Annotated in this window: 54 protein-coding genes (2 of these 54 cut by a window edge); 33 read left to right on the top strand and 21 right to left on the bottom strand. The window is 68.3% G+C overall.

Annotated features, from left to right (window positions below; all coding sequences use genetic code 11):
- The 4 genes from holA to CCR98_RS15165 form a co-directional block, all read right to left on the bottom strand.
- On the bottom strand, positions 1–906 hold the 5' portion of the coding sequence (gene holA, locus CCR98_RS15150; RefSeq protein WP_087923248.1) for a DNA polymerase III subunit delta. The gene continues 132 nt to the left of window position 1, outside the view; only the first 906 of its 1038 coding nucleotides appear in the window; it begins with the start codon at positions 904–906; the stop codon falls past the left edge of the window.
- Positions 907–918: 12 nt separating this feature from the next.
- Entirely contained in the window at positions 919–1503 is a 585-nt protein-coding gene (gene lptE / locus CCR98_RS15155) for an LPS assembly lipoprotein LptE (RefSeq protein ID WP_087923249.1), read from the bottom strand.
- A gap of 137 nt (positions 1504–1640) precedes the next feature.
- Positions 1641–4283, bottom strand: a complete 2643-nt coding sequence (gene leuS / locus CCR98_RS15160) for a leucine--tRNA ligase (protein ID WP_087924209.1) — start codon at positions 4281–4283, stop codon at positions 1641–1643.
- Positions 4284–4388: 105 nt separating this feature from the next.
- Positions 4389–4988 carry a DUF998 domain-containing protein gene (locus CCR98_RS15165; RefSeq protein WP_087923250.1) on the bottom strand — a complete coding sequence of 200 codons (600 nt, stop codon included), beginning with the start codon at positions 4986–4988 and terminating at the stop codon, positions 4389–4391.
- A gap of 156 nt (positions 4989–5144) precedes the next feature.
- Here CCR98_RS15165 and CCR98_RS15170 point away from each other — a divergent pair, with 156 nt between their 5' ends.
- The 6 genes from CCR98_RS15170 (at position 5145) to CCR98_RS15195 (ending at position 11097) form a co-directional block, all read left to right on the top strand.
- The gene (locus CCR98_RS15170; RefSeq protein ID WP_087923251.1) at positions 5145–5396 is read left to right on the top strand and encodes a hypothetical protein; all 252 of its coding nucleotides are present in this window, start codon (positions 5145–5147) and stop codon (positions 5394–5396) included.
- A gap of 127 nt (positions 5397–5523) precedes the next feature.
- The gene (gene trxA, locus CCR98_RS15175) at positions 5524–6381 is read left to right on the top strand and encodes a thioredoxin (RefSeq protein WP_014038035.1); all 858 of its coding nucleotides are present in this window, start codon (positions 5524–5526) and stop codon (positions 6379–6381) included.
- A 107-nt stretch (positions 6382–6488) separates the two neighbouring features.
- On the top strand, positions 6489–8189 hold the full coding sequence (locus tag CCR98_RS15180) for a FecR domain-containing protein (RefSeq protein ID WP_087923252.1): 1701 nt from the start codon (positions 6489–6491) through the stop codon (positions 8187–8189).
- Entirely contained in the window at positions 8186–9811 is a 1626-nt protein-coding gene (locus CCR98_RS15185) for a CHASE2 domain-containing protein (protein WP_087923253.1), read from the top strand. The genes CCR98_RS15180 and CCR98_RS15185 overlap by 4 nt, the downstream gene beginning before the upstream one ends.
- Before the next feature lie 69 nt (positions 9812–9880).
- On the top strand, positions 9881–10333 hold the full coding sequence (locus CCR98_RS15190) for a DUF4442 domain-containing protein (RefSeq protein WP_014647953.1): 453 nt from the start codon (positions 9881–9883) through the stop codon (positions 10331–10333).
- Between the two features lie 47 nt (positions 10334–10380).
- Positions 10381–11097, top strand: coding sequence for a hypothetical protein (locus CCR98_RS15195; protein ID WP_087923254.1), 717 nt, complete (start codon positions 10381–10383; stop codon positions 11095–11097).
- A gap of 8 nt (positions 11098–11105) precedes the next feature.
- Here the strand turns inward: CCR98_RS15195 and CCR98_RS15200 are convergent, their stop codons facing one another.
- Positions 11106–12422 carry a hypothetical protein gene (locus CCR98_RS15200; RefSeq protein WP_087923255.1) on the bottom strand — a complete coding sequence of 439 codons (1317 nt, stop codon included), beginning with the start codon at positions 12420–12422 and terminating at the stop codon, positions 11106–11108.
- Between the two features lie 76 nt (positions 12423–12498).
- Between CCR98_RS15200 and CCR98_RS15205 the strand changes: the two genes are divergently transcribed.
- The 9 genes from CCR98_RS15205 (at position 12499) to rnfB (ending at position 21645) form a co-directional block, all read left to right on the top strand.
- Entirely contained in the window at positions 12499–13182 is a 684-nt protein-coding gene (locus tag CCR98_RS15205) for a DUF502 domain-containing protein (protein ID WP_014038041.1), read from the top strand.
- Complete coding sequence (locus CCR98_RS15210; protein ID WP_087923256.1) at positions 13179–13964, top strand: queuosine precursor transporter; 786 nt, start codon at positions 13179–13181, stop codon at positions 13962–13964. Before CCR98_RS15205 ends, CCR98_RS15210 begins: the two co-directional genes overlap by 4 nt.
- Before the next feature lie 94 nt (positions 13965–14058).
- Positions 14059–15999 carry a DUF885 family protein gene (locus tag CCR98_RS15215; RefSeq protein WP_087923257.1) on the top strand — a complete coding sequence of 647 codons (1941 nt, stop codon included), beginning with the start codon at positions 14059–14061 and terminating at the stop codon, positions 15997–15999.
- Between the two features lie 16 nt (positions 16000–16015).
- On the top strand, positions 16016–17086 hold the full coding sequence (locus CCR98_RS15220; RefSeq protein WP_087923258.1) for a serine hydrolase domain-containing protein: 1071 nt from the start codon (positions 16016–16018) through the stop codon (positions 17084–17086).
- On the top strand, positions 17083–17487 hold the full coding sequence (locus CCR98_RS15225; RefSeq protein WP_087923259.1) for a VOC family protein: 405 nt from the start codon (positions 17083–17085) through the stop codon (positions 17485–17487). Before CCR98_RS15220 ends, CCR98_RS15225 begins: the two co-directional genes overlap by 4 nt.
- 418 nt (positions 17488–17905) lie before the next feature.
- The gene (locus CCR98_RS15230; RefSeq protein WP_087923260.1) at positions 17906–18349 is read left to right on the top strand and encodes a DUF2147 domain-containing protein; all 444 of its coding nucleotides are present in this window, start codon (positions 17906–17908) and stop codon (positions 18347–18349) included.
- Between the two features lie 100 nt (positions 18350–18449).
- The gene (gene metG, locus CCR98_RS15235) at positions 18450–20537 is read left to right on the top strand and encodes a methionine--tRNA ligase (protein WP_087923261.1); all 2088 of its coding nucleotides are present in this window, start codon (positions 18450–18452) and stop codon (positions 20535–20537) included.
- 78 nt (positions 20538–20615) lie between these two features.
- Positions 20616–21206: an HAD family hydrolase gene (locus tag CCR98_RS15240; RefSeq protein ID WP_087923262.1), complete on the top strand. Its 591-nt coding sequence runs from the start codon at positions 20616–20618 to the stop codon at positions 21204–21206.
- Between the two features lie 25 nt (positions 21207–21231).
- Positions 21232–21645 (top strand): Rnf electron transport complex subunit RnfB, encoded by a 414-nt coding sequence (gene rnfB, locus CCR98_RS15245; protein ID WP_087923263.1) that lies wholly within the window; start codon positions 21232–21234, stop codon positions 21643–21645.
- Positions 21646–21696: 51 nt separating this feature from the next.
- Here rnfB and CCR98_RS15250 read toward each other — a convergent pair whose 3' ends face one another.
- Entirely contained in the window at positions 21697–22044 is a 348-nt protein-coding gene (locus CCR98_RS15250) for a RidA family protein (RefSeq protein ID WP_005418155.1), read from the bottom strand.
- 191 nt (positions 22045–22235) lie between these two features.
- Between CCR98_RS15250 and mprF the strand changes: the two genes are divergently transcribed.
- Complete coding sequence (gene mprF / locus CCR98_RS15255) at positions 22236–24800, top strand: bifunctional lysylphosphatidylglycerol flippase/synthetase MprF (protein WP_087923264.1); 2565 nt, start codon at positions 22236–22238, stop codon at positions 24798–24800.
- 82 nt (positions 24801–24882) lie between these two features.
- Here the strand turns inward: mprF and CCR98_RS15260 are convergent, their stop codons facing one another.
- The 4 genes from CCR98_RS15260 to CCR98_RS15275 all read right to left on the bottom strand — a co-directional run bounded on the left by CCR98_RS15260 (position 24883) and on the right by CCR98_RS15275 (position 27749).
- The gene (locus tag CCR98_RS15260) at positions 24883–26235 is read right to left on the bottom strand and encodes a virulence factor family protein (protein ID WP_198361025.1); all 1353 of its coding nucleotides are present in this window, start codon (positions 26233–26235) and stop codon (positions 24883–24885) included.
- Between the two features lie 78 nt (positions 26236–26313).
- The gene (locus CCR98_RS15265; protein WP_087923266.1) at positions 26314–26931 is read right to left on the bottom strand and encodes a DUF998 domain-containing protein; all 618 of its coding nucleotides are present in this window, start codon (positions 26929–26931) and stop codon (positions 26314–26316) included.
- Positions 26928–27071, bottom strand: coding sequence for an oxidoreductase-like domain-containing protein (locus tag CCR98_RS15270; RefSeq protein WP_087923267.1), 144 nt, complete (start codon positions 27069–27071; stop codon positions 26928–26930). The genes CCR98_RS15265 and CCR98_RS15270 overlap by 4 nt, the downstream gene beginning before the upstream one ends.
- A gap of 75 nt (positions 27072–27146) precedes the next feature.
- The gene (locus CCR98_RS15275; protein ID WP_087923268.1) at positions 27147–27749 is read right to left on the bottom strand and encodes a hypothetical protein; all 603 of its coding nucleotides are present in this window, start codon (positions 27747–27749) and stop codon (positions 27147–27149) included.
- Positions 27750–27978: 229 nt separating this feature from the next.
- On the opposite strand from CCR98_RS15275, the gene CCR98_RS15280 reads away from it, so the two are divergent.
- A complete protein-coding gene (locus CCR98_RS15280; RefSeq protein ID WP_087923269.1) occupies positions 27979–29130 on the top strand; it encodes a transglutaminase domain-containing protein in 1152 nt (383 codons plus the stop codon).
- Positions 29131–29137: 7 nt separating this feature from the next.
- Here the strand turns inward: CCR98_RS15280 and CCR98_RS15285 are convergent, their stop codons facing one another.
- A complete protein-coding gene (locus tag CCR98_RS15285; protein ID WP_014038055.1) occupies positions 29138–29473 on the bottom strand; it encodes a zinc ribbon domain-containing protein YjdM in 336 nt (111 codons plus the stop codon).
- Between the two features lie 195 nt (positions 29474–29668).
- On the opposite strand from CCR98_RS15285, the gene CCR98_RS15290 reads away from it, so the two are divergent.
- From CCR98_RS15290 to CCR98_RS15300, 3 genes are all read left to right on the top strand, one after another.
- On the top strand, positions 29669–31030 hold the full coding sequence (locus CCR98_RS15290; RefSeq protein WP_087923270.1) for an Hsp70 family protein: 1362 nt from the start codon (positions 29669–29671) through the stop codon (positions 31028–31030).
- A 229-nt stretch (positions 31031–31259) separates the two neighbouring features.
- The gene (locus CCR98_RS15295; RefSeq protein WP_053462562.1) at positions 31260–31553 is read left to right on the top strand and encodes a YkgJ family cysteine cluster protein; all 294 of its coding nucleotides are present in this window, start codon (positions 31260–31262) and stop codon (positions 31551–31553) included.
- A gap of 11 nt (positions 31554–31564) precedes the next feature.
- Positions 31565–31747, top strand: coding sequence for a hypothetical protein (locus CCR98_RS15300; RefSeq protein WP_005410566.1), 183 nt, complete (start codon positions 31565–31567; stop codon positions 31745–31747).
- A gap of 49 nt (positions 31748–31796) precedes the next feature.
- On the opposite strand, the gene CCR98_RS15305 is transcribed toward CCR98_RS15300, so the two are convergent.
- The 3 genes from CCR98_RS15305 to CCR98_RS15315 are packed head-to-tail and all read right to left on the bottom strand — an operon-like array spanning position 31797 to position 33798.
- Positions 31797–32678, bottom strand: a complete 882-nt coding sequence (locus tag CCR98_RS15305; protein ID WP_087923271.1) for a DUF4097 family beta strand repeat-containing protein — start codon at positions 32676–32678, stop codon at positions 31797–31799.
- Positions 32679–32689: 11 nt separating this feature from the next.
- Entirely contained in the window at positions 32690–33223 is a 534-nt protein-coding gene (locus tag CCR98_RS15310) for a hypothetical protein (protein ID WP_087923272.1), read from the bottom strand.
- Positions 33220–33798: a sigma-70 family RNA polymerase sigma factor gene (locus tag CCR98_RS15315; protein WP_087923273.1), complete on the bottom strand. Its 579-nt coding sequence runs from the start codon at positions 33796–33798 to the stop codon at positions 33220–33222. The genes CCR98_RS15310 and CCR98_RS15315 overlap by 4 nt, the downstream gene beginning before the upstream one ends.
- Before the next feature lie 126 nt (positions 33799–33924).
- On the opposite strand from CCR98_RS15315, the gene CCR98_RS15320 reads away from it, so the two are divergent.
- Positions 33925–34104: a hypothetical protein gene (locus CCR98_RS15320; protein WP_087923274.1), complete on the top strand. Its 180-nt coding sequence runs from the start codon at positions 33925–33927 to the stop codon at positions 34102–34104.
- A gap of 35 nt (positions 34105–34139) precedes the next feature.
- Positions 34140–34733, top strand: a complete 594-nt coding sequence (locus CCR98_RS15325; protein ID WP_087923275.1) for a mechanosensitive ion channel family protein — start codon at positions 34140–34142, stop codon at positions 34731–34733.
- 533 nt (positions 34734–35266) lie between these two features.
- Here the strand turns inward: CCR98_RS15325 and CCR98_RS15330 are convergent.
- Positions 35267–35533, bottom strand: coding sequence for a DksA/TraR family C4-type zinc finger protein (locus tag CCR98_RS15330; protein ID WP_010482865.1), 267 nt, complete (start codon positions 35531–35533; stop codon positions 35267–35269).
- 171 nt (positions 35534–35704) lie between these two features.
- Entirely contained in the window at positions 35705–36262 is a 558-nt protein-coding gene (locus tag CCR98_RS15335; RefSeq protein ID WP_014647975.1) for a DUF2058 domain-containing protein, read from the bottom strand.
- A gap of 63 nt (positions 36263–36325) precedes the next feature.
- On the opposite strand from CCR98_RS15335, the gene CCR98_RS15340 reads away from it, so the two are divergent.
- The 3 genes from CCR98_RS15340 to CCR98_RS15350 all read left to right on the top strand — a co-directional run bounded on the left by CCR98_RS15340 (position 36326) and on the right by CCR98_RS15350 (position 39256).
- Positions 36326–36826 (top strand): M48 family metallopeptidase, encoded by a 501-nt coding sequence (locus CCR98_RS15340; protein ID WP_087923276.1) that lies wholly within the window; start codon positions 36326–36328, stop codon positions 36824–36826.
- A gap of 47 nt (positions 36827–36873) precedes the next feature.
- Entirely contained in the window at positions 36874–37572 is a 699-nt protein-coding gene (locus CCR98_RS15345; protein WP_087923277.1) for an RNA pseudouridine synthase, read from the top strand.
- Between the two features lie 91 nt (positions 37573–37663).
- A complete protein-coding gene (locus CCR98_RS15350) occupies positions 37664–39256 on the top strand; it encodes a phospholipase D family protein (protein WP_087923278.1) in 1593 nt (530 codons plus the stop codon).
- A 3-nt stretch (positions 39257–39259) separates the two neighbouring features.
- On the opposite strand, the gene CCR98_RS15355 is transcribed toward CCR98_RS15350, so the two are convergent.
- Positions 39260–40336 (bottom strand): HDOD domain-containing protein, encoded by a 1077-nt coding sequence (locus tag CCR98_RS15355; RefSeq protein WP_087923279.1) that lies wholly within the window; start codon positions 40334–40336, stop codon positions 39260–39262.
- A gap of 278 nt (positions 40337–40614) precedes the next feature.
- Between CCR98_RS15355 and CCR98_RS15360 the strand changes: the two genes are divergently transcribed.
- A complete protein-coding gene (locus CCR98_RS15360) occupies positions 40615–41712 on the top strand; it encodes a Glu/Leu/Phe/Val dehydrogenase dimerization domain-containing protein (RefSeq protein WP_008264553.1) in 1098 nt (365 codons plus the stop codon).
- A 47-nt stretch (positions 41713–41759) separates the two neighbouring features.
- Here the strand turns inward: CCR98_RS15360 and CCR98_RS15365 are convergent, their stop codons facing one another.
- A complete protein-coding gene (locus CCR98_RS15365; protein ID WP_087923280.1) occupies positions 41760–44603 on the bottom strand; it encodes an autotransporter serine protease in 2844 nt (947 codons plus the stop codon).
- A 182-nt stretch (positions 44604–44785) separates the two neighbouring features.
- Here CCR98_RS15365 and CCR98_RS15370 point away from each other — a divergent pair, with 182 nt between their 5' ends.
- The 3 genes from CCR98_RS15370 (at position 44786) to CCR98_RS15380 (ending at position 46994) form a co-directional block, all read left to right on the top strand.
- Entirely contained in the window at positions 44786–45961 is a 1176-nt protein-coding gene (locus CCR98_RS15370) for a thiolase family protein (RefSeq protein WP_014647981.1), read from the top strand.
- A gap of 124 nt (positions 45962–46085) precedes the next feature.
- Positions 46086–46427, top strand: a complete 342-nt coding sequence (locus tag CCR98_RS15375; RefSeq protein ID WP_075676974.1) for a hypothetical protein — start codon at positions 46086–46088, stop codon at positions 46425–46427.
- Positions 46428–46583: 156 nt separating this feature from the next.
- Positions 46584–46994, top strand: coding sequence for a hypothetical protein (locus CCR98_RS15380; protein WP_014647982.1), 411 nt, complete (start codon positions 46584–46586; stop codon positions 46992–46994).
- Positions 46995–47307: 313 nt separating this feature from the next.
- Here the strand turns inward: CCR98_RS15380 and CCR98_RS15385 are convergent, their stop codons facing one another.
- Positions 47308–48945: an acyl-CoA dehydrogenase family protein gene (locus tag CCR98_RS15385; RefSeq protein WP_087923281.1), complete on the bottom strand. Its 1638-nt coding sequence runs from the start codon at positions 48943–48945 to the stop codon at positions 47308–47310.
- A gap of 113 nt (positions 48946–49058) precedes the next feature.
- On the opposite strand from CCR98_RS15385, the gene CCR98_RS15390 reads away from it, so the two are divergent.
- From CCR98_RS15390 to pdeM, 4 genes are read left to right on the top strand one after another with little or no spacing between them, the layout of a single operon-like run.
- Positions 49059–50057, top strand: coding sequence for a ligase-associated DNA damage response exonuclease (locus CCR98_RS15390; protein WP_087923282.1), 999 nt, complete (start codon positions 49059–49061; stop codon positions 50055–50057).
- Entirely contained in the window at positions 50054–51661 is a 1608-nt protein-coding gene (locus tag CCR98_RS15395) for an ATP-dependent DNA ligase (protein WP_087923283.1), read from the top strand. The genes CCR98_RS15390 and CCR98_RS15395 overlap by 4 nt, the downstream gene beginning before the upstream one ends.
- Complete coding sequence (locus CCR98_RS15400) at positions 51658–54117, top strand: ligase-associated DNA damage response DEXH box helicase (protein WP_087923284.1); 2460 nt, start codon at positions 51658–51660, stop codon at positions 54115–54117. Before CCR98_RS15395 ends, CCR98_RS15400 begins: the two co-directional genes overlap by 4 nt.
- Positions 54107–54748, top strand: coding sequence for a ligase-associated DNA damage response endonuclease PdeM (gene pdeM, locus CCR98_RS15405; RefSeq protein WP_087923285.1), 642 nt, complete (start codon positions 54107–54109; stop codon positions 54746–54748). The genes CCR98_RS15400 and pdeM overlap by 11 nt, the downstream gene beginning before the upstream one ends.
- 1 nt (position 54749) lies before the next feature.
- On the opposite strand, the gene CCR98_RS15410 is transcribed toward pdeM, so the two are convergent.
- Together CCR98_RS15410 and CCR98_RS15415 are read right to left on the bottom strand one after the other, a co-directional pair.
- A complete protein-coding gene (locus tag CCR98_RS15410) occupies positions 54750–55019 on the bottom strand; it encodes a hypothetical protein (RefSeq protein ID WP_087923286.1) in 270 nt (89 codons plus the stop codon).
- A 180-nt stretch (positions 55020–55199) separates the two neighbouring features.
- On the bottom strand, positions 55200–55791 hold the 3' portion of the coding sequence (locus CCR98_RS15415; RefSeq protein ID WP_087923287.1) for an NAD(P)/FAD-dependent oxidoreductase. Its footprint extends 677 nt past the window's final position; the window shows 592 of its 1269 coding nt (coding positions 678–1269); the start codon falls outside the window, past its right edge — the gene reads right to left on this strand; the stop codon is at positions 55200–55202.

Raw genomic sequence — 55791 nt, forward strand, 5'->3', positions numbered from 1 at the left:
GCGTTCCCAGCGCTTGCCTTCCGGGTGCCGCTGCAGCGCGCGCTTGTAGGGCGCCTGCCGCGATTCCCAGATACCACGCGACTTCATTTCGGCAGCCAGGTTGCCGCCACGGGCCTGCACCCGGGCCAGGCCGGCACCGGCCAGCAGTTCACGGATCACGATCGGCATCAACGCGGCCACCGCCTCGCCTTCACCGCGCAGGCCAGCCAGCATGCGCAGCACGGCCGGCGGCTGGCCGGAGAAACTCGCCTCCACCAGCCGGAATACGTCGTAGCGGGCAGCGTCAGCCACCAGCGATTCCATCCGCTCCACATCCAGCGGCTGGCCATCGGCCAACAGCGCCAACTTGTCGATTTCCTGGGCGGCGGCCAGCAGGTTGCCCTCCACCCGCTCGGCCAGGCGCTGCACGGCGGCCGGGTCGGCACGCAGGCTCTTGCCGCGCAGGCGGCGCTCGATCCAGTCCGGCAGTTCGTGCGGCTTGATCGCCCAGGCCACCGACAGCACGCCGATGCGGCTGACCGCCTCGGCCCACTTGCCCTGATGGGCCTTGCTCCATTCATTGGCGGTGATCATCAGCACCACGTCCGGCGCCGGATTGGCGCAGAACTGGCTGATCACCTCGGCGCCATCCTTGCCCGGCTTGCCGCTGGGCAGGCGCACCTCGACCAGGCGGCGGGCGCTGAACAGGCTGGGCGCATTGAAGCTGGCGTCGAGCTGGTTCCAGTCGAAATCTCGCCCGTCGGCGTCGAACACCTCGCGTTCGCCGATGCCCGCGGCGCGCGCGCGCGCGCGGACGGCATCGGCCGCCTCCAGCACGCGCAGGGTTTCCGGGCCTGCGATCAGGTACACCGGCGCCAACGGCGTGTCAGCGCCCTGGCTGGCCAGCTGCTCCGGACGCAGTTCCATCGTCGCTGCCGCTCAGTGCTTGACGGCGGCGGCCGGCGCGGCCGGCACCGCACCCTCGATCGGCTTGGTCTTCGGCGCGGACAGGCTGCCCCCCTTCTCGATCTCGGCGCGGACCACGCTGTCGATACGACGGATGATCGAGGCGGACATTTCCCGGCGCAGCTCCGTGGCCAGGATTTCGCGTTCGGTGGTGGTACCGGTGGCGTCGGTCGGCGGCGACACGTAGTCGCGCGACAGTTCGATCACCTGCTGCGGCACCAGCTCACTGCCATCCTCGCGGCGGAAGATGAAGATCACCGCATAGCGCAGGCTGTATTCCTGTGCACGGCCCTGCGAATCGATGGCGATCGGCAGGTCACCCCAGCGTTCGGACAGCACCTGCAGCTGGGTGCTGGGTTCCTTGCTGTCCTCATCGGCCAGCTTGGCACCGGAGGCCAGCAGGCTGCGATTGAGCAGCTTGACCAGTTCACTGTACGGGGCGGTGGAGACCACCTTCACCGGAGCGGTGTCGGTCGGCAGCATCAGCTTGTTGCGCAGATGGAAGCCGCAGCCGGCGAGGCCGAGGACAAGAACGAGGGCAAGCAGGATTCGGGTCATGGAGACAGTCTGGCGGAGCCGGGCGATCACGGCAACACACAGCGTGCCCGAAGCCGCGTGAATGCAGGGCCATCAGGCACCCGGCCCTGCTTCTGGAAAGGCACCGGCCACCGCGCGGGTGACCGGTGCGGGGGACATCAGGCAGCGACGATGTTCACGATCTTGCCCGGGACGATGATGATCTTGCGCACCGTCAGGCCTTCCATGAACCTGGCCGCGTTGGGCTCGGCAAGGGCCAGCGCCTCGACCTGCTCGCGCGCGGCATCGGCCGCCACCTCGATGGTGCCACGCAGCTTGCCGTTGACCTGTACCGCCAGGGTCAGCGCATCGCGCACCAGCGCGCTGCTGTCGGCCTGCGGGAACGGCTGGTCTTCCAGCAGCGTCTCGCCATGGCCCAGCACCTGCCACAGGGCGTGGCTGGCATGCGGGGTGATCGGGTTGAGCAGCAGCACGATGGCCTGCAGCGCTTCCTGGCGCACCGCGCGGCCCTGCTCGCTGCCGTCCTCGAACCTGGCCAGCGCGTTCATCAGCTCCATCACCGCAGCGATCGCGGTATTGAAACTGTGGCGGCGGCCATAGTCGTCACCGACCTTGCCGATGGTTTCGTGGGTCTTGCGGCGCAGCGCCTTCTGGTTGGCATCCAGCACGGCGGCATCCAGTGCCGGGGCGGCACCGTCGGCGGCGTGCTTCTGCACCTGGGCCCACAGGCGGCGCAGGAAGCGGGCCATGCCGTCCACGCCGGCTTCGTTCCACTCCAGCGACTGTTCCGGCGGCGCGGCGAACATCGAGAACAGGCGCACGGTGTCGGCGCCGTACTTGCCGACCATCGCCTGCGGGTCCACGCCGTTGTTCTTCGACTTGGACATCTTCTCGGTGCCACCGACCACCACCGGCTGGCCGTCGGCGATCAGGGTGGCGCCGGTGATGCGGCCGCGCTCGTCGCGCTGCACTTCCACATCGGCCGGGTTGATCCAGTCCTTCGAGCCGTCCGGGTTCGGGCGGTAATAGGTTTCGGCGATCACCATGCCCTGGCACAGCAGGTTGCGCGCCGGCTCGTTGCTGTCCACCATCCGCGCGTCGCGCAGCAGCTTGTGGTAGAAGCGGAAATACATCAGGTGCAGGATCGCGTGCTCGATGCCACCGATGTACTGGTCGACCGGCAGCCAGTAGTTGCCACGCTTGTCGACCGCATCACGGGCACCCGGCGAGGTGTAGCGGGCGTAGTACCAGCTCGACTCCATGAAGGTGTCGAAGGTATCGGTCTCGCGCTCGGCCGCGCCGCCGCAGTCCGGGCAGGTGATCTTGCGCCATTCCGGGTCGGTCTTGATCGGCGAGCCGGTACCGGCGAACGCCACGTCTTCCGGCAGCACCACCGGCAGCTGTTCTTCCGGCACCGGCACCGCGCCGCACTTGGCGCAGTAGATCACCGGAATCGGGCAGCCCCAGTAACGCTGGCGGCTCACGCCCCAGTCGCGCAGGCGGTAGTTCACGCGGCGCTGGCCCTGGGCCTTGCGCTCGAAACGTTCGGCCAGGGCTTCGAAAGCGCCCTGGAAATCCAGGCCGTCGAACTCGGCCGAATTCACCAGCTCGAACGCACGGCTCTTGTCGCTGTACCAGTCCTGCCAGCGGCTGCCGTCCCAGCTGCGCTCCTCTTCGGTGCGCGCGTCCTTCAGGGCGATGACCTGCTTGATCGGCAGTCCGTACTTGTTGGCCACTTCATTGTCGCGCTGGTCATGGCCCGGAACGGCCATCACCGCGCCGGTGCCGTAGCCCATCAGCACGAAGTTGGCGACCCACACCGGCACCGGCTCGCCGGTGACCGGATGCAGCGCGCGCAGGCCGGTGTCCATGCCGCGCTTTTCCTGGGTTTCCAGTTCAGCCTCGGACACGCCGCCCTGCTTCAGGTCGGCCAGCATCGCCGCCAGCTCCGGGTTGTTCTTCGCCGCATGCAGTGCCAGCGGGTGCTCGGCGGCGATCGACACGAAGGTCACGCCCATCACCGTGTCCGGGCGGGTGGTGAACACGCGCAGCGGGTCCAGCGCGGCGCCGTCGACATCACGCACGTCGAACTGGATTTCCAGACCCTCGGAACGGCCGATCCAGTTGCGCTGCATGGTCTTGACCGATTCCGGCCAGCCGTCCAGCTCGTCCAGGCCGTCCAGCAGTTCCTGGGCGTAGTCGGTGATGCGCAGGAACCACTGCGGGATCTCGCGCTTCTCGACCAGGGCACCGGAGCGCCAGCCGCGGCCGTCGATGACCTGCTCGTTGGCCAGCACGGTCTGGTCCACCGGGTCCCAGTTCACCACTGCGTTGCGGCGGTAGGCCAGGCCCTTGCGCATCAGGCGGGTGAACATGCGCTGCTCGTGGACGTAATAATCCGGGCGGCAGGTGGCGAACTCGCGCGACCAGTCGATGGCATAGCCCAGCGACTTCAGCTGGCTGCGCATGTGGTCGATGTTCTTGTAGGTCCACGCCGCCGGCGCGGTCTTGTTCTTGATCGCGGCGTTTTCCGCCGGCAGGCCGAACGCGTCCCAACCCATCGGCTGCAGCACGTTGTGGCCGGTCATGCGCTTGTAGCGGCTGATCACGTCGCCGATCGTGTAGTTGCGCACGTGGCCCATGTGCAGCGCACCGGACGGGTACGGAAGCATCGACAGGCAGTAGTACTTCGGCTTGTCCGAAGTCTCGTCGACCTCGAAGGCACGGGTGGCGTCCCAGTACTGCTGGGCGGCGGATTCAACCTGCTGCGGGTCGTAGGCGTTGGTTTCAGCGCTGGTCATGGAACACGCGGATGCGGCGGCAAAGCGGTACAGCGTACCGCAGTGCGGCAAATGGCTCCAATCCTGCCTGCCGGATGCCGCCGCCGCGGCGCTCGGGGAGGCGTCTCAGCGCGGGCGCGACAGCGGCAGGGCCGCCGCCAGCCAGACCAGCCAGCAGGCAAAGGCGAGCCGTTGTGCCATCGGCGCCGGCAGCGTGCCCTGCAGGGCAAACGCCGCCAGCGCGGCCAGCACGCCGCAGCCCAGGGCCAATGCGCCCAAGGCCCGGCCATGCGCCTGGCGCAGATGGGACACGCCCAGCAGCACGGTGCCGGCGACGAAACCCAGCACCCAGATCATCCAGGCGCTGGCATGCAGCTGGCTGGCGGGCCCGTGCAGATCGTCCACGTCCAGTGGCAGCAGCCCCATCGCGGCAAAGGCCAGCCCGGCCAGCAGCAGCATCTGGCTGCCTACCCGTGGCGCCCAGCCCGCGGTGGCGGGCAGGCTGCGGCGCAGGCGTTCAGCCACCACCGCCGCCAGCACGCCGGGCAGCACGAAACCCAGCAGATTGAAGGCCAGCGCATGCGGTACGCCGCGCGCACCCAGCAGCGCCACCGGGTGGCGGGCCTGAGCATAGCCGTCCAGGCCGGCACCGAAGCCGGCCACGGCCAGGACGAATACGACTGCCGCAAGCAGCCCCAACCAACGATCAAGCCGGACCACGGACATTGCGCGCAATCACCCGGAAAGGAATGGATCACCGCATTGTCGCGGCAGTGACGCGATGCGCCAAGCACGACGCATTTCAGATCAATTCGATGTCCGCCCGCTGCGCCAACCGGGATGCTCGGGGCATGGCAGTTCCGCCATATCCGGAGTTTCCCAATGATCCAACGCATTTTCATCGCCACCGCGCTCAGCCTGGGCCTGGCCGGCACCGCCCAGGCCGCCGAATTCAACTGCTACGCCAGGATCGGGCCGGCGAGCTCCCAGAACAACGGCACCCTGATGGGGAGCGTCAGTGCTGCCAACCTGCAGGCGGCCGAGGCCGAGTACTTCAAGCGCACCTCGGCGTCGAAGCCTGTCGCCTCCGGCCAATGGGTGATCCACGAGCTGTACTGCGTGCCGCGCTCATAAGGGTGTCACGGCGGGCCTGCGGGCCCGCCAACACCGCCTCGCGGGCGTACTCCGTGATGGCAGGGTTGAGACCGACATCGATCGTCACCATAGAATCGGTCTCCAGATGCCAAGCGATGCCTCCCCCATGACCGAGACGACCTACGTATTCGACGCCACCACTGCGACCTTCGAGGCCGAAGTCCTGCAGAAGTCGCTGCAGACGCCGGTGCTGGTCGACTTCTGGGCCACCTGGTGCGGGCCGTGCAAGACCCTGGGCCCGATGCTGGAAAAGCTGGCTGCCGAGTACAACGGTGCCTTCGAGCTGGCCAAGGTCGATGTCGACAAGGAACAGCAGATCGCTGCGGCCTTCCAGATCCGCTCGGTGCCCACCGTGTTCCTGGTCAAGGGCGGCCAACTGGTGGACGGCTTCCCCGGTGCCATTCCGGAAGGCCAGCTGCGTGAGTTCCTGGCCCAGCACGGCATCGTGCCGGCCGATGTCGGCGATGCCGCCCCTGAAGATGACGCCCCGCTGGACCCGCAGGCGCAGGTCGACGTACTGCGCGCGCAGATCGCCGCCGAGCCGGACAAGGATGAGCTGAAGCTCGACCTGGCCCTGGCCCTGCTGCAGATCGGCGGCGTGGACGAGGCCGGCACCCTGATCGACGGCCTGCCGGCCAATCTGGCCACCGACGACCGCGCCGTGCGCGCCCGCGCCCGCCTGGCCTTCGCCGCCGCGCTGAAGGATGCCCCGGCGGCCGAGGTGCTGGAGGCACGCATCGCCGCCGATGGCAAGGATCTCAAGGCCCGCCACCTGCGCGGCGTGCAGCTGCTGCTCGGCGGCCATGACGAGGCCGCACTGGCGCAGTTCCTGGAAATGCTGCGGATCGACCGTGGATTCGAGGAAGGCCTGCCACGCAAAGCCTTGATCGACGCCTTCAATGTGATCTCCGACGAGGACCTTGTGGGCCAGTACCGCCGCAGGATGGCGTCGCTGCTGTTCTGAACGGGAGCCTGCTCCGTTCAGAATCCCTGCACTGAACGCGGGCAATAATGCGCGCGCTGGCGGCCTTGAGGTCGCCACGATCCGTTCGGGGGGATGAGGTCGGGGCCATGGGGTCTTGCAGCTGCACCCCCGCATTGCCGGGATTGCAAACTGTGACCGTCGTCCGCACTCTGTCGTTCGCCATGCGTTTAACGGGCGCCCTGCTCTGCGCCCTCTTCCTGCTGCCTGCCATCGCCGGCGCCCAGGACTGGAACTACCGGGTCCGGCCCGGCGACACCCTGTGGGACCTGGGTGGGCTGTACCTGAAGCCTTCCGTGCGCTGGCAGCAGCTGCAGCAGCACAACCGCATCGACAACCCCTACCAGTTGCCCCCAGGCCAGCTGCTGCGCTTCCCGATCAGCTGGCTGCGCACCGAACCGGCACCGGCCCGGGTGCTGTCCGTACGCGGCAAGGTCGAGCTGTCCGGTGCCGATGGCACCGCGACCCGTGCCATCCAGGCCGGCGAGCAGCTGCATATCGGTGACACCGTGGAAACCGAGGGCGATTCCAGCATCACCCTGGAATTCGCCGATGCCTCGCGCCTGCAGCTGCGCGAATACTCGCGCCTGCGCCTGGACCAGCTGAGCCGCTACGGCCACACCGGCATGGTCGACACCCGCCTGCGCCTGCAGCAGGGGCGTGCCAGCAACCGGGTGACGCCGGCGCGCGGTCCGGCCTCGCGTTACATCATCGATGCGCCCACCGCGACCAGCAGCGTGCGCGGCACGGTGTTCCGGGTCAGCGCCGGGGATACCGGGCACGTCGGTGCCACCGAGGTCCTGCAGGGCAAGGTGCAGGTCGGCAACCCCCATGGCCAGCGCCTGGTCCGGCCGGGCCAGGCCACCCGCAGCAGCAGCGCCGATGCGGCCCCCGCCGCGGTCTCGGCCCTGCTGCCGGCGCCGGCGCTGCGCAATGACGCGCTGCGCCTGGCGCCGCTGCCGACCCTGCTTGCCTGGGAACCGGTCGCTGGCGCCGATCACTACCGGGTGGAAGTGGTGCAGGCGGCAACGCCGGAGATCCTGCTGTTCGCCGCCACCACCGCCGACACCCGGCTGGCGATCGGCGACCTGCCGCCCGGCCAGCTGCGCATCCTGTTGCGCGCGGTCGACGCCCAGGGTGTCGAAGGCCTGGATGCCAGCGCCGATTTCGAGCTCGGTGACCAGCCACCGCCGCCACTGACCGTATCGCCGCTGCATGGGCAGACGATCAACAGCGATCGGCCGCGTTTCCGCTGGAGCCAGGCCCCCGGCGCGCGCAGCAGTGTGCTGCAGATCGCCGCCGAACCCGGCTTCCTGCAGCCACTGCAGGAGCAGGCCACCCATGCGACCGACCTGCGCCTGGCGCAACCGCTGCCGCCCGGCCAGTACTACTGGCGTGTAGCCTCGCGCGATGCCGAAGGCCACCAGGGCCGCTATGGCCAGGCGCTGCCGCTGCAGCTGAGCAACGAGCCGGTGGACCCGGCACTGCAACCGCCCGAGGCCGCGCACGGCGAGCTGACGCTGCGCTGGCAGGCCGGCAGCGAAGGCCAGCGCTACCGGGTGCAGGTGGATCGCCGCGGTGACTTCAAGGCACCGCTGGTCGACGAGACCGTGGCCGAACCGCAGGTGAGCTTCAAGCGCCCGTGGAGCGGCACCCTGCACGTGCGCGTGCAGTACATCGATGATGACGGCCACGCCGGCGAGTTCTCGCCTGCCCAGCAGATCCCCCTGCCGTGCCGCCTGTGCTACGGCGCTGGTGGCGGTGCCCTGCTGCTCTGGTTGTTGCTGTGAGGCGCTCGCCGCTGCCATGGTCGAAGCGGATCCTGCTGGCCCTGCTGGCCGGCGTGCTGACCATCGTGGCCAGCCAGGGCCAATGGCTGTGGCGGCAGGACGAGGCGGCCTACGACGCACTGGTCGGCAACTGGGATTACCGCCCTGACCCCAGCGTGCTGATCGTGGCCATCGATGAAGGCAGCCTGCAGCGCATCGGCCAGTGGCCCTGGCCGCGCTCGGTGCATGCACGCCTGCTGGACCGCCTGACCGATGCCGGCGCCGAACGCGTTGCGCTGGACCTGATGCTGTCCGAACCCGACCGGCGCGACAGCCGCCAGGATGATCAGCTGGCGGCCGCCATCCGACGCAATGGCCGGGTGGTGCTGCCGGTGCTGGCCGCACCTGCGGCCGGCGACCGCATGGCCGAGGAAATGCTGCCGATCCCGCAGATCGCCGCCAGTGCCGCTGCGATCGGCCACACCGATGTCGAGGTGGATGGTGACGGCGTCGCCCGCGGCGTCTATCTGCACGCCGGCATCGGCCAGCCGCATTGGCCGGCACTGGGCCTGGCACTGGCCGACCTGCCTGCGGGTGCGGTACGCGGCCTGCCCGACCCCGACCCGGCGCTGGGCTCGCCCTATCAATGGCGTCGCGACGATTACGTCCGCGTGCGCTATGCCGGCCCACCCGAGCGGTTGCCGCAGGTGTCTTATGCGGACGTGCTCGATGGCCACGTGGACATGGCGATGCTGCATGGCCGCCGCATTGTGGTTGGCATGACCGCCAGCGGCATCGCGCCTCGCCTGCTGACCCCGACCACCCGCGAGTTCTGGATGAGCGGTAGCGAGTACCAGGCCAACATCACCTCGATGCTGCTGCAGCACAAGCAGATCGATGTGCTGCCGCATGCCTGGCAGCACGCCATCAGCGGCGTGCTGGTGGCGCTGTGCGTGATCCTGCTCGGCCTGCGCGTGCCCTGGCTCGCCGCACTGTGTTCATTGCCGATGCCACCGCTGCTGAGCTGGCTGCTGCTGCGCACGGGAGACCTGTGGTGGGCACCGGCCAGCGCGATGCTGGGCGTGGTGCTGGCACTGCTGGTCTGGGCGGTGTGGCGGATCTCGGCCTGGCACCGCCTGGCCAACCGCGATGCCCTCACCGGTCTGGGCAACCGCCTGCGCTTCGAGCAGTCACTGCAGCAGGAATGCGATGCGGCGCGGCGCAGCGGCAAGCCTTTGAGCCTGGCACTGATCGACGTCGATCATTTCAAGCGCCACAACGACCGCCACGGCCACCAGGTCGGCGACCGCGTGCTGCGTGATGTCGCCCGCCTGATCGGCGCCCATGCCCGTCGCCCGCGCGACATGGCGGCACGCTACGGTGGCGACGAATTCGCATTGGTGCTGCCGGATACACCGGCCGAAGGCGCGCGCCAGGTAATCGAGGATCTGATTGCGTGCGTGCGCGCGTTGCCGGCGCCGGGTGATGGCGGCGACGACACCGTCACGCTCACCATCGGTGTGTTCACCCGCGTGCCCGACGGCGACCTGCAGCCGCACCATTTCGTGGAAGGCGCAGACACCGCCCTGTACCAGGCCAAGGCCAACGGCCGCGACGGTTACATGATCGACGGCGGAACGTGACCCACCCGGGGTGCAACATACGCATGCGAATGGTTAGACTGGATCCCTCGCCCCGCACCCCGGACCCGCATGAACGCCCGCCTGTTCCGCTTCGGCATCAACCTCTGGCCGCCGTTCCTGTTCACCGGCATCCATGTCACCCGGATCACACCCGATTACCGGCAGATCGACGTGGCGCTGCGGCTGCGGCCGTGGAACCGCAATTACGTGGGCACGCATTTCGGCGGCAGCCTGTTCGCGATGACCGATCCGTTCTGGATGCTGGGCCTGCTGCACATCCTCGGCCGTGACTACTACGTGTGGGACCGGGCCGGCGCGATCGATTTCCTCAAGCCTGGCCGGGGCACGGTGCGCACTTCGTTCCGCATCGACGATGCACTGCTGGCTGAACTGCGTGCCGAAGCGGCTGGCGGCGAAAAGGTGCTGCGCTGGTTCAGCAACGATGTCGTCGACGAAAGCGGCGAGGTGGTCGCCCAGGTACGCAAGCAGGTCTACCTGCGGTTGAAGCCGCACGCACGCTGATCCAGCACGCGGGCGCTATCCTCTGCCTCCCTGCCATGGAGGCTCCGATGCGCCCGTATACGCTTGCCACACTGCTGACCACCCTGTCCTTCAGCACCCACGCCCTCGACCTGCCACCGGTGCAGTATCCGACGCTGCCCGCCCAGGCCTCCACTGCCGCCGGTTTCGTACCCCAGGGCTGGACACTTGAATCGAGTGTCGAAGGCGATCTCGACCAGGATGGCCGCGCCGACCGGGTGCTGGTGCTGCGCCAGCAGGAGCCGCGCAACATCATCGAGCACGATGGCTTCGGTCCCTCGCCGTACGACAGCAACCCACGCATTCTCGCCGTGGCATGGTCGCGTCCATCCGGCTATGTGCTGGCGGCGCAGGACCACCAGCTGATACCGCGCCCGGACAATCCGGTGATGAGCGACCCGCTCGAAGATGGCGGCGTCAGCATCCAGCGCGGCACCCTGAAAATCGCGCTGTTTTCATTCGCCAGCGCGGGAAGCTGGTCAATGGGCACGACCGTCTTCACCTTTCGCTGGCAGGACGATGCCTTTGCGCTGATCGGCTACGACCAGAATTCAGTGATGCGCAATTCCGGGCAGACCGAATCGTTGAGCGTGAATTTCTCCACCCGCAAGGTGAAGCGGAGCGAGGGCAGCATCGAGGACGACAAGGACAGCGTGCGCTGGCAGCCACTGCGCAGCAGCCGCCGCTGGACGCTGCAGACCGTCGGTGATGGCTGGGCATTCGATCCGCTGGCGGGCAGCAACTGAGACGCTGCTCAGTCGCGCGCAGCGGCGGCCGGGGCGCCCTCCACCACCAGCGGCACCGACAGCCATGGGCTCTCGTCGGAGCTGCGCGAAGGTGAACGCCGCGGCACCTGCAGACGGCGGCCATCGGCCAACAACTGCGGTGCCCGCACCGGCGAGCGGAACTGCGCGGGCAAGCGCTGCAGCGCATCCGCCGGGTCCTCCGCCTGCTGCCGCAGCCAGCGCTGCGCGCCGACCAGCCGCACCATCGCGGCGGCATCCTGGGTCCGTGACGAATAGGCGGGATAGACCGGACGAGCGATATCGGTCAGCACGCACCCCATGATGTTCGACAGGCAACCGAAGTCATGCTGCGGCGGCGCTGGCACCGGCAGCGGGCGATCCGCTTCCAGCGCCGCCATGGCCGCCGCGCCGCAGGCCCAGCCCAGGTTACCCGCCGCGCGTGCCAGGGTGCTGCTGCGATCCAGTACCAGCACACCGCCGAACTCCTGCGCAGAGGTTTCGATCGCGGCCCGGCTCATCGCGTACTCCCCCTGCATCGCACGGCACAGGCTCTGTTCGGCGGCCAGCATCGGCTGCATCGCCTGCTCGCATGCCGCTGGCAGCGGATGGTCGGCCGGCAGCTCGACCAGCATGTCGGCCAGCAGCTGGGCATTGGCCTGCACCAGGCTGGCACCGATGATGCTCTCCACCAGGTAGCTGCCGCCCGTCACCAGCCGGCGGCCCAGCTGCAACCCCCGGCAACTGCCATGCAGCGCGCCATCGATATCGCCCTGTACATAGGCCAGCGCGCGCGCGCTGGTGGCATCGATCATCAGGCCATAGGTCGGCAGCGGCACCAGGATGCCATCGCCCTTTGGCTGGAACGGCGATGTGAAGTGGTCCGCATCGGCAAGCTGGTCCAGGCGCGCATGCAGCTGCTGGTGGCCGGCGTGGGCATCGACGAAGCGCTGCGGATCGGCGCGCACCTGGCCTAGGCAGTCGCTGGCGGTCGGCCCGCAGCTGGCCGCCGGCCGCGATCGCAGCTCGTCGTGGTCCTCCGCCAGCTGCGGTCCGGCGCCGCCATTGCCGCGCGGATCCGCCTCCCAACGCTGCACATCGCGGGCCAAGGCCTGTTCGCGCTGGCGCGCGTCCAGATCGTCGAACGCGAGCGTCCACAGCAGCGCGAAGCCGTTGTGGCCGTGGACGGGCAGGCGGGCCTGCAAGCGCTGCTGGGCCTGCAGCCGCGATTCCGGCACCGGCCACATGCGCGAGGCGCACCACACCACGATGGTCAGCACCAGCAGGCCTGCCAGGGTCCAACCCAGTCCGCGCAGAATCTTCAACACAGCTTCCCTTCCATGTGCCGTTGCCGCAGTCGATTCCCCAGCGTAATCGACCGGCCGTGGCCGCTACAATGCGCACATGTCGCTCGAAGCCCCCGCCCTGGTCCCCCGCCCCTCCCTGCAGCGCCTGTTCCTGACCGGCCTGCTCACCCTGCTGCCGATCTGGCTGACCTGGGTCGTCGTCAAGTTCGTGTTCGTGCTGCTGTCGGGCATTTCCAGCCCGCTGGTGGTGCCGCTTTCCGAGCAGATCGCGACAAGCTTCCCGCATTACCTCGGCTGGGTCCGTGCCGAATGGATCCAGGACACCATCGCCCTGCTGGCCACCCTGCTGGTGATCCTGGCGGTGGGCGTGGCCAGCCGCCGCGTGCTGGGCCAGCGCCTGCTGCGCTGGGTCGGCGCGGTCATCAAGCGCATTCCGCTGGCCAGCATCATCTACGACAGCGCCAAGAAGCTGCTGGACATGCTGCAGACCGAACCGGGCAGCACCCAGCGCGTGGTGCTGATCGACTTCCCGCACCGCGACATGAAGTCCGTCGGGCTGGTCACCCGCGTGATCAAGGAACACGGCACCGACCGTGAACTGGCTGCAGTGTACGTGCCAACCACGCCAAACCCGACCTCGGGTTACCTGGAAATCGTGCCGGTGGAACTGCTGACCCCGACCGACTGGACCGTCGACCAGGCCATGAGCTTCATCATCTCCGGCGGTGCGGTCGCACCGTCCAGTGTTCCGTTCACGCGCGCCGGCGATCGCAGCGAATGAACGCGGCGCCGATCGAGCGCCCGTTGCAGGACCGCGCGGTCCTGCTGTTCATCGTGCTGGCCGCGTTCTTCTGCGGCAACGCGGTGCTGGCCGAGCTGATCGGGGTGAAGATCTTCGCGCTGGAAGACACCCTCGGCATCGCTCCGCTGAACTGGAACCTGTTCGGCCAGACCGGCTCGCTCAGCTTCACCGCCGGCACTCTGCTGTGGCCGGTGGTGTTCATCATGACCGACACCATCAACGAGTTTTTCGGCAAGCGCGGCGTGCGCTTCATCTCGTGGCTGGCCGTGGTGCTGATCGCCTATGGCTTCCTGTTCGCCTTCGCAGCGATCTCGCTGGCGCCAGCAAGCTGGTGGGTCACCTCGATGGACGGCCACGGTGTGCCGGACTACCAGGCCGCATTCGCAGCGGTGTTCGGCCAGGGCATGTGGACCATCGCCGGTTCGCTGGTGGCCTTCCTGCTCGGCCAGCTGATCGACGTGGCGGTATTCCATCGCATCCGCCAGGCCACCGGCGAGCGCCACGTGTGGCTGCGGGCGACCGGGTCCACCGCGATCTCGCAGGTGGTGGACAGCTTCGTGGTGATCTGGATCGCCTTCGTGCTCGGCCCACAGCACTGGCCGACCTCGCTGTTCCTGGCCGTCAGCAGCGTCAACTACATCTACAAGATGGGCTTTGCGATTGCCTTGATTCCGCTGCTGTACCTGATGCGGCGCGCGATCACCCGCTATCTGGGCGCAGACAGGGCCGCTGCGTTGCGCGCCGCGGCGGCGGCTGACTGAAGCCCCAGCGACGGCAAGCTGACTGCGCCTTCACGCTGGCCGTACGCGGCCGGATCGTGCAAGCTCCACGGTCTGTGTTCCACGGAAGCTCCTGATGCCGCATCCCACCCGCGCCCTGGCCGCCGCCATCGCCGCGTTGTTCCTGTTCAGTGCCGTGCCGTCGGCCGAAGCAGCGAAGAAGAAGGCCAGCCGCCCTGCCGCCGCGCAGACCCGCCAGGCTGCCAAGCCCAAGGCCAGGCCCGCCCGCGCCACAGCACCGGCGCGTGGCAGCTCGGCACGTCGTGCCGCGCCGCGCCCGGTCGCACCGGCCCGTGCCGTACCCAAGCAGGTGCAGCTGGAGCGCCTGTATGACGAATACTGGGATGCCTCGATGCGGTTGAATCCGCTGCAGGCCACTTTCCAGGGCGAGGCCCGCTACAACGACCAGCTGCCCAACATCCTGTCCGCCGCCTGGCGCCAGCAGTCGCACGACTTCACCACGCAATGGCTGGGCAAGGTCGAGAAACTCGGCAGCGACGGCCTGCAGGGCCAGGACCTGCTCAGCTACGAGATCTTCGTGCGCGACGCACGCGCCTCGCTGGCCGCCGAGCGCTACCCCAGTTGGATGATGCCGATCAGCCAGTACTACAACATCGGCAGCATCATGGCGATTCTCGGTGCCGGTGCCGGCGCGCAGCCGTTCAACACCGTGCAGGACTACGACACCTGGTCGCGCCGTTCGCTGGGCATTCCCGAGCTGTTCGACCAGGCCATCGACAACATGCGCCAGGGCATGAAGGCCGGCGTGGTACAGCCGCGCGACCTGATGGAAAAAGTGCTGCCGCAGCTGGATGCGGTGATCAAGCCGACCGCCGAAGAGAGCATCTTCTGGTCCCCGATCCGCACCATGCCGAACACCATCGCGGCTGAGGACAAGGCGCGCATCAGCGCCGAGTACAAGCGCATGATCGAACTGCGCATCATGCCGGCCTACCGCGCCCTGCGCGGCTTCATTGCCACCGAATACCTGCCCGCCACCCGCGCCAGCAGCGGCCTGGGCGCGCTGCCCGATGGCCAGGCCTGGTACGCCAACCTGATCGTGCAGACCACCGCCAGCGACCAGAGCGCCGCGCAGCTGCACGCACTGGGCGAACAACGCGTGCAGGAACTGCAGGCGCAGATCGCCACGGTGATGAAGGATGCCAAGCTGCGCGGTACCCCCACCAAGCTGCTGCGCAGCATGCGCAATGACCGCCAGTTCCAGTACGGCGATGCCAACGCGCTGCTCAATCGCTACCGCCAGGTGCAGCAGCAGGTCAACGCACGCCTGCCACAGGTGCTCGACACGCTGCCCAAGTCGACGCTGGAAGTGCGCGCGGTGGAACCGGAGCGTGCACTGACCGCCGCCGCAGCGGCCTATCAGCCATCGGCCGCCGGGCAACCGGGCATGCTGTACGTGAACACCCGCGACCTGCCCAGCCGCAAGCGCTGGAACGTACCGGTGCAGTACCTGCATGAAGCGATCCCCGGCCACCACGTGCAGCTGGGCCTGCAGCAGGAGCTGGCCAAGCTGCCGCGCTTCCGCCGCCTCGGTGGCGATCTCGCCTTCGTCGAAGGCTGGGGCCTGTACGCCGAAACGCTGGGCGAGGACCTGGGCGTCTACACCGATCCCTACGACCGCATCGGCTACCTGTACTCGCGCCTGCTGCGCGCCGCCCGCGTAGTGGCCGATACCGGCGTGAATGCCCAGGGCTGGAGCAAGCAGCAGGCTGTCACCTACCTGCAGAAGACCGTGGACATGAGCAGCGACGACGCCAATGCCGAAGTCGAGCGGATCATGGCCCAGCCCGGCCAGGCGCTGTCCAACGTGGCTGGCCTGACCACCATCGTGGCCCTGCGCGACAAGGCCAAGGCACGCCAGGGCGTCGCCTTCGACCTGCGCCGCTTCCACGCCGAACTGCTGAAGGACGGCTCGATGCCGCTGGACGTGCTGGACCGCAAGATGGAACGCTGGATGGCCCAGCCGGCCAGCGCCACGCCCGCCTCGTCACCCTGACCCTTCCGGAGCCGCCATGCGCCCTGCCGCCGCCCTGTTCGCCACCGTGCTGGGCCTGCTGCCGCTGGCCACCTCCGCCGCACCGGTGCTGACCCCACCGGATGCGGGCATCGACGGCCTGATGCAGGCCTACGACGGCCAGGTGCCGGGCGCCGCCGTACTGGTGCTGCAAGACGGACAGCCGGTATTCCGCCGCGGCTATGGCCTGGCGGTGGTGGAGGACGGCACCGCGGTCACCGCGGCCAGCAACTTCCGGCTGGCCTCGGTCAGCAAGCAGTTCACCGCTGCGGCGGTACTGCTGCTGGTGGAAGATGGCCGGCTCGGGCTGGACCAGCCGGCGCGGCGCTGGCTTCCGGAACTGCCGCAGGCCGCAGCGGCCATTACCCTCCGCCAGCTGCTGTCGCACACCAGCGGCCTGCTCGACTACGAAGACCTGATGGATCCGGCGGACACACGGCAGGTACACGATGCCGATGTGCTGGCCCTGCTGTCGCGCGAAGACCGCCTCAACTTCGCACCCGGCACGCAGTACCGCTACAGCAACAGCGGCTATGCGCTGCTGGCACTGATCGTCGGCCGCGCCTCCGGCCAGGATTTCGCAGCCTTCCTGCAGCAGCGCATCTTCCGCCCACTGGGCATGGCCCACAGCGTGGCCCACCAGGACGGCGTCGATACCGTCGCCGCACGCGCCTATGGCTACAGCCGGATCGACGGCCGTTGGCAACGCACCGACCAGAGCACCACCAGCGCCGTGCTCGGCGATGGCGGCATCTATTCCTCGCTGGACGACCTGGCCCGCTGGGATGCGGCGCTGTACGACGACCGCCTGCTGTCGAAGGCCTCGCGCCGCGCGATGTTCAGCCCGGCCACGGCAACACCCGAACCGGACGTGCCCCACTATGGCTTCGGCTGGCGCCTGAATGGCCCGGTTCAATGGCACAGCGGCGAGAGCATCGGCTTCCGCAACGTGATCGTGCGCCACCCGGAAAAGCACCTGACCGTGATCGTACTGACCAACCGCAACGCCCCCGAACCCTATCCGCTGGCGCTGAAGATCGCCCAGCGCTGGCTGGACACCCTGCAATGACCGCCGATGCCGATGTCTTGCTAGGCATCCATCACGCCGCACTGATCTGCAGCGACTACGCACGCTCGAAGGACTTCTACGTGCGCATCCTCGGCCTGCGTGTGCTGGCCGAGAACCACCGCAGCGCGCGCGATTCCTGGAAGCTGGACCTGGCCCTGCCCGACGGCGGGCAGCTGGAACTGTTCTCCTTCCCCTCCCCGGCGCCCCGGCCCAGCCGCCCGGAAGCCCAGGGCCTGCGCCACCTCGCGTTCCGCGTGGCCGCGCTGGAGCCATTCATCCAGCGCCTGGCCGCGCATGGCGTGGTGTGCGAACCGATCCGCGTGGACGAGTACACCGGCCGCCGCTTCACCTTCTTCGCCGACCCCGACGACCTGCCGCTGGAGCTGTACGAAGTCGGTTGAGCGTGTGTGTCGGGGTCAGGTCCCTTTTCCAATGGAAAAGGGACCTGACCCCGCCGCCGCCACGGAAAGTCCCATCCATGCATGGCATGGATCTACGTGTCGACCAAGGTCGACACCCACCAAGAGCAGGCCGTGCCATTCCGACAGATTGCGGAGACCTGTCGAAGGCGGGGTGGGTCCGGTTGCGGGGGTGTCCGCGGCATGGATGCCGCGGCCAAGCCCCCAGGGACGGGTTCACGGCGTCCCCCGCAACCGGACCCACCCCGCCATACCGCGGATTGCTGGCTGTTGCTGTTGCTGTTGCCTCTGCGGGTGCAGGGCGCAGCCCTGCAAAGCCCCCCCTTCCCCATACCCCGCCGAATGGGTATACAGTCGACCCATGCCGGCAGCGTGCCGGAATGAACCCTGGGAGGGGACCATGCGCAACACCTTCAAGACCCTGCTGCTGGCACTGCCGTTGTGCCTGGCCGCCCTGTCGGCCCAGGCCGCCGACGGTGCCGCCGGCCGCTGGAAGACCATCGACGACAAGACCGGCAAGGTGAAGTCGATCGTCGAGATCACCCAGGCCGCCAACGGCACGCTGACCGGCAAGGTGGTCGACATCCTGCACTCGGACAAGGGCCCCAACCCGGTCTGCGACGGATGTGAAGGCGCCAACAAGAACAAGCCAGTGAAGGGCATGACCATCCTCTGGAACCTGAAGGCCGACGGCGCCAACAAGTGGTCCGGCGGCACCATCCTCGACCCGGCCAACGGCAAGACCTACAAGTCGAAGATGGAGCTGCAGCCGGGCGGCACCAGGCTGGACGTGTCCGGCTGCATCGCCTTCATCTGCCGCGCGCAGACCTGGCAGCGCGAATAAGCACCCGGCCCCGCCTCATCCCCGTGACCCGGCCCCGGCCGGGTCACGTCGTTGCGGGCATGCGATACTCTGCGGTTCCCCTCGGCTTCACCCCGCGACCATGACCCGTACCGCGCTCGTCACCACCGCCCTGCCCTACGCCAACGGCCCGCTGCATCTGGGCCACCTGGTCGGCTACATCCAGGCCGACATCTGGGTGCGTGCGCGGCGAATGAGCGGCGGCAAGGCCTGGTTCGTCTGCGCCGACGACACCCACGGCACGCCGATCATGCTGGCCGCGGAAAAGGCCGGGGTCACCCCGGAAACCTTCATCGCCAACATCCAGGCCAGCCACGAACGTGACTTCGCCGCCTTCGGCGTGGCCTTCGATCACTACGACTCGACCAATTCGGCGGCCAACCAGGCGCTGACCGAGCAGTTCTACCTGAAGCTGGAAGCGGCCGGTCACATCAGCCGCCGTTCGGTCGCGCAGTTCTACGACCCGGCCAAGGGCATGTTCCTGCCCGACCGCTACGTCAAGGGCATCTGTCCGAACTGCGGCAGCCCCGACCAGTACGGCGACAACTGCGAAGTCTGCGGCGCGACCTATGCGCCGACCGACCTGAAGGAGCCGCGCTCGGTCATCTCCGGTGCCACGCCGGAAATGCGCGATTCGGAGCACTTCTTCTTCGAGGTGGGCCACTTCGATGCGTTCCTGCGCGACTGGCTGGCCGGCGATGTCGCCCTGCCGGGCGTGAAGGCCAAGCTGGGCGAATGGCTCAATGCCGAAGGTGGCCTGCGCGCGTGGGACATCTCGCGCGATGCGCCGTACTTCGGCTTCCAGATTCCCGGCCAGCCGGGCAAGTACTTCTACGTCTGGCTGGACGCACCGATCGGCTACCTGTCCAGCTTCCAGACCCTGTGCGGCAAGCTCGGCGAAGACTTCGAAGCACACCTGCGTGCCGGCACCAGCACCGAGCTGCACCACTTCATCGGCAAGGACATCGTCAACTTCCACGGCCTGTTCTGGCCGGCGGTGCTGCATGGTACCGGCCACCGCGCGCCGACCCGCCTGCACGTCAACGGCTACCTGACCGTGGACGGCGCCAAGATGAGCAAGTCGCGTGGCACCTTCGTGATGGCGCGTACCTTCCTCGATGCCGGCCTGGAGCCGGAAGCGCTGCGCTACTACTACGCCGCCAAGTCCGGCGGCGGCGTCGACGATCTCGACCTGAACCTGGGTGACTTCATCGCCCGCGTCAACGCCGACCTGGTCGGCAAGTTCGTCAACCTGGCCAGCCGCTGCGCCGGCTTCATCAGCAAGCGCTTCGACGGCCAGCTGGCCGCGCAGCTGCCCGATGCGGCGCAGTACCAGCGCTTCGTCGATGGCCTGGCGCCGATCCGTGAAGCCTACGAGCGCAACGACCCGGCCGCGGCGATCCGCCTGACCATGACCCTGGCCGACGAAGCCAACCGCTACATCGACGACGTCAAGCCGTGGGTCATCGCCAAGCAGGAAGGCGCCGATGCGCAGCTGCAGGCCGTATGCAGCCAGGGCCTGAACCTGTTCCGCGTACTGGTCACCGCCCTGAAGCCGGTGCTGCCGGCCACCGCCACGCAGGCCGAGGCCTTCCTGGCCGCCCCGGTGAACGACTGGACCGAGCTGGCGCAGCCGCTGCTGGGCCACCGCATCACCGACTACACCCCACTGTTCACCCGTATCGACCCGAAGAAGATTGACGCCATGATCGACGCCTCCAAGGACACCCTGCAGCCGGCCGCCGCTGCCGCCCCCGCCGCCAGGACCGAAGCGGTCAAGCCGGCCGCACCGGCACCGGCACTGGCCAAGGACGAAGCCAAGAGCACCGACGCCCCGGCCTACATCGGCATCGACGATTTCGCCAAGCTCGACCTGCGCATCGGCAAGGTGCTGGTGTGCGAGTTCGTGGAAGGTTCGGACAAGCTGCTCCGCTTCGAACTGGACGCCGGCGACCTGGGCAAGCGCCAGATCTTCTCCGGCATCCGTGGCAGCTACGGCGAACCGGAAGCACTTGTTGGCCGCAGCGTGGTGTTCATCGCCAACCTGGCCCCGCGCAAGATGCGCTTCGGCCTGAGCGAAGGCATGATCCTGTCGGCCGGTTTCGACGGCGGCGCACTGGCGCTGCTGGACGCCGACAGCGGCGCACAGCCGGGCATGCCGGTCCGCTGATGCCCGCGGCGGGCGCGGCAACCGCCGCGTCCGCCGGCAGCACCGGCCACCGGAGGCAACGCGATGGGAAGCAACGGAATGGAACTGGCGCTGTTCGACTTCGACCACACCGTGACCACCTGCGATACCTATGGCCGTTTCCTGCGCCGCGCGGCCACCGCCGAACAGCTGGCGCAGGCGTGGTGGAAGGTCGGCCCGTGGCTGGCCGCATACAAACTGAAACTGATTTCGGCCGAACGCATCCGTGCACGCGTCACCCGCCTGACCTTCAGCGACCGCCACAGCGATGACATCACCACGCTGGCGGCAGGCTTCTCGCGTGAGTTCCTGCCCGACGTGGTGCGCCCGGAAATGCTGGAGCAGATCCGCTGGCACAAGGAACAGCAGCACACCGTGGTGATCGTGTCCGGCTCGCTGGACCTGTACCTGCGGCCGTGGTGCGAGCAGCTGGGCCTGCAGCTGATCTGCAACCGGCTGGAAAGCCAGGACGGCCGCCTGACCGGTCGCTATGCCGGTGGCGACTGCGGGCCGCGCAAGGTCGAGCACATCCGTCGCCAGTTCGATCTGTCGCGCTACGTGCGCATCCATGCCTACGGTGACAGTTACGAAGACAAGCCGATGCTGGCGCTGGCCCACGAGCGCTGGTTCCGTGGCAAACCCCTGAAGTAGTCCCAACGCGCAGCCTTCGCCACGCATGAGCCTGATCCCGCCCCTGACCGAACGCCTCGACCGCCTGCTACCGCAGACCCAATGCGGGCAATGCGGCTATGACGGCTGCCGCCCGTACGCGCAGGCGATGGCACGCGGCGAGGCGGGCGTGGACCGCTGCCCGCCGGGCGGCGACGCCGGCGCGCGCGCACTGGCGCAGGTACTGGGCGTGCCCGCCATTCCGTTTGATCGTTCGCGTGGCGAACACAAGGCGCCACAGGTGGCGCTGATCGTGGAAGCCGACTGCATCGGCTGCACCAAGTGCATCCAGGCCTGCCCGGTGGATGCCATCGTCGGCGGCGCCAAGTACATGCACACGGTCATTGCCGATCTGTGCACCGGTTGCGAGCTGTGCATTCCACCGTGCCCGGTGGATTGCATCGAGCTGGTGCCCCTGTAACAGGGGCCAGATCCCTTTTCCTCTGGAGAGGCATCTGACCCCGCACGCGGGTTACGGCACCGCTGCCGTCACCACGATCTCGACCTTCCACTCGGCGTGGGCCAGCTTGGCTTCGAAGGTTGCGCGGGCCGGGGTCGCGCCCTCGACCACCCACTCGTCCCATGCCTTGTTCATGCCGTCGAAGTCGGCGATGTCGGCCAGGAACACTTCCGCGCGCAGCACGTGCTGGCGATCGCTGGCGACCAGCGCCAGCAGCTTGTCGATCTCCGCCAGCACCTGCCGGGTCTGCCCGGTGATGTCCTGGCTGGTGTCTTCCGGAATCTGGCCGGAGAGGTAGGCGACCTTGTTGTACACGGTCATTTCGGACATGCGCGGTCCGACGTCGTAACGCTCCATCATGGGCGTGGCTCCTGCGGGTGATCAGGCCTGCATTGTCCTCCAATCCGGTCAACGGTGGGTGCACGGGTCCCCACGCGACGCGTCACTACCGGGCTCCGACACACCCGCTGGTCAAATGGCGGCGACAGGCGCACGATGCGCCACGCCCACGTTGACACCGCACTCGCCCCTCCTGACGCACCCTTGCGCCGATGACCCCAGCCACCGACCCCGCCGCCGCTTCCTCCACCCCGGCATGGAAGCGGGTCCTCACCATTGTCATTCCCCTGCTGATCCTCTCGCTGGCCTTGCATGGCCTGGCCAGTGAATTCGATGAGCACGGCTACCGTGCCATCCGCCAGGCGTTCCGCCAGCTCAGCGGCATGCAGATCGCGCTCACCGTGGTGCTCGGCCTGGCCAGCTACGCCTGCCTGATCGGCTTTGATGCCATCGGCCTGCGACGCAGCGGCATCCGCGTGCATCCGGCGCGCATCGGCATCACCGCCTTCCTTGCGCATACGCTGGGCCAGACCGTGGGCTTTGCCGCGCTGACCGGTGGCGCAGTGCGCCTGCGCGGCTACCGCAGTGCCGGCCTCGATCTGGCGCAGATCGGCCAGGTGGTGCTGATGAGCACGCTCGGATTCGTGTTCGGTGCGTGGCTGCTGATCAGCGTGGCACTGTGCATGGAACCGGCGGCAGCGGCGTTGGCATTGCCATTGAATCCCGATGCCGTGCGCATCGTCGGCATCGTCGCCCTGCTCGCCTATCTGGGTACCGTGCTGCTGGTCGGCCGCGATGGACGGCAGTTCAGCGTGTTCGGCCATGCGTTGTGGCTGCCCGACCGCCGCACCATGATCGGCGTCACCGTGCTCAGCGTGATCGAGCTGGTGCTGGCCAGTGCCGCGTTCTACGTGCTGCTGCCGGACTCCACGCCGACCGGCCTGCCCGGCTTCGTCGGCCTGTACCTGGTGGCGGTGCTGGCCGGACTGGTCTCGACCGTGCCGGCCGGCCTGGGCGTGTTCGAATGGAGCCTGCTGAAGCTGCTGCCACAGGTGGCACCGGCGGCGGTGCTGGCGGCGGCGCTGATCTACCGCGTTACCTACTACGTGCTGCCACTGGTGCTGGCCACCCTGCTCGCCCTCGCGCCTGCCCTGCGCCAGCCGCTGCAGGCCAGCGCCGGCGCAACCCGCGCCGGCTGGAATGCGCTGCGCCCATGGCTGCCGCAGATCATCGCGCTGGCGGTATTCAGCATCGGCGCCGCGCTGGTGATCGACGGCACACTGCCGACGCCGCGCCGCCACCTGGTGAACGCCTCGCTGCCGATCCTGGAAACCTCACACCTGATCGGCAGCCTCGGTGGCGTCGCGCTGCTGCTGATCGGCCAGGGCCTGGCCCGGCGCAGCCACGCGGCGTGGATGCTGGCGATGGCCGTGTGCGTGGTCACCCCGCTGCCGCTGTGGCTGCGCGGTGGCCAACCGTTGATCGCCGTCTCGGCAGTGCTGGTGGCAATGGCGCTGTGGGCCGCGCGCCGTGAGTTTTACCGCCAGGGCGCGCTGCTGGATGAAGCCTGGTCGTGGCCGTGGCTGCGCAACCTGGGCCTGGTGCTGGTGGCGGTGACCTGGCTGCTGTTCTTCACCTACAGCCATGTCGAATACCAGAATGAACTGTGGTGGCAGTTCGCGGTGTCCGGCAACGCACCGCGCGCGTTGCGTGCGTTGCTGGTGGTGGCCATCGCGCTGGTAATGTTCGGCCTTGCGCGGTTGCTGCACAGCACGCGCAGCCCACTGCCGGCCGCCGACGAGGCCACGCTGCAATCGCTGGCGCCGGTACTGGCCGGTGCCACCGACACCCAGGCCTGCCTGGTGCTGACCGCCGACAAGGCGGTGCTGCGCGATGATGCGAAACAGGGCTTCGTGATGATGCAGCGCTATGGCGGTTCGCTGATCGCAATGGGCGATCCGGTCGGCCCGCCGGACGTCGCCCGTGCATTGATCTGGCGCTTCCGCGAGGAAGCCGACCGCCTCGGCCTGCGTCCGGTCTTCTACCAGGTCGGCGAGACGTACTGGCAGACCTATCTCGACCTCGGCCTGGGCCTGGTCAAGCTGGGCGAAGAAGCGATGGTGCCGCTGCACGACTTCGGCCTGGAAGGCCGCGAACGCGCCGATCTGCGCCAGGCCTGGAACCGCGGCAAGCGCGGTGGCCTGTCCTTCCGCGTGGCATCGGTGGAAGAAATTCCCAGCCTGCTGCCGCGCCTGCACGCAATTTCCAATGCATGGCTGGAAGACAAGGCCGGCGACGAGAAGGGCTTCTCGCTCGGCAGCTACGACCCGGATTACCTGGTGCGCTTCCCGGTGGCGCTGGTCGAGGCCGAGGGCCAGATCGTGGCGTTCGCCAACCTGTGGCAGGCACCGGCCGGTGCCGAGCTGTCGGTCGACCTGATGCGCCACGTCAACGAAGCGCCGAAGGGCACGATGGACTTCCTCTTCATCGAGCTGTTCCTGTGGGGCCGCGCACAGGGCTATGCACGCTTCTCGCTGGGCATGGCGCCACTGTCCGGGCTGGCACAGCATCGCCTGGCCGGCCGCTGGAACCGCCTGGCCGGCCTGCTGGCCCGGCACGGCGAACGCTTCTACGGGTTCAGTGGCCTGCGCCGCTTCAAGTCGAAGTTCGACCCGCAGTGGCGGCCGCGTTACCTGGCCGCGCCGGGCGGCATGCACCTGCCAGCGGCGCTGCTCGATGCCACGCGCCTGATTTCGCTGGACCCTCGGCGCGATTGAGGCCGCGATCCGCCGGGCATGGCCCGGCGCTACCGCGGCTCGTTCTGGTGGGTGCGAACCGTTGGTTCGCACGCTCTCCGCTTCACGCCCCGCCCTTCAGGATCACTTCGGCCAGGCGATCGTAGTCCCCACCGAAATGGTGGTCACCCGGCAACTTAACCTTCCTCACGCCGTCATTGGCCGGCAGATCCGGGCACAGCGCGTCCTCATCCTTGTCGCCGTACACGCACAGCGTTTTTTCCGCCGGCAGCCTGGCCACTTCCGGCGCGATCGGCAGGCCGTCGCCGCCACCGCCCAGCCAGTTGCTGACATGGAATTCGAAGTCGGCCTTCCTGCCCACCGACAGCAGCACGATGCGCTCCAGCGCCTCACGGGTGCCGGCGTCGAGCTGGTTGATGGTGGCCGGCAGCACGTCGGCGCCCTGCGAGAAACCGATCAGCATCACCTTGTCGCGGTGCCACTGCTGGCGGTAGTGGTCGATGATCTTCTGCAGGTCAGCAGCGAAGCCCTTCGGTGTGCGCTCGCTCCAGAAGTAACGCAGCGAGTCGATGCCGACCACCGCCACGCCATGCTCGTTGAGCGACGACGCCACGTCCTTGTCCAGGCCGGCCCAGCCACCGTCTCCGGAAACGAACACGGCCAGCGTATCGCCGCTGCCGGTCGCCGGCATTTCCACCACGGGCAGACCCTTCAGTGCAGCAGGCGGCGGTGCCAGGCTGACGCCGGCCTGCGCCCCGATCACCCGTGCCGCAGCCACCAGGCCCGGTGACGCATCACCGCGCGTGGTGCGCTTGAACTCGCGCGCCATCGCCACCTTCTGCACGAACCGGCTGGCCTCGCTCACCTTGCAGCCGTGGTCACCGGCCGCACTCAACCATGGGAAGTTCAGTTCGGCGGGCTGGAGCGTGTTGTGCTTCACGCCATCGCCGCAGACCATGCGCTCGTGGCTGTGGCCCGGGCAGAAGCCGGTGGTCAGCAGGCCGGCGAACACCTGGGTATCGGCCTGCGCGGCCAGCGAATAGGCCAGTTCGGCGCCTTCACCATCACCGCCGACCAGCGGCAGGTGGTAGCCGGGCAGATGCAGGGAGGCCTGCAACCAGCGCGAGAAGTTCTCGACGTCACCGGAACCGAACGAACAGGTCGGATCACCCTCGCGCTTGAGCACCCCGCGCAGGTGCGCGATGTCCACGGCTGCGACCATCGCGCCATCGGCACGCAGGGCCTCGATCGGCAGACGGCTGGTATCGCCACCGGCGCTGGGTTCGTGGAACCAGATCACCACCCGCTGCGGCGTTCCCGACGGCATGTGCACCGGAATCTGTTCGAACCGCCCGTGGCTGAACTGCTGCACGGCCGCTGCCGCTGCCGCTGTTGCCGGCAGTGCGGCCAGCGCCAGCACCACACCCATTGCCCTGCCCAGCCCTGCACGCTTCATATCGCAGCCCCGATGGAATACGCACACGATACGCTGCCTCCCCGTACACGGCACGTACCGGTGCAGGCCGTTGGGGTTTCAGCAGGCCGCGGCGCGACGACTGCGCCGATACAGCGCCAGCGCCAGATACAGCAGCCAGCCCACGATCACCACGATCACGACTTTCTGCCCCAGCCCGCGCGGCGGGCCGCCACGCCACAGTACGTGCAGCCACAACAGCACGAAGGCCAGCCAGGCCCAGCCCCAGAGTAGGCCGGCGGCGGACTGCCAGCCCGGTTCGCGGCGCAGGTACCAGGCCTGCAGCAGCATGCCGACGCTGGCGCACAGGAACGCGGTGTTGGCCGCCAGCCCATGGATGAACGGTGCCAGCAGCGGCGTGGCTTCGGGCAGCCAGCTGTCACCAATGGCGACCGTCGCCAGGCCCAGCGCCGAAACCGTGAACAGCAGCGGCGCCGCCGCGCTGCGCCGCGGGCCGATGCTGCCGCGATAGAGGGCGATGCCGAGCAGGGCGATCGCCAGTGCCAGCAGGCAGTAGGCCGCGCGCAACGCCAGCCCCCACGGCCCGTGCAGGTAGAGGCTGAGCGTGGCCCGCACCCAATCCAGATCGGTGCGCGCGAACTGGGTCCACAGCGCGGTGGCCACGAACAGCAGCAGCGCCACCAGCGCCAGCAGCGCCGCCGGACGCGCGCGGCTCATGCGGACGCCTCCGGGTGCCGCGCCTGCCATTCGGCCAACGCCTTGCGATAGCGCTGCAGCTCATCGGCATACAGATCCAGCACGCACAGCGGGCACCCGCTGCCGCAGCATTCGTTGGGACCGGGCTCTTCCGGCGGCATCGGACGGGGATCGGGATCAGGGACGGACACGATTGGAAGCGGCGGTGGAAACGGGCCCCAGTGTACCGGGCTGGCTCAGCGGCCCAGCTGCCGGCGCAGGTTGTCGCGCGCGGCAGCGTCGAGGCGCTGGTGGAAGAATCCGCTGAGGAAGATGCGCGGTGCGCGCAGCAGACCCTGCAGGAAACGGCGGCGGCCAGCGCGATACAGGAAGCCCGGCACCACGCCCTTGTACTCCTCGGCCACGCCACGGTCATAGGCGGTGAACACTGGTTCCGGCGCGGCCAGGATCGCCATGTCGCAGTCCATGAACAGCGCTGCCTCGGCATCGACATCGTCCGGGCCGAGCTCGCCATGGCGAGCGGTCAGCAGGATCAGCTGCTCGACCCGGGCCGCATCGACTGCGGCGAGTTCCGGCGCCTGTGCGATCGCCTGCAGGGCCAGCTGCGCGGAACGCGCCTCGTTGTCCTTTCGCCCCGCCACGTAGATCGCATCGTGATAGAGCACGGCCAGGTAGACCTCAGCCGGTTGCTGCCAGCCAGGGCCGTCGGCAACCTCCTGGCAGTGCTGCAGCACCGCGCGTACGTGGCCGAAGTGATGGTAGGCACGTGGCGGCGTCGCATAGCTGTCCTGCAGCGCCTGCCACTGCGCCGGAGCGAGCGTCAGCGGGGAGAAGTCCATGCCCGGATCATCCTGCCTGCGCCGGTGACGGGCAAGCTGGCGGTTTTTTCACCACACCCTCACAACGCCCTTCGCACGGGGCCGCAACGCGGTTGTCCACAGCTTTGTCGAGCGCTGGTCCACACCCGCTGTGGATGAACGCGCGGGCCGACCAGCGGTCGCTGCAGCGGTGCGCGCACAGGTCTACACTCGCCTCAGGCGGGAGCGCCCGCCGCTGCCGGGAGCCGTCATGTACCGTCCTGCCGCCCGATCCGCTCTGCTCGCACTGGCCGCCTTGGCGGCACCGTCCGCGATCGCACTGAACCCTGTCACGACCGAAACCCCCGCAGTGGTTGCCAGCACCGCCGCACCGACGATGCCGACGCCGCAGCAGGTGTTCGCGATTCCACCGGCGATGCGCGACATGCTGCGCACGCAGGTGATCAACCGCAGCTACTCGCGTGAGCAGCGCCTGCAGGCGCTGGTGGAGATGATCTTCGACCGCCATGGCATGGACCTGCAGTACGACGCCGACGCGACCCTCACCGTCAGCGAAATCTGGCAGCAGCGACGTGCCAACTGCCTGGCCTTCACCCTGATGTTCGTCGCGCTGGCACGCGAAGCCGGCATCCAGGCACGCGTGCAGGAAGTCGGCCAGGTGGTGTCGTGGTACCAGGACCAGGCCCAGGGCCTGGTCTACAGCGTCGGCCACGTCAATGCCGGGGTCGGCTTCGCCGGCCGCTTCGCCACCGTCGATCTGGATCGCAACGTGCTGTACGACCGCCGCGGGCCGCTGCCGATCAGCCAGGCACGGGCATTGGCACACTTCTACAACAACCGCGGCGCCGAGCGCATGGCCAGCGGCGATCTGGTGGGCGCGCGCACCTTCTTCAATGCCGCACTGGCGCAGGACAACAGCTTCGCGGCCACCTGGAACAATCTGGGCGTGCTGGAAAACCGCAAGGGCGATGCCGTCGCTGCGCGCCGGGCATTGGAAACGGCACTGCGGCTGGACGGCCGCCAGGACGCTGCACTGACCAACGCCAGCGCCCTCTACCGCAAGCTGGGCATGGTCGCGCAGGCGCAGGCACTGGAGCAGCGGTTGCAGTCGGTGCAGCGCGAAGACCCGTTCGCGCAGTACATGTTCGGCGCCGAGGCCGAACGCGCCGGCCAACTGGAGCAGGCGATCCGCTATTACCGGCAGGCCGTGCGCCTGTACGACACCGCGCACCAGTTCCACTTCGGGCTGGCGCGGGTCTATTTCCTGGCCGGCCAGCTCAAGCGCGCCGATCGTGAACTGCTGCGTGCACAGGAACTGGGCGGTGCAACGCAGCAGGCGCGCTACCAGGCCAAGCTGGACAGCCTGGCCCGCTGGCGCGCGCAGCAGCAGGCCAGGCGCTGAACGCCGGTCAGGCCTTCTTGAGGAAGCAGGTCTTCAGGACCAGGCCCTTGATCTTGTCCGAGTTGCCTTCGATGTGCTCCGCATCGTCCTCGACCAGGCGGATGTTGCGGATCACGGTGCCCTGCTTGAGCGGGATCGAGGAGCCCTTCACCTTCAGGTCCTTGATCACGGTGACGGTGTCGCCGGCCTGCAGGGTGTTGCCGTTGCTGTCACGCACGACCAGGGTCGAACCGGCACCTTCCTCGGCGGTCCATTCGAAGCCGCAGTCGGCGCAGATCCACAGCGCGCCATCGGCATAGGTGTTTTCCAGGGTGCACTGCGGGCAGGCGGGGGCAGAAGACATCAGCAAGTACCTCAAAGTGAATCAACAGCCACCATTGTAACCGCCCGGCTCCCCTGCCCTTTTCCGGGAGGCGCCCGGCGAACCGCATGACCCGATCCGGAACCCCGATCCGGAACGGGAGGCCGCAGGAACTTGCAGTCGGCGGCGAACTGCAGCAGAGTGCGCGGCCCCTGATCGCCCCCCCCGGAACTCCCCATGCGCCTCGGCATCGACTTCGGTACCAGCAACTCCGCCGCCGCCATCGTGCATGAGGGGAAACTGCTGCCGATCCGCTTCGGCGACGCCGAGCAGTTCCGCACCAGCGTGTATTTCCCCGGCGTGGTGCCCGACCCGGATGACTTCCAGCTCGACGACGGCCAGGAACACCAACTGCAGCAGATGATCGACAGCGCCGCGCGCGCGGCGCGTGCCGCCGGCCAGGAACGCACGCCGCAGGCGCTGCGCCGCGAAGCCCTGCGCGCGCTGCGCCGGGAATGGATGGAGGCCCGCGCCGGCAAGAAACGCAGCGCCAACGACCTGCTGCAGAACGCGGTCTACGGCGACGAAGCGCTGGAAGCCTATTTCGAGGAACACGAAGGCAACCTGGTGCAGAGCCCGAAGTCGATGCTCGGCTACAACCTGCACCCGCGCGCGAAGCAGACCATCACTGGCATCGCCGCGCACATCCTCGAGCACATCCGCCTGACCGCCAGCGCCCAGCTCGGCCAGCCGCTGCGCGCTGCCCTGCTTGGCCGACCGGTGCAGTTCCGCAGCTCGATCGGCGCTGCAGGCAACGACCAGGCGCTGGACATACTGCGCGAGGCGGCCACCCAGGCCGGCTTTGACCAGATCGATTTCCTCGAAGAACCTGCGGCGGCGGCCATGCACTACCACGCCGAAAGCCGCGAGCGGCACCAGGCGGTGATCGTCGATATAGGCGGCGGCACCACCGACATCGCCCATGCCGAGGTCGGCGGCGACGACGCCCCGCGCATCCACCGCGCCTGGGGTATCGCCCGTGGCGGTACCGATATCGACCTGGCGCTGAGCCTGTCCAGCTACATGCCGCTGTTCGGCCGCGGCATCACCCGCGTGCCCGCCCATCATTACGTGGAAGCGGCCACCGTGCAGGACATGACCCGCCAGCGCGACTTCCGCCTGCACAAGTACGACCATGTGGACGCGCCCTGGGGCGACCGCCTGCAGGCCTTGCAGGACACCGGCAACACTGCCCGCCTGTACCGCGACGTTGAACGCGCCAAGATCGCCCTCAGCGCTGCCAGCGTGCACCGCAGCACGCTGGACTACATTGCCCGCGACCTGCATGCCGACAGCAGCGCCGATGGACTGGCCGCCGCCGCCCAAGGCTACCTGGAGCAGATCCGCGAGCTGCTGGCCCAGGTCCGCAGCGACATCGGCAGCGACCCGGATGCGGTGTTCCTGACCGGCGGCATGTCCCGCGCAGGCTACCTGCGCCAGGCGGTAGCGGCCGCCTTCCCGGGCGCCCGTATGGTCCACGGCGAGCCCTCGCTGGGCGTGGTCCAGGGCCTTGCGCTGGCGGCAGCCAGCCAGGATTAACAAAACGTTACGCGGTCTAAGTTACTGTTGGTCGGCTAGAACCCTGCTGCACCTTCCACCGGCCACGCCGGTGTGTGTCCACAGTGCAGCCTGGCCCGCCCAGCGGGCCTAGCGGCCATGCCTTCCTGGCTCGTTCATGGTCCGCGCAGCACCTGAGCCGCCATCGAGACCCGCTTTGGGCACCCGCCAGGCCCCTGAGGCCTTACAACCTGACGCAGCACCTGCACCCATCGACTGCCGCCGTTGTGACGCGGTCTGTTGCCGGTTACCCGTGCTGCTGCAGCCCGGCGACCACGTGCCCGGCCAGTTCCTGTCACGCGACACCCACGGCCGTGCCGTGATGGCGCGCAACGAGGAAGGCTGGTGCGCGGCGATCGATCCCTATCACCTGCGCTGCACGATCTATTCGCAGCGCCCGGCGATCTGCCGCCAGTTTTCGATGGGCGGCGATGACTGCCGCCGCGAGCGGCAGGACTACCTGCGCCAGGCCGATGCCTGGGCGCTTTCCTCCCCTTCCACCTGACAGGAGCAACCATGCCCCGCAAGGCAAAGACCCCCGCGAAGGCCAGCAACAGCATCCGCAGCGAACGCAAGGGCGCGGCCGCCAGCACCGTGGTCAGCAGCGATTCGATCGCTTCGGACCTGGCAGCGTTCCGCAAGGCCGGTGGCAAGATCGAAGTCCTCGGCACCACCTGGGCGCTGAAGAAAGCCAGCTGACCCAGCTCCGACCGCGGCGGCGCTGCCGCCGCGGCCTGCCGGATCGCGCTCAGCGATCCAGACTCACCCGGACACTGCCCGAATGCGACTGGATGCGGATGTCACCGTCGCCACTGCCGAGCCGTGTATCGAGATGGCTGCCGGGGCCGTAGCGCGGCCGCTCCACCTGGCCGGCATCGCTGTTGATCGACCCGCTGAAGCTGTTCACCGACAGCTGCGCCGAGACCGAGCGTGGCAACCGCAGGTTGACCGACGCACTTACCGATTCGACGTTGATACGCCCCCCCGGCGCCAGCCCGGCCGCCGATAGATCGATGCTGCCCGATACGGTTTCCACCGCCAGCCGCTGCACCCGCCCGGCATCGACCTCGACCCGGCCGGATACCGTCTGTGCACCGATGTCACCGGACACGCCGCCACCGGCTTCGATGCGGCCGCTGACCGTGTTCACGTCCAGCTTCGGGGTCTGCAGGCGCGCGCTGACACCGCCACTGACCGTATTGAGCTTGCTGTCGCCGCTGCGACCGGAGGCGCTCAGGCTGCCGCTGACGGTGTCGGCCTGCAGGCGGCGCACATCGATGCCGCTGATGTCCTGGCTGGCACTGACCGTGCTCAGCAGCAGTTCCACCGAACGCGGCACGTTCAGCACCAGCGTCGCGCCACCGTTGTTGTTGCGACGCGGATACTCGATCTCCCAGCGCACGCGGTTGGCACTCTTCTCCTGGCGCAGCTGCAGGCCATCGCTGAGCGTACCGGTGAGCTGCACGTCATTGCGGTCCCAGCCACGCACGGTCACTTTGCCGGCCACATTGCTCAGTTCGATGCGGCCACCGGCGGCCAGGTTGTGGCGCTCGTCGATCCGGGTGTCAGCCAGGGCCACCGCGGGCAGCAGCAACAGCGCGGCGCAGCTGGTCATCAGGGTTCGTGTCATCAGGGGTCTCCTCAGGTCGTCAGGCCGGATTCGGCGGCATAAGCCGCCTGCCGGGTCAATTCCAGCCGCAGCGCATAGGTGCGCTTGAGCTGGCCGAGCAGATGCGGCGCACGTGGATCCTGCGCCAGCGCGGCCTGGATCTGTGCCGCGCTTTCATCGAGTTCGTGCAGCGCCGGCTGCCATTCCGGCGCCCGGCCCGCGGGCAACGAGGCCACTGCCTGCTGATACTGCTCGGTCATCGCCGCGGCCTGCAGCTGCAGGGTAGACGGCACCGGCGCGTCCGGCTGCGCATGGCGCCACGGCACCACCGCGTAGAGCGCCAGGCTTGCGGCCAGTGCGGCCCCCACCGGCAACCACCAGCGCCGGCGCGATCGCACCGGCAGCGCCACCACGTCGCCGGTCGGCGCAGGCGCCGCTTGTGGTTCACGCGGCGGCAGCTGCGCCGACAACCGCGCCCAGCCATCGGCGGGCAGGCTGCGTTCGGATGGCAGCGCGCGCAGTCGGGCCGCCAGATCGTGGTCGGAATCGTGTTCGTGCGTACTCATGTCATGTCTCCCAGCCGTGCGCGCAACAGACCGCGCGCACGATGCAACTGTGCCTTGGAACTGCCGACGGCCATCTGCAGCTGCTCGGCGATTTCCTGGTGTTTCCAGCCTTCGATGTCATGCAGCACAAGTACCGCGCGCGCCCTCGGCGGCAGCGTCGACAGCGCCCGTTCGAGGTCGCGTTCGGTCCCGGCACAGCGGTCATGTACGGCCAGTTCCTGCAGTCCTCCGTCCACATCATCAAGACTGTCGTGATCCTGCCCGGCTCCGCGCCCACGCAGTTCCATCAACGCAGCGTTGACGCCCAGGCGATGCAGCCAGGTCGACAGGCTGCTCTCGAAGCGGAACCCCGGCAGCGCCTTCCATGCCTGCAGGAAGGCTTCCTGCAAGGCATCTTCGGCACGCGCCTGCTGGCCCCCGCACAAGCGCCACAACACGGCGAACACGCGCGGCGCATGGCGCCGGTACAGCAGCTCATAGGCCGCGGTATCGCCGGCGGCCGCTGCCCGCACCAGGGCGGGTTCGTCGACAGGGTCGTGGGCGGCAGGCGGCGCGGGCATGGTGGTGTCGAGCATATCGCTTGGATGCGGCGGCCCGGGAAAAGGTTTAGAGCCCATCCATGATTGATGCCATGCAACCTTTTTGATGGTTGCTGCATCCATGGAAGGTCCTTCGCGAAACTGCCGTCCAGGAGTCCTGCCATGTCCAGCCCATCCTGCGCCGCCCTGCTGGTGATCACTGCCTGCGTCCTGTTGCAGGCGCTGGGCCTGTCGTTGCACCTGCGCCCCGACAACGGCCGCGCCTGCCTGCAGCAGCATCGTCAGGAGCTGGTCTGCCTGGCCTGGGCCCCGGCGGTCGAATCCCCCGCACGCGCCGGGTAACATCGAGGGCCGTTTCCCCCCTCCGTAGTCGCCCCATGATGTTGTCGCTGAAGGATCACCTGCCCGCCTGGACCCACCCGTGGTTGAACTACGCGGGCGTCGCCCTGCAGATCGTAGTGGTGCTTCTGGTCGCGTGGCTCCTGCGCGTGCTCGCCCGCCGCCTGATCCGCCGCTTCGCCGAGCACTACACGCTGCCGCCGGAGATGGTGATGGGCGCGCGCCGGATCACCAGTTTCGTGGTCTATTTCAGCGCCCTGCTGTACATCCTCAGTCTGCTCGGCGCGAAGCCCTCCGTGCTGTGGACCGCGTTCACCGGCTTCGCGGCCGTGGGTGCGGTGGCGTTCTTCGCCGCCTGGAGCGTGCTGTCCAACATCTTCTGCACGCTGCTGATCTTCACCACCCGCCCGTTCCGCCTGCACGACTACATCGAGGTGCTGGAGAACGGCGAGAAGCCTGGCCTGAAGGGCCGGGTGATCGACGTGAACCTGATCTACACCACCCTGCAGGAGACCGGCGACGGCCATGAAGGCACGGTGCTGCAGCTGCCGAACAACCTGTTCTTCCAGCGCACGGTGCGCCGCTGGCGCGACCCGGCGCAGGCCCCCGGCGGCATCCAGGGCGACGGCTGAGAGTGGTTTTCGGCAGGGCTGCGCCCTGCACCTGCCGAAGCAACGTCAACTTCAACGTCAAAAACGGGCATTCCGTGGGATGGCGGGGTGGGTCCGGTTGAGGGGGGCGCCGTAAATACGTCCATGTAGGCTCGGTCGCCGCATCCATGCGGCTCACGCCCCCTCAACCGGACCCACCCCGCCTTCGACAGATGGCCGCGATCTGCCGGAAGGATGCATTGCCCTGGTGGGTGTCGACCTGGGTCGACACGGTAGATCCACGCCATGCGTGGATGACTCATTCGATATCTGACAGATGTGTCGACCAAGGTCGACACCTACCAACAGCCGCGGAAATCTGTCAGAGGCGGGGCGGTGTCGGATTGCGGGGTGTCAGCCGCATGGATGCGGCTGCCAAGCCTACAAGGACGTACTTGCGGCGTCCCCGCACTCCGACACCGCCCCGCCACCCCACGGAACGCCAGCTTTTGCTGTTGATGTTGCCTTGGCTTGAAGCATCTGCAGGTGCAGGGCGCAGCCCTGCCGAACAACCTTTACCTCAACTGGCTGTCCTTGCTGCCACGCCGGTTGTAGCCGGCATGCGCCTGCTCTTCGTCGTCATGCGCCTGCTGGCACGCCACGCACAGCCGAACCCCAGGCACGGCCTGGCGCCGCGCCAACGGGATCGGCGCGTCGCATTCCTCACAGTGTTCCAGACCCGGGCCCTCGCGCAGTTGGCGCCGCGCGCGGGCGATCGCATCGTCGACGGTGGCGTCGATCTGGTCCTGGACCGCGCCGTCTCCCGCCCAACCGGTGGCCATGGCCATCCTCCGCAGGTGTGTCGCCTGATATGGGGACGATACACCCGCGCACAAAGGAGCAGACCCGTGACGGGCCGAGCCATGCCCGGCGGGCCTTCAGCAAGCCGAGCAGTAAAATGGACGGATCCGATCAGGCCGATTACGGCTTAATCCCCTCCGTCCCCTTTTTGCTTACCAGACCAGGTCGTCCGGCACCTGGAACTGCGCGTAATAGGCGTCGTCCTCGGCGTTGCCGGTGGAGATCTCGGCGGTCGAGCCCGGCTGGCCGTGATCGACGATGATCGCCTCCGGAGCGCGCTCACGCACCTTTTCGGCGGCAGCACGCGGCAGCAGAGCGTAGCCCTCGCCATGGGCAACGATGACCAGGACGCCCACCGACAGCGCCTTGCGCAGCTTGGGGTCGATCAGCAGGGTCCGGATCGCCGCGCCGTCGCTGAAGCGGTACTCGTCGTCGCCCTTGTGGGGTACGGCATGGGCCGTGATGATCTGCCTGGCCTGGGCCTTCTGTTCAGCCTGCCTGGCCTGGGCGTTGCGTTCGGCGGCCAGCGCACGGTCGCGCTCGACCTTCTCGGCGCGGGCGCGTTCAGCCTCGCGCTGGACCTCGGCCGAGGTCGATTCGGCCTTGCCCTGGCGGGCCTTGGCCTGCTCGCGCGCGGCGGCGCTGGCCTGCGACTTCTTGGCCAGGCCGGCCTTGAGCAATTGTTCCTGCAGCGCGTTGGGCTTTGCCATGGTCGGTGCGTACCGCGTGTAATCTTGGATGTCCCCATTCTACCGACGCCCCGCCGCCCCTGCATGGCAGTCCTGAAGTACCTCACCGGCTACCCCGAACCCCTGGTCGCCCAGGTCAGCGAACTGCTGGCGCAGGGCAAGCTTGGCCCCTGGCTGCAACAGCGCTACCCGGACCTGCACGAGGTGCGCAGCGACCGCCAGCTGTACGACTACACGCAGGACCTGAAGGACCGCTACCTGCGCAAGTCGGTGCCGCTCAACAAGGTCTGCTACGACAACACGCTGGAAGTGATCAAGCACGCGCTGGGCACCCATACCGCCATTTCCCGCGTGCACGGCGGCCGCCTCAAGGCCAGCCGCGAGATCCGCATCGCCACCGTGTTCCGCCAGGCGCCAGCGGCGTTCCTGCGCATGATCGTGGTGCATGAGCTGGCCCACCTGAAGGAGGCCGACCACAACAAGGCCTTCTACCAGCTGTGCCAGCACATGGAGCCGGACTACCTGCAGCTGGAGTTCGATACCCGCCTGTACCTGACCGAGCTGGCCAACCGCGGCCAGCGCTGACCGGCCGCAGCAGCTACACTGCGCGCCCCCTGCCCGACCTGCCTGCCATGGAACCGATCCGTCTCGACAAACGCCTGTCCGCCCTGCTCGGCATCCCGCGCGGCGAAGCGCGACGCTACATCGAAGGCGGCTGGGTCACGGTCAACGGCGACGTGGTGGAACAGCCGCAGCGCCCGGTCGATGACAGCGCGGTGATCGTGGTGGCCGAACAGGCCAGCGATGAAAAGGCCGAGCGGGTCAGCATGCTGCTGCACAAGCCGGCCGGTGCCGCCGCTGAAACCCTGTGTGCCCTCGTCAGCAGTGACAGCCGCAGCGAACTTGATGCCAGCGACATCCGCCCGCTGCAGCGTCACTTCCACGGCCTGCAGCTGGCCGCCTCGCTTCCGGCCAGCGACAGCGGTCTGGTGGTGGTCAGCCAGGATCCAGCCACGCTGGCCCACCTGCAGCGCAACCTGGGCCGGACCGAGCAGGAATACCTGATCGAAGTGGCCGAAGGCGGTCCCGAGCGTGGCCCCTGGCTGATGGCGCGGCTGCAGCAGGAATCGGGCGGCGCCAAGGTCAGCTGGCAGAGCGAGCAGCGCCTGCGCTTCGCCGGCAAGGGCCTGACGGCCAAGGGCCTGCGTGTGGCGGTCAGCGCCGCCGGCCTGCAGGTAACGGCCGTGCGCCGCCTGCGTATCGGGCGCGTGGCGCTGGGGCCGCTGCCGCCGGCGCAGTGGCGTTATCTGGGCAGCGACGAGCGGTTCTGACCCCGTCCGCGCATGGCGTGATGCTGCCTGAAGAGACCATCCACGCATGGCGTGGATCCACAGCGATGGGTCTGTCGGCTTTCATCCACGCATGGCGTGGATCTACCATCGGGGCATGAGCCTGCCCAAACCCTTGTGGCGACGCCTGCTGCGCGTCGTTGCGATCGCCATCGCCGCGCTGTTGCTGCTGGTCCTGTCCGGCCTGCTGCTGGCCGACCACCTCACGCCGCAGGCGCACGGCACCCCCTCGCACGTGCTGCCGCTGCAGACGGCGCAGACCCGCATCGACCAGCAGATCGTGCCGTTGCAGGCGGCCCATCCCGGCCAGTCGGGCGTGGCGTTCCTCAGCGATGGCCTGGATGCCTTCGCCGCGCGCGCGCTGATCACCAGCCAGGCCGGCCGCAGCCTGGACCTGCAGTACTACATCTGGCACGACGACCTGATCGGCCACCTGATGGCCAAGGCGCTACATGACGCCGCCGAGCGCGGGGTGCGCGTGCGGATCCTGCTCGACGACATGAATGCCAAGGACAAGGACGCGCTGATGATGGCCCTGGACCGGCACCCGAACATTGAAATCCGCCTTTACAACCCGTTCCGCAACCGGACCGGCATCCTGCGCATGGTGGAGATGGTGCAGCGCTTCTTCAGCGTGAACCATCGCATGCACAACAAGAGCTGGATTGCCGACGGTCGCGTCGCGATCGTCGGTGGCCGCAACATCGGCGAGGAATACTTCAGCGCACGCACCGATGTGAACTTCCAGGATCTGGACCTGCTGGTGGCCGGCCCTGCCGTGGAACAGGCCAATCGGATCTTCGACGACTACTGGAACAGTGAAGCGGCCATTCCGGTATCGGCGCTTGCCTTCCATACCGATGCACAGCTGCGCCTGCTGGTCCGCGAATCGGATCATGAAGCACAGCGGGACGTGGCGCGGCCCTACCTTGCGCGCGTGGCCGAGTCGCGCCAACGGCAGCGTCCAAGCCCCGAGCCATTGCACTGGAGTGGTGCGGTGCGCATTGTCTCGGACCCGCCGATGAAGCACCGCGACGATGATCGCGGGGCCTGGCTGGTGTCGACGCTGATCAGCGAGCTGCAGGCCGCCCAGCACAAGTCCCTGCTGATCTCGCCCTACTTCGTACCCGGCAACGAGGGCCTGGATGGCTTTTCGGCCATGGCCGGGCGGGGCGTGCAGGTCGGCGTGATCACCAACTCACTGGCCGCCAACGACGTCGCCGCCGTGCACGGTGGCTACATGGGCTACCGCGTGCCGTTACTCGAAGCGGGCGTCCACCTGTACGAACTGAAGGCGCAGGGGCAGTCCGGCGACGCCGGGGTCTTCGGCAGCAGCGGCGCGAGCCTGCATACCAAGGCGTTCCTGGTCGACGACCGCCGCGGTTTCGTCGGTTCATTCAACCTGGACCCGCGCTCAGCCTATCTGAACACTGAAATGGGCGTGCTGTTCGACGATCCGGTGCTGGGCGCACAGCTGCGGGACGAGTACCTGCGCCTGGCAGACCCCAGGCACAGCTGGTGGCTGGCGCTGGACGACCGCCGCCGGTTGCGTTGGCTGGAGCGAGAACCGCCACCGCACTGGATGGAGGCCGAGCCGGGCGCCACGGCGCGCAAGCGCTGGTTGTCGCGGGCGATCAGCTGGCTGCCGGTGGAATCGCAGCTGTAGCGTTCAGGCGGCCGGCCCGACGTCGTCGCGCGCGGCCTCATCCAGTGTTTCCACGCTGCGCCCATGCAGGCGCCGCCAGATCCAGCGCAACGCATGCGGCGGTGCCGAAGGCAGCTGTTCCAGCAGGGCCAGCATGCGGCTCTGGCTGGCATGCCCATGGCGGCACAACAGGCTGGCCGCTGCGGCGGCGCTGGCCAGGCGCAGGCTGTCGGCCAACGGTCCTTCCGCATCCACCGCCAAGGCCTGGTGAACCGGCTCAGGCAGCTCCCATGCGGCGGCCACCCGCTGCGCCAGCGGCAACGACCACTGCTGCAGCAGCTGCAGGGCCAACGCCGGCTCCACGGCCTCGCCACGGGCCTGCGCCTCCTGCAGCAGCTGGCGCATCACCAGTGCTGCACCCAGCCCCTGCACCAGGCCCAGCCACTGCGCGGCGAAAGCATCGCCGAAAGTGACCGTGCGCGCGTGATCGGCCGCTGCACGCGATGCCAGCAGCGCATGCTCCCAGATGATTGCGCTGAACTGCGGGAACACCTCGCATTGCACCTGCATCACCGGCTGCACCAGTACCGCACTGATGATCTGCCGCACGCCCTCGGTACCGACAAGTGTCACCGCCCGCTGCAGGCTTTCGACCGGGCGCTCATGGACCTTGTAGGTCGGGCTGTTGGCGATGCGCAGCAGGTTGCCGGTCAGTACCGGATCCTGGCCGATGATCGCGGCCATCACGCGTGCCGAGGCGGCATCGTCGTTGACGGTCTGGATCAGCTGCGGCAGCAGCTGTGGCCGGCGGGGCAGCTGCCTGGCCGCCCAGTCGCGGTCCTGCAGCGCGCGTGCCACCGCCTCGCCCAGGCCGGGGTCCTGCACTGGCGTCGGCTCGCCCGCCAGCCTCGGATACAGGGCGAGCGCATGCAGCCCGCGCTGCAGGTGAGCGGCGATTTCCGCCGATGGCAGCGCCTCGCCCTGCAGGCTCGCGGCTGCAGCGGCCACCGCCTGGCGGGACGCAGCGACCAGCCGCGACGGTGCCGTCCCGGTCGAACGCGCCAGCCAGCCGCGCAGCAACCGCCACCAGGTCGGTGTCATCGCTGCCCGCCCTGTCGTTGTAATGCCCTTGCTGTCACTGACCGACCTGCCTCTTCACGCCCATCCGGCCACCCGCCGTCGTCGCAGCATCGGCCGCACTTTCATCTTCTTTAACCGGATGGCGGCCAACGTCGACGGCACCGGCCGGGGGAATGGACTAGAATGGCGCCGCGCGACCCGTCCCCCAGCCATGACGACGTCGCTTTTTTTGTTTTGGGACCCTACCGTTCACTGGCCGTTCGCTGCAGTTCGCCGCTGTTCGCGCCATCGGAGACGCCATGCTATTCGAAACCCTCGCCACCACCGGCCACGAACAAGTGGTGTTCTGCCACAACCATGATGCCGGCCTGAAGGCGATCATCGCCATCCACAACACCACCCTGGGCCCGGCCCTGGGCGGCGTGCGCATGCGCCCCTACGCCAGCACCGACGAGGCACTGGCCGACGTGCTGCGGCTGAGCCGGACGATGACCTACAAGAATGCGCTGGCCGGCCTCAACGTCGGTGGCGGCAAGGCAGTGATCATCGGCGACCCGAAGGTGGACAAGACCGAGGTGCTGTTCCGCGCCTTCGGCCGTTACGTCGACTCGCTGGGCGGGCGCTACATCACCGCCGAAGACGTCGGCACCGACGTCAACGACATGGAAAACATCTACCTGGAGAGCCAGTTCGTGACCGGCGTGCACCAGGTCCATGGCGGCTCCGGCGATCCGGCCCCGTTCACCGCCTATGGTGCGCTGCAGGCGCTGATGGCGGCGATGCGCTTCAAGTTCGGCCATGAGGAAGTGGGCAAGACCAGCATCGCAGTACAGGGCCTGGGCCACATCGGCATGGAACTGGTGAAACTGCTGCGCGACCGCGGTGCCAAGCTGTATGTCACCGACCTGGACAGCGCGCTGGTCGATCGCGCGGTCAGCGATTTCGGCGCCGAAGCGGTCAAGCCGGATGAGATCCACGAAGTGAACGCCGACGTGTTCGCACCGTGCGCGCTGGAAGGCGCCATCAATGCCGACACCCTGCCGCGGATCAAGGCGAAGATCATCTGCGGTACCGCCAACAACCAGTTGTCGAGCCTGGAAATCGGCGATGAACTGCACGCGCGCGGCATCCTGTATGCACCGGACTATGCGGTCAACGCCGGCGGCGTGATGAACGTGTCGCTGGAGATCGATGGCTACAACCGCGAACGCGCGATGCGCCTGATCCGCAGCATCTATCACAACCTCACCCGCATCTTCGAACTGTCGCAGCGCGAGAACATCGCGCCGCAGCGTGCGGCCGACCGCATCGCCGAAAGCCGCATCCTGTCGATCGGCAAGCTGAAGATGCCGCTGGGCCGCAGCACCCCGCGCCTGGGCAACCTGCGCGGCGGCTGAGCCTGCCGATGTCGCGCCGGGGCTGACGTCCCGGCGCGACCGCCCACTCAGAACCCGGTGCTGTAGCGCAGCGCCGCCTGGCGCGCGCCCTCGCCACCGACGCGCTGGTCGAAGCCCAGGCTCAGGCGGCCATTGCGGCCCCACCACGACTCCAGCGCCACACCGAACAGCGCACTGCCGCGCGGCGCGTTCCAGCCCGCCAATGGCGCCCAGGCATCGACACCAACGAAGCTGGCCTGCCAGCCCGCATCGGCACCGTCGAGCCGCTGCTGCCACTCAGCATGCCCACGCAGCGTCCAGCGCCCCCAACCGCGCTCGCCGCGGATACCGGCCAGCATCTGGCTGCGCTGCACACGGTTGGCATCGCCACGCAGGCCGAAGCCGAAACCACCCAGCTCGTTGAAGGCGTCGGTATCCACGCGCGTGGTGCTGGCGCCCAGATACGGTGTCAACGACGCGCCCGCGCGGCCGAAACGATAGCCGCCTTCGACGCTGGCACTGCTGAAGCGTCCGCCGTAACGTGCGGAAACACCGTAGGCACCGGCGCCCAGCAGCACCTGCCGATCCAGCGCACGGGTGAACTGGCCGCTGCCGACCTGCGCCAGCGCATAACCCCGGCCCAGGTTCCAGCCGGCGTACAGCTGCGCCTGCGCCTGCCGATCACGCCCACGATCGCCGCCGAAGCTGCTGCCACCATTGCTGCGGGTCTCGCCAAAGGCCACGCCCATCAGCCCATTGCTGCCCAGCGGCAGGTCCTGACCAGCCATCCAACCGCGGCTGTCGGCGGCATTGCCGGCAAAACTGCCCTGCCCGGCCTCACCGAGCGCACTCTGCCAGGCCCCGCGCAGGCGCGGCGCCGCCTGCACGCGATCGAAGCGCTCGGCGATGGCACGGCGTGACATGTCGATGCTGTCGAAGGTGGCCGACTCGGCCCGCGCATGGGCCTGCCCGGACAGGCTCTGCAGGCTGGCTGCCAGGCCCTCGCTGCCACCGCCGGTCCACTGCAGCGCACCGGCCGCCGTACCGAAGGCCGAGCCCTGCAGGGCGGGACTGCCATCGAGCGCGCTGAACGCACCTTCCAGTCGTTGCGCGGCGGACTGCGCCGAGGCCGTGAGCCCGGTCGCCGCCGCCGTGACGCTCACCTGGGTCAGGTTCAACCAGGCATTGTTGCTGTCATAGCCATAGCTGCTCTGCAGCAGCGACAGGCCCTGCAGGCCGCTGGAGGTGGCCGGGCTGCTGAAGGTGCCGCTCAGGCCGCCGGCCGCATGGACCAGGTCCTGGCGGCTGCCGTTCTGCGGCACATAGCCGGAGACGAAGCCATGCACGCGCACGCCGCCATTGATCGAGGCGGTGCCGGTCACCTGCAGCGCATTGGCACCGAGCGCGATCATCAACTGGCCACCTGCCTGCTGCGTGTAGTTGCCCTCGATGGTGCCGGTGGTGCTGCCGGTGGTCAGGAACACGCTGCTGCCGTTGACCACGTTGCCGATCACGCGCGGCGTGCCACCATTGAACTGCAGGCCGGTCGAATCCGGATCGGGCTGGCCGAGGATGGTCACGTTGGAACGGATGACAGCGCCGTTCTGCAGCGACAGGATGCCGCGCTCGATGCGGGTGGCGCCGCTGTAGCTGTTGTTGCCTGCGAGCACCAGGGTGCCCCCGCCCTGCTTGACCAGTCCGCCGCTGCCGACGATGTCGTTGCTCCACAGCGAGCCACTCGATGGCGCATCGACATTGGCCACCACATCGCCCCAGTCGAAGCGGCCCGGGCCCTTGATCGCCCGCGAGATGTCGAGCAGGCCGTAGCCGAACACCGCATCCACGCCGGGCGCGCCGATGTCCTTGGCGGTGCCCAGCAGGGTCTGCCGCACCAGGTTGTTGTCGAAGTACGGGTAGCGCTGCCAGACCAGTGCGGCGGCGCCGGAGATCAACGGGGCGGCGAAGGATGTGCCGTAGTTCCAGTAGTAGGTGCTGCCATTGGCGTCGGGATAGACCGCGCTGCCCGGCGCCGCCAGGCAGTAGCGCGCGGCCTGGCCACAGGCATTGGCGTAGCTGGCCAGCGTGCCCGGTGCATACGGGTCCACGGCGGTCGCCACCAGCCAGCCGCGCTCCAGGTCGGCCGCCGGCAGCGAGCCGGCAACGCCCTGCTGGCTGGGCAGGGCGGCCAGGCTGCTCGGTTCGGTGCGCGCGTCGTTGCCGGCTGCGAACACCACCAGGCCGCCATGGTTGATGACGAATGGACGGTACTCGGCCGCCACCTGCGCGGTGGTCGGCAGGTCGGTCCAGTACAGGCCGCCCCACGAGTTGTTCATCACCTTCACGTTGTAGCTGATCAGGTCCTGGTGGACCTGCGCCACGCCCAGCGGGCCACTGAAGGAATTGCCCTTGCCGCTGCCGTCATCGACGGGCGGCTTGTCGGCGATGATCCGCGCCGAGACGATCTGCGCACCGGGGGCGATGCCACCCGGCCAGGATCCCACCGACGCGCCGGCAGCCAGGCTGGCGACCGCCGTGCCGTGGCCCACCACGTCGTCCACCAGCAGGTTGTTGCGCGCCGGATCGATGTAGTTGAGGTTGGCGATCACGCGCCCGTTCAGCGCCGCGGCGTTGCGCTGCACACCCGAGTCGACGATGCCGATGCGCACGGCCTGCCCGGTCAGGCCGGCGGCCTGTGCGGCACGCGCATTGGTCACTGACAGGTGCGCGTCGAAGGCCGGTTCCTGCGGCTTGGCCGGCGGCGGCGTCGTCGGAGGGGGCGTGGTTGGAGGTGTCGGGGTGGTCGGGGGGGGATCGATGCGGACATTGCCGCCGCCTCCGCCGCCACCACATGCCGTCATTGCCATCGCCAGCGCCGTTGCCAGCGCGGACCTCACCATCATCGTGCGTTCCATCGATTCCTTCCCATGAACGTTGGCCTGCCTACATCCCGGCAGGCGTGCGGTGCCGCCCAGCGGCGGCCCTCCCCGACCCTCTATACTTGGGCCGACCCCCACGCAGTCTGCCGGGAAACCGCGGCGCTTCCAACGTCCGCGGTCTCCTTTCCGAACATTGCTTACGCATCAACGAGATTGCCATGTCCAACATCGTCATCGCCGCCGCCAAGCGCACCGCCATCGGCTCCTTCCTCGGCCAGTTCAACGGCGTGCCGACCCCCACCCTCGGCGCGGCCGCCATCGCGGCCGCCCTGGAACAGTCGGGCGTACCGGCCAGCGACGTCTCCGAGGTCCTCATGGGCTGCGTGCTGCCGGCCAACCTCGGCCAGGCGCCCGCCCGCCAGGCAGCGATCGCCGCCGGCATTCCGCTGTCGACCGGTGCCACCACCCTCAACAAGGTGTGCGGTTCGGGCATGAAGACCATCATGCTCGGCCATGACCTGATCAAGGCTGGTTCGGCCAGCATCGTGGTCGCCGGTGGCATGGAATCGATGTCCAACGCCCCGCACCTGCTGCCGAACTCGCGTACCGGCAACCGCTTCGGCAACTTCCAGGCGGTCGACCACATGGCCCACGACGGCCTGGTCAACGCCTACGACGGCAAGGCCATGGGCGAATTCGCCGAATGCGCCGTGGACAAGTACCAGTTCAGCCGCGAGGAGCAGGACGCCTACGCGATCGAATCGGTCAAGCGCGCGCAGGCCGCACAGGCCAACGGTGCGTTCGCCGACGAGATCGTCGCGGTGAAGGTGGCCACCCGCAAGGGTGACGTCGAGGTCGCCACCGACGAACAGCCGGGACGCTCGGACATCGCCAAGATCCCGACCCTTCGCCCGGCCTTCAAGAAGGACGGCAGCGTCACCGCCGCCAGTTCCTCCAGCATCTCCGACGGCGCCGCCGCGGTGGTGCTGCTGACCGAGGAAGACGCGGCCGCACGTGGCATCACCCCGCTGGCCCGCATCGTCGGCCACGCCACCCATTCGCAGGAACCGGAGTGGTTCACCACCGCCCCGATCGGCGCGATCCACACGCTGCTGGCCAAGACTGGCTGGTCGCTGGACCAGATCGACCTGTTCGAAATCAACGAAGCCTTTGCCGTGGTGGCAATGGCGCCGATGCGTGAGCTGGGCATCCCGCACGACAAGCTCAACGTGAATGGCGGTGCCTGCGCGCTGGGTCATCCCATCGGTGCCTCCGGTGCACGTCTGGTGGTGACCCTGGTCAACGCCCTGCGCACGCGCGGTGGCAAGCGCGGCATTGCCACCCTGTGCATCGGTGGCGGCGAAGCAACGGCAATCGCCATCGAATTGATTTAAAAAGATTTAACGATGATTTCGCAAAAATGAATGCGGGATCGCTTGACACCCAATCTTGGCTTGTCATCATGTTGTCGGCGCGCAGCATGCGCGTTGCCTAATTCTAACGACGAGGATTTACACAATGAGCATCAACAAGCTGCTGGTCGCGATGTCCCTGGCTCTGGCCCTGGCCGCCTGCTCGAAGCAGGAAGCTGCCCAGGACGCCGCTGCTTCGGCCAACGAAGCCGCCACCGAAGCCCAGGCTGCTGCCGACCAGGCCGCCGCTGCCGGCGCCCAGACCGCCGACGCTGCCCAGCAGGCCGCCAACACCGCCGCCACCGCTGCTGACGCTTCGGTCGACGCCGCTGCCCAGGCTGGCGCTGCTGCCACCGACGCTGCTGCCGGCGCTGCTGCCGACGCTGCCAAGGCTGCCGAAGGCACCGCCGAGAAGGCCAAGGACGCTGCTGAAGAAGCCAAGAAGTAATAACTTCTTTCTTCACGCTGTTCTGGAAAAGCCGCTGGTTCGCCAGCGGCTTTTTCTTTGCGCCGATGCCACCGCCTACCACTGGCATCGCGACCCCGCCTTCACAACGGCATGAATAGGCTGGCGTCCCCATCCATTGCAGTACCGGAGACCGCCATGAAGATTCGCCCGATCACCACCACCCTGCTGGCCGCCTCCCTGCTGCTGGCCCTGGCCGCCTGCAAGGGCCCGGAAGCCGAACAGGCCAAGCAGGACGCGCAGCAGGCCGCTGACAGCGCCGGCGCGGCTGCCCGCGACGCCGTCGACAAGGCAGCAGAGGCCACCCGTGACGCCGCCGACAAGACTGCGGCAGCCTCCGAGCAGGCCGCCGCCGATACCCAGCAGGCGCTGGACAAGGCTGCAGACGCCACCGCCAACGCCGCTGACAAGGCCAAGGACGCCGCGACCGACGCCGCTGCACACGCCAGCGACGCCACCGCCAACGCCGCGCAGAAGGTGGCCGACAAGGCCCGCGACGTCGCCAATGACGCGAAGGCGAACGCGGCCAAGGAAGAAGCCAAGCACTAACGGTTCGTTCGCCGGGCATGGCCCGGCGCTACCGACCAGCCGAGCATCGGCTCGGCTCCACAGGAAAAGCCGCGGCATTGCCGCGGCTTTTCTGCTTTTCGCTCTCCGCTCTTTCTGTTGATCCGTGGTGGACGGCACGGAAACCGTCCAAGGCCGCGCGGGTGGGTTGCGCAGGGGCGTGAGCCGCATGGATGCGGCGACCGAGCTTACATGGACGTACTTGCAGCGCCCCCTGCGCAACCCACCCGCGCGGCCCGCTCACGACGCAGACTCCGCGCCGCTCAGCACGAGGGGCTCCGCCGTTGGCCGCCTCCTACGGCAGCGCGCGCGCCAGCATCGCCGACAGGTCCACGCCCGCCGGCAGCGTCCCGAACACCAGCCCATGCTCCCCGTGCAGCCGGCTGCGCACGAACGCCTCCGCCATCGGACTGCGCGCACGCAACAGCAGCGCGGCCTGCAGCAGCAGCGCAGTGCGCTCGCAGAACAGCCGCGCCTGCGACTCATCCGGTGGCGGCGCCGCTGCCCAACGCTGCAAAGCCGCTGCGTAGCGCGCATCACGATCGGCCACCGCCGCCAGCTCAGCGCGCAGCGCCGCCAGCGCCTCCGGTTCGCGCGCCAGTGCGCGCAGCACGTCCAGGCACTGGATGTTGCCGCTGCCTTCCCAGATCGAATTCAACGGTGCCTGCCGGTACAACCGCGGCAGCATCGATTCCTCCACATAGCCCGCACCGCCCAGGCATTCCTGCGCTTCATTGACGAAGGCCGGCGCGCGCTTGCACAACCAGTACTTGCCCAGCGCCGTCCCCACACGCGCCAACGCGGCTTCGTTGGCATCCACGCCGGCCCGGTCCACCGCACGCGCGATGCGCATCGACAGCACCGTGGCCGCTTCCGACTCCAGTGCCAGGTCGGCCAGCACATTGGTCATCAACGGGTGCTCGACCAGCAGCTTGCCGAACGTGCGGCGATGACGTGCGTGATGCAGGGCCTGCGCCAGCGCCATGCGCATTTCCGCCGCCGCACCCAGCATGCAGTCCAGGCGGGTCATCATCACCATGCCGATGATGGTGGCCACGCCGCGTCCCTCCTCGCCCACCCGCCACGCCTGCGCCCCGCAGAACTCGACTTCGCTGGAGGCGTTGGCCCAATCGCCGAGCTTGTCCTTCAAGCGCATCAACCGGAATGCGTTGCGGTCTCCGTCGGCCAACCGGCGCGGCATCAACAGGCAGGTGAGTCCTCCCGGCGCCTGCGCCAGCACCAGGAAGCCATCGCACATCGGTGCCGAAAAGAACCACTTGTGACCGACCAGGCGATAGCGTTCGCCATCGATTGGTTCGGCGCGCGTGCCGTTGGCGCGCACATCCGAGCCTCCCTGCTTTTCGGTCATGCCCATGCCCAGGGTAATGCCGTCCTTGTCCGCCACCGGCACATCGCGCGGGTCATAGACCGGCGCGGCGGCCTTGCGCGCCCACTCGGCCAGATGCGGCTGCGATCGCAGCACCGCCACTGCCGCATGGGTCATGGTCAATGGGCAGCTGGTGCCCGCCTCAGCCTGGTGATGCAGATAGCTCAGCACCGCCCGCGCCACATGCGCACCCGGCTGCGGCTCGTGCCAGGACAGGCCCGCCACGCCATGTTGCTTCGCTGCGCCCATCAACTGGTGATAGGCCGGATGGAACTCCACCGTATCGATGCGATGGCCCTGCGCATCATGCGTGCGCAGGCGCGGCCGATCGCGGTTGGCATCGAAGCCGAGCCGGTAGAGCTCGTCACCCGCCAACGCGCCATAGACAGCCAGTCGCGGCACGAAGCTGCCAGCGCCTTCGCGCTGCACGGCATCCATCAATGCCACGTCGTCGGTCCACAACTGGCGCCCCGCGAACGGCGGCGGCTGGTTGAGCACCACATGGGTTTCGTACGGCGCGTTGCTGCTGAAGCTGGGTCCACTCATCCGGTCCGTCCTGGCGGCAAGAGGTGTGCGGTTCGATTGTGCCGCATCGCCTGCCAAGCCCGTGTTCAGGCCGATTCTCACCCTGTGCACGAGCGGCCGGCCAAAGTGATCGCATGGCAGCCAACGACGATCTGGTGGTCCTGCGCCCCGAAGGGCTGTACTGCGCCGCCGGTGATTTCCACATCGATCCCTGGCGACCGGTAGCGCGCGCGGTCATCACCCATGGCCACGGCGATCACGCACGCCCGGGCATGGGCGAGTACCACTGCAGCGACGGCAGCCTGCCGATCCTGCGCTGGCGCCTGGGCGATGTACCGGTGCAGGCACATGCCGAGGGCGTACCGTTCCGACTGGGCCAGGTGCAGGTATCGCTGCATCCAGCCGGCCATGTACTGGGGTCTTCGCAGGTGCGCATCGACGACGGGCAACAGGTGTGGGTGGCGTCCGGCGACTACAAGCGCCAGCCTGATCCAACCTGTGCGCCATTCGAAGTGGTGCCCTGCGATACCTTCATCACCGAGGCCACCTTCGCCCTGCCGATCTACCGTTGGCCGGACACCCCCGCCGTCGCTGCGGAGATCGTGGCGTGGCGGCGCGAATGCGAACAGCGCGGCGAAGCTGCGATCCTGCTGTGCTATGCACTGGGCAAGGCGCAACGGGTGCTGGCCGAACTGCTGCCGCTGGACGATCGCCCGGCCTGGCTGCACGGAGCCATCGCCAATGGTGTGGCGGTGTACCGGCAGGCCAACGTGCCAATGCTGGAGACGCTTGCGGTGGCCGAGCAGGGTCGCCAGCCGGATGCCGCCGGCCAGTTGATCCTCGCCCCACCCTCGGCCGCCGGCACACCGTGGATGCGCCGCTTCGGCCGCCACCAGTTGGGCTTCGCCTCGGGCTGGATGCAGTTGCGCGGCAACCGGCGTCGCCGCAACGTCGATCGTGGCTTCGTCATTTCCGATCACGCCGATTGGCCCGCGCTGCTGCAGACCATCGAACAGACGGGCGCGCAGCGGGTGATCGCCACCCATGGCAATACCGATGCGTTGATTCCCTTCCTGCGCGAGCGTGGCGTAGCGGCTGAAGCCTTCCGTACCGACTTCGGGAGCGAGGAATGAAGGCCTTCGCGGCGCTCTACCAGCGCCTGGACCGCAGCACCGCCACGCTGGACAAGCGTGCAGCGTTGATCGACTACTTCAGCCAGGCAGGCGCGCATGATGCGGCGTGGGCGCTGTACCTGCTCAGCGGTGGCAAGGTGGGCGGTGCACGCCGCAAGATCGCCGCCAGTGGCGAACTGCGCACCTGGATCGCCGAGGAATCGGGGCTGCCACCGTGGCTGGTGGAAGACAGCTATGCGCAGGTCGGTGACCTCGCCGAGACACTGACCCTGCTGCTGGATGATCCACCACAGCCTTCGCCCGACCGCCCCTTGGCCGAATGGATCGAACAGCACCTGCTGGCGGTGGCCAACCAGCCCGAAGCGGTGCGCCGTACGGCGGTCGTCGCCGGCTGGCGGCAGCTTTGCAGCGGCGAACGCCTGGTGTTCAACAAGCTGCTGACCGGCGCCTTGCGCGTCGGCGTCTCGCAGCGCCTGGTGCAGCAGGCACTGGCGGAGTGGTCCGGCCTGGACATCGCACGCATCGCCCAGCGCATGCTGGGCGAATGGGTGCCCTCGCCCGGGCTGCTGGGCCAGCTGCTGTCGCCGGATGAGCTGCCACTGGACCGGCAGCAACCCTACCCGTTCTTCCTCGCCTCGCCATTGGAAAGCGATCCTGCCGAGCGCCTCGGCCCTATCGAAGATTGGCTGCTGGAATGGAAGTGGGATGGCATCCGCCTGCAGCTGCTGCGCCGGCGTGGCGAGGTCGCATTGTGGTCACGCGGCGAAGAGCGGCTGGATGGCCGCTTCCCCGAAATCGAGCAGGCCGCGATGGCGCTTCCCGATGGCTGCGTACTGGACGGCGAGCTGCTGGCCTGGGACGACGCCACCGACCTGCCGCGTGCATTCACCGCACTGCAGACCCGCATCCAGCGCCGCAAACCCGGTGCGGCCACCCTGCGCAACACGCCGGTGCGCGTGCTCGCCTATGACCTGCTGGAACTCGATGGCGCGGACCTGCGTGAGCATCCGTTGCAGGAACGGCGTGCACGGCTTGCCGAGATCGTCGGTGCCCTGGGTGATGCACGGATCCGGCTGTCACCCGACGTTGCCGCCGAAGACTGGCCGCAGGCTGCCGCGATGCGGGAAACAGCGCGCGAACGCGGCGTGGAAGGGCTGATGCTGAAACGACGTGGCTCGCCCTACCAGGCCGGGCGACGCCGCGGCGACTGGTGGAAATGGAAGGTCGATCCGCTCACCATCGATGCGGTGCTCTTGTATGCGCAGGCCGGCCATGGGCGGCGCAGCACGCTGTATACCGACTACACGTTCGGCGTCTGGGACGGCGACGCGCTGGTACCGGTGGCCAAGGCCTATTCGGGCCTGGATGACAAGGAAATCCTCGCGCTCGACCGCTGGATCCGCGCCAACACCCGCGAGCGCTTCGGACCGGTGCGCGGCGTGCGCGCCGAACAGGTGTTCGAGCTGGGCTTCGAGGCAGTCAACCGCAGCAGCCGGCACAAGTCCGGTATCGCCGTGCGCTTTCCGCGCATCCTGCGTTGGCGCCACGACAAGCCGGCCAGCGAGGCCGATCAGCTGGCCGCCCTGCAGGCGCTGGCGCGATGAACCGCAGCCAGGCACTACGCCGGCTGGAAGACTGGTTCGCGTCGAAAGGCTGGCGCTCGCTGCCGTTCCAGCGCGCGATGTGGCGGCACTATCTCGCCGGCGGATCCGGGTTGCTGCACACCCCCACGGGCAGCGGCAAGACCATGGCGATGTTCGGCGGTCCGCTGCTGCAGGCCATGATCGATCCACCGCCCCCGCCCCGCCGCGCCAGCGCGGTGCGCCCGCTGCAGGTGCTGTGGGTGACGCCCTTGCGCGCATTGGCCAGCGACACCGCGCGCGCACTGCAGGCCGTGGTTGATGGGGTGGGGCTTGGATGGCGCGTCGGCCTGCGCAGTGGTGACGCCAGCAACCGCGAACGACGACAGGCGCGCGAGGGCCGCATCGACGTACTGGTCACCACGCCGGAATCGTTGGCGCTGCTGCTGAGCTATCCGGATACGCTGCCGCGCATGCGCCAGCTGCGCTGCGTGGTGGTGGACGAATGGCACGAGCTGCTGGGCAGCAAGCGTGGAGTGCTGCTGCAGTTGAACCTGGCGGTGTTGCGCGAGGCCGCGCCTGCATTGCAGCTGTGGGGACTATCGGCCACGCTGGGAAACCTGCAGGAAGCGCGCGACGTGCTGCTGCCCGGGCAGCCCGACGCGCCGATCGTGCAGGGCGTGCGCCCGCGCGCAATCAGCGTGCGCAGTCTGCTGCCGGACCCCGGCGAACGTTTCCCCTGGGCCGGGCATCTCGGCCTGGCGCAGCTGCCGCGCGTGCTGGATGCATTGATGCAGGCGCGCAGCAGCCTGCTGTTCACCAACACCCGTGCGCAGGCAGAACTGTGGCATCAGGCGCTGGCCGCGGTCTGGCCGGAAGACCCGGCCACGTTGGCGCTGCACCACGGCTCGCTGGATCCGGTGCTGCGCCAGCAGGTGGAAGACGGGCTGCGCGCGGGCGCGCTGCGCTGCGTCGTTGCCACCTCCAGCCTCGACCTCGGCGTGGACTTCCCCGAGGTTGAGCAGGTACTGCAGCTGGGCAGCCCGAAGGGCGTGGCGCGCCTGCGCCAACGCGCCGGACGCGCACGCCATCGTCCGGGTGCCAGCGGCTCAATTCTGTGCGTCCCCAGCCATGCGCTGGAGCTGGCCGAGTACGCTGCGGTACGCCGTGCATTGGCCGAAGGCGTGGTCGAAGCACGCAGGCCACCAACGCTGTCGCTGGATGTGCTGGCCCAGCATGCGGTCAGCCGCGCCCTGGCGGGCGGCTTCGACAGCGCCGCGCTGCTGGCACAGGTAAGGCGTACCCATGCCTTCGCGTCTCTCGGCGACGATCAATGGCAGGCCGTGCTCACGTTCATCGTGCAAGGCGGCCAGGCGCTGGCCCAGTACCCCGATTTCCACAAGGTCGTGCGTGATGCCGATGGGCGGTACCGCATGCACGACCGTCGCCAGGCGCTGCGTCATCGGCTGTCGATCGGCACCATCAGCAGCGATGGCAGTGTGCGCGTGCAGTTCCTGCGCGGCGGTAGCCTGGGCGCCGTGGAGGAGCAGTTCGCCAGCCGCCTGCGCCGTGGCGATCGCTTCCAGTTCGCCGGACGCCTGCTGGAGCTGGTGCAGCTGCGCGACATGACCGCCTTCGTGCGGTTGGCACGAGGGCGCGGTGACGGTGTCGTCCCCCGCTGGCAGGGCGGCCAGTTGCCGCTGTCGATGCCGCTCGGCCGCGAGCTGGAGTGGGTCCTGTCCGGCGCCGACGACAGCGCCGAATCACGCTGGCTGTCCCCCTTGCTGGCACTGCAGCAGCAGTTGTCGGCGCTTCCCGGCCCTGGCCACCTTCTGGTGGAAGAGGTGCGACGCCGCGAAGGCCAGTTCCTGTTCGTCTACCTCTTTGCCGGCCGCCACGTGCACGAGGCGCTGGCCGCCTTGCTGGCGCTGCGCTGTACCCGCCGGCAGCGCAACAGCATCGGCTATGCGGTGAACGATCACGGCCTGGTACTGGCACCGGCGCAGGCGATCGATCTGGATGCGGCGGAATGGAAGGCGCTGTTCACCACCGATCGGCTGCTTGACGATCTGCGTGCCGCGGTGAACCTGGGCGAGCTGGCGCGCCGCCAGTTCCGTGGCATCGCGCGCGTAGCGGGCCTGCTGGTACCCAGCCTGCCCGGCGGCATGCCGCGATCACTGCGCCAGCTGCAGGCCTCGGCAGGCCTGCTCTTCGACGTGCTGCGCGAGCACGATCCTGACCATCTGCTGCTGGCGCTGGCCGAACGCGAGGTGCTGCACGACAGCCTCGATCTGGCTGGGTTACAGCAGGTACTGGCAAGGATCGGCACGCAGATTCTCTCGATGCAGCGTCCATCGTCACTTACGCCACTGGGCTTCCCGTTGTGGGCCGAACGCCTGCGTGGGCAGTTCAGCAACGAGGACTGGCGTACCCGCGTGCAACGCGCGGCCCAGCAGCTGGAGCGTCGCCATGGCCGATGAACTGCCACTGCTGCGCGCAGGCGAATCGCTGATTCTGCTTGGCGCGCGTGCGCTTTACTGGCCCGCGCGGCAGGCGCTGTTGATTGCCGACCTGCACCTGGGCAAGGCCGATGTGTTCCGCCGCGCCGGCATCGCCCTGCCCAGCGGCGGCACCGGCGAAGACCTGCAACGCCTGCAGGGTCTGCAGGACAGGCATGGCTGCCGCGAGCTGTGGATCCTGGGCGACATCCTGCATGGGCCGGCGCATCGCGCCGCCTGGTACCAGCAATGGCTGGGATGGCGCGAACGCAACGCTGCACTGGATGTGCATGTCCTGCGCGGGAATCACGACCGGCAGCTGCCGCATGCCCAGCTGCAGGTACAGGTCCACGACGAAGTACGGCTGCCGCCGTTCCTGCTTCGCCATGAGCCGACACCCGATGCAGAGCTGCATGTGATTGCCGGGCACCTGCATCCGCAGGTCGCCTTGAGGCCATTGCGAAGGCGTTTCCCCGCATTCTGGCTGCGTGACAGGATGACGGTGCTGCCGGCCTTTTCTGCGTTCACCGCCGGAATCGTGCCTGTTCCCGCCGACGGCGATCAGATGGTCGCCTGCGTGGAAAACGGCCTGGTGGAACTGCCAGTGGTTTGAATCAGGCCGGACGGATGCCCAGCTGCGGCATCAACTGGAACTCGGGCGTGTCATCTTCACGTCGCCGCGGCAAGGCCTGGATCGCCGCCAGCATTTCCTGCGCGCAGGCGCGGATGCGTGCATGGTGCTCCGGCGATGCATGACTGATCAGGCTGCCCACATGGAATTCGAACACGTCCTCCAGTACGTCGGGCTGGTCCTCGTGCAGCATCTGCAACAGTCCGCGCAGCTTGCAGATTTCCGATTCCAGCTCCTCGACCGCGAACAACATGGCGTCCTCCTCTTCAACAACAGGCGGCACGTCCGGGCCGCGACAGGCCGCAACGGCAACGCCGCCCGGGCCACGCGCGATGTTGATCACGGAAAGGAAAACGGGCGCCGCGCAATCGCGTGCAACCTACTTCTCGCATATCCACGGTGAGGCAACCGTTAATTCACGTGACAGCGCGCTTCACGCATTGGCCGTGATCGCGTTGATGCGAGGCATCTCCGCTGCGGTGGCCAGTGCGTCGACGAAAGCCGGATCCAGCGCAAGCGAACCGAACCAGCCATGCTGGGTACCGCTGAGCACGCGCAGCATGTGGCCACGCCCTCCGGGCAGGCGCCCCATCGGGCCGAGCAATACGTCACGCGCCTTGGCCCAGGCGTCACGGTCGGACTGGAACAGCGGTGTCAGCCAACGACTCCAGCGCTGGTACACCGCAACGTGTGCCCTGCGTTGCGCCTGGTAGGCCTGCAGTGCAGCGGCACCGCCGCCATGCGTGCGCACGGCATCGCGCAGTGCCAACGCATCAAGCAGCGCCATGTTCACGCCCTGCCCCAGCTGCGGGCTCATCGCATGTGCGGCATCACCGGCCAATACCATGCGGCCGCAATGCCAGCGCGTCATCACAGCGTCACGGTAGACCGCGCGCGCCAGCTGGCCGGCATCACGCAGATGGGCGAAGCGTGCACTGGCCTGTGGCCACAACGCATGCAGCTCATCCAGCCAGGGGGCCATGCCGTCGGCCTGCCAGCGCTCGAAGTCGGCGCGTGGCAGGCTC

This window comes from Stenotrophomonas sp. WZN-1 (genome assembly GCF_002192255.1).
Classification (GTDB): Bacteria; Pseudomonadota; Gammaproteobacteria; order Xanthomonadales; family Xanthomonadaceae; genus Stenotrophomonas.

Bases quoted from the DNA above. Each gene is read 5' to 3' on its own strand.
- lptE (WP_087923249.1), bottom strand. From the start codon at position 1,503: ATGACCCGAATCCTGCTTGCCCTCGTTCTTGTCCTCGGCCTCGCCGGC.
- leuS (WP_087924209.1), bottom strand. From the start codon at position 4,283: ATGACCAGCGCTGAAACCAACGCCTACGACCCGCAGCAGGTTGAATCC.
- CCR98_RS15165 (WP_087923250.1), bottom strand. From the start codon at position 4,988: ATGTCCGTGGTCCGGCTTGATCGTTGGTTGGGGCTGCTTGCGGCAGTC.
- CCR98_RS15170 (WP_087923251.1), top strand. From the start codon at position 5,145: ATGATCCAACGCATTTTCATCGCCACCGCGCTCAGCCTGGGCCTGGCC.
- trxA (WP_014038035.1), top strand. From the start codon at position 5,524: ATGACCGAGACGACCTACGTATTCGACGCCACCACTGCGACCTTCGAG.
- CCR98_RS15180 (WP_087923252.1), top strand. From the start codon at position 6,489: ATGGGGTCTTGCAGCTGCACCCCCGCATTGCCGGGATTGCAAACTGTG.
- CCR98_RS15190 (WP_014647953.1), top strand. From the start codon at position 9,881: ATGAACGCCCGCCTGTTCCGCTTCGGCATCAACCTCTGGCCGCCGTTC.
- CCR98_RS15195 (WP_087923254.1), top strand. From the start codon at position 10,381: ATGCGCCCGTATACGCTTGCCACACTGCTGACCACCCTGTCCTTCAGC.
- CCR98_RS15205 (WP_014038041.1), top strand. From the start codon at position 12,499: ATGTCGCTCGAAGCCCCCGCCCTGGTCCCCCGCCCCTCCCTGCAGCGC.
- CCR98_RS15210 (WP_087923256.1), top strand. From the start codon at position 13,179: ATGAACGCGGCGCCGATCGAGCGCCCGTTGCAGGACCGCGCGGTCCTG.
- CCR98_RS15215 (WP_087923257.1), top strand. From the start codon at position 14,059: ATGCCGCATCCCACCCGCGCCCTGGCCGCCGCCATCGCCGCGTTGTTC.
- CCR98_RS15220 (WP_087923258.1), top strand. From the start codon at position 16,016: ATGCGCCCTGCCGCCGCCCTGTTCGCCACCGTGCTGGGCCTGCTGCCG.
- CCR98_RS15225 (WP_087923259.1), top strand. From the start codon at position 17,083: ATGACCGCCGATGCCGATGTCTTGCTAGGCATCCATCACGCCGCACTG.
- CCR98_RS15230 (WP_087923260.1), top strand. From the start codon at position 17,906: ATGCGCAACACCTTCAAGACCCTGCTGCTGGCACTGCCGTTGTGCCTG.
- metG (WP_087923261.1), top strand. From the start codon at position 18,450: ATGACCCGTACCGCGCTCGTCACCACCGCCCTGCCCTACGCCAACGGC.
- CCR98_RS15240 (WP_087923262.1), top strand. From the start codon at position 20,616: ATGGAACTGGCGCTGTTCGACTTCGACCACACCGTGACCACCTGCGAT.
- rnfB (WP_087923263.1), top strand. From the start codon at position 21,232: ATGAGCCTGATCCCGCCCCTGACCGAACGCCTCGACCGCCTGCTACCG.
- CCR98_RS15250 (WP_005418155.1), bottom strand. From the start codon at position 22,044: ATGATGGAGCGTTACGACGTCGGACCGCGCATGTCCGAAATGACCGTG.
- mprF (WP_087923264.1), top strand. From the start codon at position 22,236: ATGACCCCAGCCACCGACCCCGCCGCCGCTTCCTCCACCCCGGCATGG.
- CCR98_RS15260 (WP_198361025.1), bottom strand. From the start codon at position 26,235: ATGAAGCGTGCAGGGCTGGGCAGGGCAATGGGTGTGGTGCTGGCGCTG.
- CCR98_RS15265 (WP_087923266.1), bottom strand. From the start codon at position 26,931: ATGAGCCGCGCGCGTCCGGCGGCGCTGCTGGCGCTGGTGGCGCTGCTG.
- CCR98_RS15270 (WP_087923267.1), bottom strand. From the start codon at position 27,071: ATGCCGCCGGAAGAGCCCGGTCCCAACGAATGCTGCGGCAGCGGGTGC.
- CCR98_RS15275 (WP_087923268.1), bottom strand. From the start codon at position 27,749: ATGGACTTCTCCCCGCTGACGCTCGCTCCGGCGCAGTGGCAGGCGCTG.
- CCR98_RS15280 (WP_087923269.1), top strand. From the start codon at position 27,979: ATGTACCGTCCTGCCGCCCGATCCGCTCTGCTCGCACTGGCCGCCTTG.
- CCR98_RS15285 (WP_014038055.1), bottom strand. From the start codon at position 29,473: ATGTCTTCTGCCCCCGCCTGCCCGCAGTGCACCCTGGAAAACACCTAT.
- CCR98_RS15290 (WP_087923270.1), top strand. From the start codon at position 29,669: ATGCGCCTCGGCATCGACTTCGGTACCAGCAACTCCGCCGCCGCCATC.
- CCR98_RS15300 (WP_005410566.1), top strand. From the start codon at position 31,565: ATGCCCCGCAAGGCAAAGACCCCCGCGAAGGCCAGCAACAGCATCCGC.
- CCR98_RS15305 (WP_087923271.1), bottom strand. From the start codon at position 32,678: ATGACACGAACCCTGATGACCAGCTGCGCCGCGCTGTTGCTGCTGCCC.
- CCR98_RS15310 (WP_087923272.1), bottom strand. From the start codon at position 33,223: ATGAGTACGCACGAACACGATTCCGACCACGATCTGGCGGCCCGACTG.
- CCR98_RS15315 (WP_087923273.1), bottom strand. From the start codon at position 33,798: ATGCTCGACACCACCATGCCCGCGCCGCCTGCCGCCCACGACCCTGTC.
- CCR98_RS15320 (WP_087923274.1), top strand. From the start codon at position 33,925: ATGTCCAGCCCATCCTGCGCCGCCCTGCTGGTGATCACTGCCTGCGTC.
- CCR98_RS15325 (WP_087923275.1), top strand. From the start codon at position 34,140: ATGATGTTGTCGCTGAAGGATCACCTGCCCGCCTGGACCCACCCGTGG.
- CCR98_RS15330 (WP_010482865.1), bottom strand. From the start codon at position 35,533: ATGGCCACCGGTTGGGCGGGAGACGGCGCGGTCCAGGACCAGATCGAC.
- CCR98_RS15335 (WP_014647975.1), bottom strand. From the start codon at position 36,262: ATGGCAAAGCCCAACGCGCTGCAGGAACAATTGCTCAAGGCCGGCCTG.
- CCR98_RS15340 (WP_087923276.1), top strand. From the start codon at position 36,326: ATGGCAGTCCTGAAGTACCTCACCGGCTACCCCGAACCCCTGGTCGCC.
- CCR98_RS15345 (WP_087923277.1), top strand. From the start codon at position 36,874: ATGGAACCGATCCGTCTCGACAAACGCCTGTCCGCCCTGCTCGGCATC.
- CCR98_RS15350 (WP_087923278.1), top strand. From the start codon at position 37,664: ATGGCGTGGATCTACCATCGGGGCATGAGCCTGCCCAAACCCTTGTGG.
- CCR98_RS15355 (WP_087923279.1), bottom strand. From the start codon at position 40,336: ATGACACCGACCTGGTGGCGGTTGCTGCGCGGCTGGCTGGCGCGTTCG.
- CCR98_RS15360 (WP_008264553.1), top strand. From the start codon at position 40,615: ATGCTATTCGAAACCCTCGCCACCACCGGCCACGAACAAGTGGTGTTC.
- CCR98_RS15365 (WP_087923280.1), bottom strand. From the start codon at position 44,603: ATGGAACGCACGATGATGGTGAGGTCCGCGCTGGCAACGGCGCTGGCG.
- CCR98_RS15370 (WP_014647981.1), top strand. From the start codon at position 44,786: ATGTCCAACATCGTCATCGCCGCCGCCAAGCGCACCGCCATCGGCTCC.
- CCR98_RS15375 (WP_075676974.1), top strand. From the start codon at position 46,086: ATGAGCATCAACAAGCTGCTGGTCGCGATGTCCCTGGCTCTGGCCCTG.
- CCR98_RS15380 (WP_014647982.1), top strand. From the start codon at position 46,584: ATGAAGATTCGCCCGATCACCACCACCCTGCTGGCCGCCTCCCTGCTG.
- CCR98_RS15385 (WP_087923281.1), bottom strand. From the start codon at position 48,945: ATGAGTGGACCCAGCTTCAGCAGCAACGCGCCGTACGAAACCCATGTG.
- CCR98_RS15390 (WP_087923282.1), top strand. From the start codon at position 49,059: ATGGCAGCCAACGACGATCTGGTGGTCCTGCGCCCCGAAGGGCTGTAC.
- CCR98_RS15395 (WP_087923283.1), top strand. From the start codon at position 50,054: ATGAAGGCCTTCGCGGCGCTCTACCAGCGCCTGGACCGCAGCACCGCC.
- CCR98_RS15400 (WP_087923284.1), top strand. From the start codon at position 51,658: ATGAACCGCAGCCAGGCACTACGCCGGCTGGAAGACTGGTTCGCGTCG.
- pdeM (WP_087923285.1), top strand. From the start codon at position 54,107: ATGGCCGATGAACTGCCACTGCTGCGCGCAGGCGAATCGCTGATTCTG.
- CCR98_RS15410 (WP_087923286.1), bottom strand. From the start codon at position 55,019: ATGTTGTTCGCGGTCGAGGAGCTGGAATCGGAAATCTGCAAGCTGCGC.